This is a genomic window from Hydrogenophaga palleronii, assembly GCF_031457455.1.
Taxonomy (GTDB): Bacteria; Pseudomonadota; Gammaproteobacteria; order Burkholderiales; family Burkholderiaceae_C; genus Hydrogenophaga; species Hydrogenophaga palleronii_A.
In genome coordinates this window covers 222651-265312 of the sequence record NZ_JAVDWU010000010.1, presented here as the reverse complement: position 1 = coordinate 265312, position 42662 = coordinate 222651, and the positions used below count along the sequence as shown (strand labels likewise).

Here is a 42662-nt window from a genome sequence, read left to right as displayed (position 1 = left end):
GTTGCTCGCGGCCTGTTCGGTGCGTGCAGACAGGTCCTGGTTGCCCGAGGCAATCTCCAGCGACGCCGTGTTGATGCTGTCCGTGGCGCTGCGCAGATCGCGGATGATGGCGACGAAGCGTTGGCGCATGTTCTCGACCTCGCGCACCAGCACACCGATCTCGTCCTTGCGGTCGGAACGGAACGCCTTGGACAGATCGCCTTGGGCCACCGTGGTGACGGCGACCGTCAGGTCGGCCAATGGGCGGCTGACGTTGCGGCGCACCAGGGCGTACATGGCAACACCCAGCAGGGCGGTCACGGCAGCCAGCATGGCCCAGAACGCGTAGATGGAGTCCCAGAACGACGCCATGGCTTCATCGTCGGACACTTCGGCCACGACCCACCAGCCACCCGCCTGCGACGCACGCATGACGGCCCATGGAGAAGAGGCGTTGGCATTGAAGAGGGCTGTGGCGTTGCGCACGAAGCCGTCGGAAGAATTCCGCATCTCGGTGAGGAAGGCATCGGCCTGTGGGTTCACTTCCAGCACCTTCTTGCCGGAGGCGGTGGGGTGCGAAATGAAAATGGCGTCGGCGTTGGACTTCCTTGGATCGATGACATAGCTGCCACCCGATTCGAAGAACCTGGCTTCACCCACCAGTTTGTCCAGCGAGGCCTGGAAATCGGCAATATCGAACCCGATGAACAAGATGCCCACGACCGCGCCGGCTTCGTTGCGGACGGCTTCGTAATGCGTCATGTAGGGCTTGCCAAACAGCACGGCGCGCCCGGTGTAGGTCTTGCCTTCCAGCATCAATGGGTACGCCGGGTGGGTGCGGTCCAGCAGCGTGCCCATGGCGCGCTCGCCATCGGCCTTTTTCAGCGAAGTGCTGATGCGCTCGAAGTCATCGCCCTTGCGCATGAAGATGGTGGCCACGCCACCGTTCTGCGCATGGAAACTGTCCACCTCGGTGAAATCGTCGTTGAGCAACATGCCCCAGCCCTTAAGCATGCCGGCCTCTTCATCCAGATCGAACTTGTCGGCGAATTTCTGACGGAACGGCCGGTACGCCCGATCGGTCATCATCCGCGCGGTGCCGTCAAACGCATCGATCGAACCGGCAATCGACTCCGCCTTGTCGCCCATCCATTCCACCTGCCGCTCTCGGGAAGTGCTTTCCATGGCCACGGCCATCACGGTGCTGACCACAATCAGCACGCCGGCGAGCAGGGCAACGGACAACAAGGCAACGCGACGCGCCACCGACGGAGTTTTTGAAACGGACGGACTCATGCCGACTCCTTATGGCTTCTGTGACAGGAAGAAGAATGGGAAACGGGCAGTGAATTACTGCAGCACCTGACTGGTATCCATGAGGCCCATGTCGGCGCTGGACATGAGGGCTTCGATGTCCATGAGGATCAGCATGCGCTCACCCACGCTGGCAATGCCGGTGATGAAGCCGGTGTCCACGGTGGCGTTCATCTCTGGCGCAGGCTTGATCAGGTCGCCCGCGAGTTCGAGCACGTCAGACACCGAGTCCACCACCGCACCCACCACGCGGCCGCGCACATTGAGCACGATCACCACGGTGAAGCCGTTGTATTCCACCTTCTCGCAACCGAGCTTGATGCGCAGGTCCACCACCGGCACGATCACGCCGCGCAGGTTGACCACGCCTTTGATGAAGTGGGGTGCGTTGGCGATGCGCGTGGGCTCTTCATACGAGCGGATCTCCTGCACGCGCAGGATGTCGATGCCGTATTCCTCTGCACCCAGGCGAAAGGTCAGGAATTCGGCCGCGGCTTTCTGGGCGGCCGCGCGCGCGCTGTCGTGGCGAGCGATGTGATTGGCGTCGTTGCGCATGTCCATGGTGGAAGTCCTCAATAAAAGCGGATTGGTCCATGGAATATCGGCCGGATGAGCGTCAACTGAAGGTGCAATAAAGTCACGAAAGCGCTGGCAATACAGCGTTTAACCTGTGTTTGAATACCTTCGTTGACGTTGTTCGCCATGCCAGCGACTAGCAGGCGAAAGAAAAAGGCGCCTTCAGAGGCGCCCTTTTCTTGAGTAAGCAGCCACTCAGTGGAGCTGGGCACCCAGCCTGAACACGCTCACAGCCTGCACCAGTTGCTGGGCCTGCTGTTGCAGGCTGGACGCGGCAGCGGCGCTTTCTTCGACCAACGCGGCGTTTTGCTGCGTGGTCTGATCCATCTGGCTCACAGCCTCGCTCACCTGCCCCACCCCCGCGCTCTGTTCGGTGCTGGCGCTGCTGATCTCGCCCACGATATCGGTCACGCGCTGGATGGACGTCACGATCTCTTGCATGGTGGTGCCTGCCTGGTCCACCAGCCGCGTGCCTTGCTCAACGCGCTCCACACTGGCGCCGATCAAGCCCTTGATCTCCTTGGCCGCCTCGGCACTGCGCTGCGCCAGGTTGCGCACCTCGCCAGCCACCACCGCAAAGCCCCGGCCCTGCTCACCGGCACGCGCGGCTTCCACCGCCGCGTTCAGGGCAAGGATGTTGGTCTGGAAGGCGATGCCATCGATCACGCCGATGATGTCGCTGATCTTCTTGCTGCTGTCGTTGATGTCCTTCATCGTCTGCACCACGCGGCTCACCACTTCTCCGCCCTGAACGGCCACAGAGCTGGCGCTGGCAGCGAGCTGGTTGGCCTGGCGGGCGTTGTCGGCGTTCTGACTGGCGGTCGAGCCCATCTGTTCCATGGAGGCAGAGGTCTGCTCCAGCGCCGAGGCCTGTTGCTCGGTGCGGCTGGAGAGATCGCTGTTGCCCTGCGCGATTTCTGCGCTGGCAGAAGCCACGTTGTCGGCCCCCTGGCGCACCTGGGTCACCACACGGGTGAGCGAGGTCTGCATGTCTTTCATGGTGGCCAACAATGGCGTGAATTCGTCGCGTGCGTCGTCCACCACGGCAGTGGTCAGGTCGCCATCGCGCACACGCTCGGCCACCGCCTGCGTGGCGGTCACACGCCGACGCAGCACCGACGCGACATACGCAGAAAAGCCCATCATGGCGACCAACAGCGTGCCTGCCAGACCCGCGATCAGGTTGGACGTGCTGGTCGCGTCCTTTCGAATCTGGCTGATGTCGCTGCTCAGCCCTTTGGTCTGGATGTCAAGGCCACTGCTGAACGCGTCGAGGAGCCGATTGCGCGCCGGGATGGTCACGTCCACCAGGTAGGCAAACGCTTCTTCTTTCTTGCCCTCCTGGATCAGGGCGATGTTCGCGCCACCGACTTTCCAGAATTCGGAGAGCAGCGGCGGCAAGGTGGTGAAGTGGGCCTTGGCCTCGGGCGTGAACAGCCGCTTTTCGTAGGCCGCCAGTGCCTCGTCCATGTGCTTGCGGTACAAGCATCCACCCCCCTCCTGACGCTCAAGAACCCAGGTGCTTATTGCATCACCATCGGCGTGGCTGTGCGGCTTCTGAAGCGAGATAAGTCACGCCTTTACCTCTACTTTGAAAGCTTGCGTGCGGGTGCACTGGCAACCGCGGCAAACCACGCAGGCAGAAAAAGTCAGTTCGAAAACTTGAACACGGCCGTGCTGGCCATGAGGTTGGGCAACGTGCGCACTTCTTGACCCTGGTGCAACCCAAAACTGTCGACGATGGTCAGACCGCAGCTGCGCGCCAGCACCTCGAAGTCCGCATGCGTGCCGACCCGGATGTTGGGCGTGTCGTACCACTGGTAGGGCAGGCGCCGGGTCACGGGCATGCGGCCTTGCAGCACGGCCAGCCGGTTGGGCCAGTGCGCGAAGTTGGGAAAGGCCACCACGCCAATACGACCCACGCGCGCGGTTTCACGCAGCATCGTCTCGGTGTTGCGCAGGTGTTGCAAGGTGTCGATCTGCAGCACCACGTCGAAAGCGTCGTCTTCGAACATGGTCAGGCCGTCTTCCAGGTTCAGCTGCAACACGTTCACGCCACGTTTGATGCAGGCGAGCACCTTGGCGTCGTCGATCTCCACGCCATAGCCGGTGCAGCCTCGCGTGGCCTGCAAATGGGCCATCATTGCGCCATCGCCACAACCCAGATCGAGCACCCGCGAACCTGGTGGCACCAGCCGGGCGATCGAATCCATCACGTCATGTTCAGCCATGGGCCACCTCCGCGGTCAGCGATTCACCCACCGTGCGATCAAAGTACGCACGCACAGCGTGGTGGTAGCGCGCATCGTCGAGCAGGAAGGCGTCGTGCCCATGCGGCGCGTCGATTTCGCAATAGCTCACTTCGCGCCGGTTTTCCAGCAAGGCCTTGACCATTTCTCGGCTGCGCGCGGGTGAAAAGCGCCAGTCGGTGGTGAAGCTGATCAGCAGGAACTTCGCGCGCGCGCGGGCCAGGGCGGCGCTGAGGTTGCCATCGAAGGCACGCGCGGGGTCGAAGTAATCGAGCGCACGGGTGATCAACAAGTAGGTGTTGGCATCGAAGTACTCGCTGAACTTGTCGCCCTGGTAGCGCAGGTAGCTCTCGATCTGGAATTCCACGTCTAGTGTGCTGTATCGGTAGGCGAGTTCGGCCACGGCCGCCGGGTCTTCGTCATCGGCAGGTCTGAGCGATCTCCCGAATTTCTCGTTCATCACGTCATCACTGAGGTAGGTGATGTGGCCGATCATGCGGGCGATGCGCAGGCCACGGCGGGGCAGGGTGCCTTCGCGCAGGTAATGCCCACCCAAAAAATCCGGGTCGGTCACGATGGCGCGGCGGGCGACTTCGTTGAAGGCGATGTTCTCGGCCGTGAGATTGGGCGCGCTGGCCACCACCACCGCGTGCCGCACGCGATCGGGGTACTGCAGCGTCCAGGAAAGGGTCTGCATGCCCCCCAGGCTGCCGCCCATCACGGCCGCCAGGGTCTCGATGCCCAGCGCGTCGAGCAGGCGCGCCTGCGCATGTACCCAGTCTTCCACCGTCACCACCGGAAAGTCGGCTCCCCAGGGCTGGCCCGTGGCAGGGTTGATGTGGGTGGGGCCGGTGCTGCCGAAACAGGAACCCAGGTTGTTGACGCTCACCACGAAATAGCGATCGGTGTCCACCGGCTTGCCGGGACCGATCATGTTGTTCCACCAGCCTTCGCTGCGCGCCAGGGGCTGGCCGCTGGCGTCTGCATGCCAGCCGGCCACATGGTGGGAGGCGTTGAGCGCGTGACAGACCAGCACGGCGTTCGTGCGCCCGACATTGAGCGTGCCATAGGTCTCATAGACCAGTTCGTAGGCCGGCAAGACCGCACCGCTTTGCAATGGCAATGGGTCGGTGAAACGGCGCGTTTGGGGTGTGACGATCACTTGGATGCACCTCGGGCCGCAGGAGGCCCAAAAAAGAAAACCCGGTGCCGCAAGGTGCGAGACCGGGAGTCTCCCCTTTAGCGGCATTTTTAAAGCGCCCGCAATCCGGAACAAATCGGCGCTGGGTGGCAGTATAAATTGAACCACCTGCCCCGCCCTGATGGTCTGCCCTTCCAACACCCTGGCGGGAGCAGGAATCCTCCCGTCGATTGCCGCCTGTCCGCGGCGGCAATGAGCGGATCGGCCTGCGTGCCCGTTGGCGCCGCAGGGCCGGCCACGGTCAGATTCCCGACCTTCGATCCGGCATTGACCGTGGTGTTGTGCCGGCGCATCGCCTCCAAAAGCGGTCACCACCGTTAACAAAAAAGTCTTTCGTTCCGGGGCATTCAGCGCATAATGCGCTGGCGTGGGTCTAAAAACCTCGCTTGACAAGTGATCGGTTGGTTTCGCGTGCTACAGGTTTTGTTTGCTAACGGGGCTCCATCGCTATTTTTCTCAGTGTTATTAGGAGTCCCAACAATGGGCAACAAACTGTACGTGGGCAACCTGCCTTACACCGTGCGCGACGAAGACCTGCAACAGGCATTCGGCGCTTTTGGCTCTGTCAACAGCGCCAAAGTCATGATGGAGCGCGACACAGGTCGCTCAAAAGGTTTTGGTTTTGTGGAAATGGGCAGCGATGCTGAAGCCCAGTCCGCCATCGAAGGCATGAATGGTCAGTCGCTGGGCGGTCGCAGCCTGGTGGTGAACGAAGCCCGTCCGATGGAAGCACGTCCTCCCCGTTCGGGTGGCGGCGGCTTTGGCGGTGGCCGCAGCGGCGGTGGCGGCTTTGGTGGTGGTGGCGGCAGCGACGGCGGTTTCCGCAGCCCCTACGGCGGCGGCGGTCGTCGTGAAGGTGGCGGCGGCGGTGGCCGCGGTGGCTACTGATCCACAGCGTTGAGCCCCTGACCCGGTGAAGATCGGGTTCAGACAAAGGCCCCTCGGTTTTGCCCAGGGGCTTTTTTCATGGCCGGTGGTTTTTTAGCGCCAGCGGTTCTTCCCATGGAAGCTCAGGCGCGCTTGCCCTTCTGTCGGTGCTTTCGAGGCCGCCCGGCCAGCAGACGGTCAAACAACGGATTGGGCAAGAGACGCAGCAGTTTGGCCACCACCCCCATTTGCCAGGGAATCACCCGGTAGCTGACCTGACCCTGGATGGCCTGAAAGGCCCGCTCGGCGAATGCCTCCGCACTCAGCAGGAACGGCATGCCATAGCGGTTCTGGCGTGTCAGTGGCGTGTCCACATAGCCCGGCAGCAAAGTCACCACCGCCACCCCGCTGCCACGCAGCTCGCCCCGCAGGCTCTCGCAGTAGGCCACCACCGCCGCCTTGCTGGCGCAATAGGCGCCATGACCGGGCAGACCCCGGATGGCCGCCACACTGGCGATGCCGACCAGCGTGCCACTGCCCCGTTCGCGCATGGCCGTCACAAAAGGATGGAAGGTGGCCGCCAACCCCGTGTTGTTGGTGGCAAAGGTCCGGACCATCACGTCAATGTCATCGCGCTCGGCCGTGTCCATGCCGATGCTGATGCCGGCGTTGGCGATCACCACGTCTGGGACGCCTTGCGCCGCCACACAGGCCTGTGCTGCCGCCACGAGGCTGTCGGTATCGCTCACGTCGGCGCCGTAAATGCGACAACGATCAACGCCCAGGCCCTGCGCATCGGCCCAGGCTTGTGTGTCGTCCGTGCGCCGCGCCACCAGCGCCAGCCGGTAGCCTGACTGCGCAAAACGCGCAGCCAGCGCCTGCCCGATGCCACTGGAAGCGCCGGTGATGAGAACGAGCGGGAGCTGAGACATGCCGGTGTCACCTCGCAGCCAAAGAAGGGGATTTGCTCATCGCGGCTGCATCTGCACCTTCACCCGCCCCTTGAGCATGGCGGCCTGGCGGTCGCCACGGTACACCATGCTGTCGGCGCGCATCTGGTCATTGTCCCGGATCAGCAGCACCGGCTGGTCCGATGCCAACATGTCCCATTTGGTCAGCACCCGCAAATACTCGCCATGAAACTCCAGCCGTGGCAAACGTTTGCCAGCGGCATTCTTCCCCGCCTGCCGCACCACGATCGCATCGCCTTCCAGGACGAACTCCGTGTTGTCGCCGTTGCTGGTCACGCGCTGCGCCGTGGCCGTGGTCAGCAGTCCTTCCGGGCTGTAGTTTCGGATGCGGGCCTTGTCGATCTCCAGGGTGTCCGTGTCGGGGTAGTGCCGCCCTTCTGCGCCATACACCTCGGACTTGATGCGCCCATTGGCGTCAAACACTTTGACCGAGAAACGTCGCATGCGGTAATCGGGCTCGTGCACCAGTTCCCGCTCTGCGGGTGGCACCTCGGGTATGGGTGTGGCGCGCAACAGCCAGTAAGACGCCAGCGCCAGCAAACCCATCAACAGGACCGGCAGGTAGATCGAGACCTGGTCCCAGAACTGGTACACCCGTTTCTTGACCATACGCTGCGGTGCTTTCACCAGCGGCTCCAATGGCAACGTGCTGTTCATCGTGCGGCCACCTCCAGCTCACGGGCATAGACGCCACTGGCGACCAGCAGCAGATCGCACAGTTCACGCACGGCCCCCATGCCAGGGGCTCGTTGCGTGACATGATGGACCACCGCCAGCACTTCCGCATGGGCGGTCGCAGGTGCACAGGCGAGTGCCGCCCGACGCAGCATGGGAAGGTCGGGCCAGTCGTCTCCCATGGCTGCGGCGTCCACCCATGTCAGTCCCAGCTCACTGAGGATGGCCTCGGCGGCGGGTCGCTTGTCTTCCGTGCCATAGCGCACATGCACCACCCCCAGCGCTTCGAGTCGCCGTCGCAGCGCGGGTGAATCGCGTCCCGTGATCACGGCGGGGGTGATGCCGGCCCGCTGCAGCAGTTTGATGCCATGGCCGTCCAGCGTATGAAACCGCTTGATCGACTCACCCGCTTCACTGAAATAGAGGCTCCCGTCGGTGAGCACGCCGTCCACATCAAAAAACACCACGCGCACCGCTTGCGAACGCAGCAACAGCTCCGGCGCGAAGTTCAGAGTGGGACGCAGCGGTGGCAGATCAGGAGACATGAAGCAATGCTAACTGCAGAGGAGAAGTTCGAGCGAAGTGCCTTAATGCCAGGGCGCCGCGGAATCGGCTTTGCCGGGCCACCGTCCCCCGCGTGGAAGCAGTGCAGCGGCGCAGGGAGGTCAAATCACCTTCGCTCGCATGAGGTCGTTGCTGTTGAGCGCACCGCACAGGCGGCCCGCCTCGTCGACCACCAACACGCTGGTGATGCGCGTGGCCTCCATGAGCTCTGCGGCGGTCACGGCCAGCGCATCGGCGCGGATGGTGCGCGGATCCGGGTGCATGACCTCGCGCGCCGTCAGGTTGCGGAGATCGCTGTTGTTCTCGCTCTTTTCAATCAGGCGGCGCAAGTCGCCATCGGTGAAGATGCCCAGCACACGGTTGTCGTCGTCGACGATGGCGCTGGCGCCGAGGCCTTTGGCGCTGATCTCGCGCATCAGGGTCATGAGCCCGGCCTCCTGCGTGACCCGAGGCAAGGCATCGCCGGTGCGCATCACGTCGCGCACATGGGTGAGCAGCTTGCGCCCCAGTGTGCCCCCTGGATGGGAGCGCGCGAAATCGTCGGCCTTGAAGCCACGGGCATCCAGCAACGCCACGGCAATCGCGTCGCCCATGGCCAGCTGGGCCGTGGTGCTGGCTGTGGGGGCGAGGTTGTGCGGGCAGGCCTCTTTTTCCACGGAAGCGTCCAGCACCACCTCGGCATGCTGCCCGAGGGTGGAGCGCACGCGGCCGGTGATGGCCACCAGCGGCACGCCCATGCGCTTGATGAGCGGCAGGATGACGGTGAGCTCTTCGCTTTCACCGCTGTTGCTGATCCCCAGCACCACATCAGCTGGGGTGATCATGCCCAGATCCCCATGGCTGGCTTCCGCCGGATGCACGAACATGGCCGGCGTGCCAGTGGACGCCAGCGTGGCCGCGATCTTGCGGCCGATGTGGCCACTCTTGCCGATCCCCATCACCACCACCCGGCCCTGGCAGGCGAGCATGAGCGACAGGGCTTGAGCGAAGCTGCCGTCCAGCCGCTGCGCCATGGCGGTGATGGCCGCGGCCTCGATCTGCAAGGTTTCTCGGGCAAACGCGGTTGCGCGCGTCGGGTCAAAGGTGGAGGGCAACTGCATCGACGGATTATCGCCGTTCGTGTCGGTCCTGGCTGTTCTTCCATGCGCACCATCCGGCGCGGCGCGGCAACCCGACGGGGCGGGGTCCCGCATCTGCGCCCCCACGCGAAAGGCGCTGCCAGCCCTTAATATCGGCCCATGAATTCGCTCGACATTGCGCTCCTGTACCTGCTGGCCGCTGTGTTGGGCGTGGTGGCGTGCCGTCAGCTCAAGCTGCCGCCGATGCTGGGCTACCTGGTCGTCGGCATTCTTATCGGGCCCAACGCGCTCGCGCTGGCCCAGAACTCCAGCGGCATTCGCTACCTGGCCGAGTTCGGTGTGGTCTTCCTCATGTTTGTGATCGGACTGGAGTTCAGTCTGCCCAAGCTCAGAGCGATGAAGCGTCATGTGTTCGGCCTGGGCCTGTCCCAGGTGGTGCTGACCGTGCTCATCACCACCGGCGCCTCGTTGGCCTTGACTCTGATGCTGCCGACCTGGTGGGACATTTCCTGGCAGATCGCCCTGGCGCTGGGCGGGGTGATGGCCATGAGCAGCACGGCCATCGTGATCAAGCTGATGGCCGAAAGGCTGGAGCTGGAATCCGAGCACGGCAAACGTGTCATGGGCATTCTGCTGTTCCAGGATCTGGCGGTGGTGCCCTTGCTGGTGCTGATTCCCGCCCTTGCAGCCGATCCGGACAAGCTGTTCCCGGCCCTGGCATTGGCGCTGGTGAAGGCAGTGGTGCTGCTGGGCATTCTGCTCACCGGCGGTCAGAAGGTGATGCGCTGGTGGCTGACCCTGGTGGCGCGCCAGAAGAGCGATGAACTGTTCATGCTCAACCTGCTGCTCATCACCCTGGGCCTGGCCTGGCTCACCGAACACGCCGGGCTGTCCCTGGCGCTGGGCGCCTTCGTGGCTGGCATGCTGATTTCGGAGACGGAATACAAGCACCAGGTGGAGACCGATATCCGGCCGTTTCACGACGTGCTGCTGGGCCTGTTCTTCATCACCATCGGCATGATGCTGGACTGGCGGCTGGTGCTTGATCGCTGGCCGCTGGTGCTGTTGCTGATGTCGCTGTCCGTGGCTTTCAAACTCGCCCTGATCACGGGTCTGACCCGGTTGTTTGGCGCATCCATGGGCGTGTCGCTGCGAGTGGGGTTGTACCTGGCGCAGGGCGGCGAGTTCGGCCTGGTGCTGCTCACCCTGGCCGGCCAGAACAACCTGGTGCCCCCACAGCTGTTCAACCCCATTCTGGCCAGCATGGTGATCTCCATGCTGGCCACGCCCTTCATCATCCTCTACACCAATGCCATCGTGGGCCGAGTGGTGGGCAGCGACTGGCTGATGCAGTCGGTGCAGATGACCAGCATCGCGCGCAAAGCCATCAATGCCGACAAGCACGTGATCATCTGTGGCTATGGCCGCTGCGGTCAGAACCTGGCCCGGCTGCTGGATGGCGAAGGCATTCCGTACATGGCGCTGGACCTCGACCCCGACCGGGTGCGCCAGGCCGCTGCGGCCGGGCATTCGGTCGTGTTTGGTGACGCCGCTCGGCTGCAGGCGCTCATGGCGGCCGGGTTGCATCGCGCCAGCGCGGTGGTCGTCACCTACCTGGACACGCCCAGCGCCCTCAAGGTGTTGCACCACGCACAGGAACAGGCGGTGCACGTGCCGGTGGTGGTGCGCACGGTGGACGACGCTGACCTGGAAAAACTGCGCGGCGCTGGCGCCACCGAGGTGGTGCCCGAGGCCATTGAGGCCAGTCTGATGCTGGCCAGCCACGCCCTGGCACTGGTGGGCGTGCCCATGCGGCGCGTGATCCGCGTGGTGCAGGATCAGCGCGATGCGCGCTACAACCTGCTGCGCGGTTATTTCCACGGCGCCGACGACGACAGCCTCGATGAGATTGATCATGAGCGGCTGCACACGGTGACCTTGCCCACAGGGGGCCGCTCGGTCGGCAAGACACTCGGTCATCTGGCCCTGGAAGCGATCGGCGTGCGGCTCGTGAGCTTGCGCCGTGCCGGCGGCAAGGCAGCAGTGTTTGACGACGACACCGTGATGGAAGGCGGCGACACCCTGGTGCTGGGCGGCAAGGCGCAAGCCCTGTCGTTGGCAGAAGACAAGCTGCTGTCCGGCTGACGCGAGCAACCAAGGCGCTTCCGGCAGCTGCGAGGGCCGGCTGCACGTGCAGGCACAGCGCTTTTGCATGCTGCGCCAGGGATCCCGCGTGAGGCGGCTGGCCCATAATGACCGATCCGCAACGGACCCTGCCCATGGACACCTCTGCCTATCTGAAATCCCACATCCGCACCGTGCCCGACTGGCCCGCACCCGGTGTGCAGTTTCGCGACATCACCCCGCTGCTGCAGGATCCCAAAGTGTTTCGTGTGCTGATCGACACGTTCGTGCATCGGTACATGGACCCCGGGCTGCGGCCCACGGTCATCGCTGGGCTGGACGCCAGGGGTTTCATCATCGGCTCCGTGCTGGCCTATGAACTGGGCGTGGGCTTTGTGCCCATTCGCAAAAAGGGCAAGCTGCCTTTCACCACGGTCGAAGAAACCTACGAACTCGAATACGGGAGTGCAACGGTCGAACTGCACACCGATGCGGTTCGGGCAGGCGACAAGGTGGTGTTGATCGACGACCTCATTGCCACCGGCGGCACCATGATGGCGGGGTGCAAATTGCTGGAGAAGCTAGGCGCCGAGGTGATGGAAGGCGCTGCCATCGTGGACCTGCCTGAACTGGGTGGATCAGCCAAGCTGCGTGCCTCGGGACTGCCCCTGTTCACCCTGGTCGACTTCGCCGGTTGAACTTGAACACCCCCGCAGCGCTTCGCGCTACCCCCTCAAGGGGGCGATACCAGTCGTCCGGCAGAGCCGGCCCGACGGAATCTCTGGATGGGACATTTCGCGCCGGAGGGCTTGGCACACCCGCAGGGCGCGGGGGCAACGCTCTACAGCTTTCCGTACTGGGTTTCGCTCAGTGCGCTGAAATCGCTGTGGGACTCGGGCACAGGCAGGTTCTCGCCCTCCTCAAGCAGCGGACGGCGGATGGGGTTCGCCGCTTTTTGCAGCGCTCGCCGGAAAGCCTCCACTTCTTCCGCCTGAACGCCTTGCACCCGGGTGCTTTCCGGGTTCCGATCGGGCACCGGAATCGCCGTCTCGCTGGGCTCGGCCGGCTCGCGGCGGGTCTGCGCCGCCACGGCGGCCTTCAGCGCAATGCCCCGTTGATCATGGACCGCCTTGCGGCGCCAGTACACCGAGCGCACCTGCATGTCGTGCCTGGACTGGGCACTGGCCTGGATCCAGCGCTCGATTTCAAGCAGGTATTCGTCGGGCATGCTCTCCGTGGGCAAGGCCAGATCGACCAGCACCAGAAAACCATCGCCGTTCGCGTCCAGGGTGAGCACCTTGAATTCGTAGCTGGTGGACAGGACCCCGCCGCGAATCATGGATTCCCGCACCACGGAGAACAGCTGCTCCCGACGCAGGATGCGGCGACCCCGACGCGGAGAAATCAGTGGCAAGGTGGTCTGCGCGAACGTGCGGCGACCACGTCTTGATCGACTGGCGGTGGATTTTTTGGCTTTCAGCCAGTTGAGCATGAACATGATGTGAGTATGCGCAACAGGCTGCGGCGCAATGGTTGGAATAGCAGGTACGTTTCGGTTCAGTTCCGCCGCACCGAGGGGGCAAAGGCGTTGTTCAGGTCACGGCGATGCGTTTGGGTCGGTTGTACATGCGGCGGGCCAGCACGGCCGACATCGCCACGGTGAGTTCAAGCGCCAGGTCCGGGTGCCGCACGGAGAACTCCCGAAACCGCAGGGGGGTAAGGCACCACAAGCGGCAGTCGCTGCCGGCATGTACCGTGGCGCTGCGTGGCAGGTGGCTGAAAAACGCGCCTTCACCGAGCACCGACCCGGCGCCGACCACCGCGATGCGGATGCGCTCCTTGCTGTCCTCGTAATGCACGGTGAGGGTGCCGCTTTCCACAAAGTAGACGGTGCGGTCCTTCACACCCTGCTCGATCAGCACCTTTCCCAGCTGGAGTGACACCGGCTGGAGGTAACTGGCCACGATCTGCCACTGCGGCTCGGTGAGCGTCAGCGGCACGGCGTCCAGCGCGTTGCAATGCCGCATGGCGTGGGCCAAGGCATGGATATCGGGGCGGGTGGTCGCAGTGACGACGTCTGTCATGGGAGCAAGATAACCGCCCACAAGCTCCGCCTGCAATGTGTATTTACCGCTTATTACAGTTGGGCTCCCGGCGGCGCCTGACCGGTTCCCAGCGGTTACTTAGGTGTTATTTGCCGATGCAAAAACGCGAAAAAATCTCGCCCAGCAAGTCATCTGCGCTGAACTCACCCGTAATTTCCCCCAACGCACCCTGTGCCAGCCGCAGCTCCTCGGCCAGCAGATCCAGGTGTTCGGCCTGGGCTGCCAGCAGGTCTGAGGCACTGTTCAGGTGAACGTCGACCCGGGCCAGCGCCTGCAGGTGGCGTTCACGCGCCATGAACAAGCCTTCGCTGCCCTGTTGCCAGCCGGCCAGCGACAAAAGGCGTTGCCGCAGCAGGTCAATGCCGTCGCCCCGTTTGGCAGACAACAGAATGCCCTCCGGCCCGGCCACATCAGCAAGGGTGGCGTGTTCTGCGCACTGGTCCAGCTTGTTCCAGACCTGGACCACGGCCACGCCCGGCGGCAACGCCGCTGCGATGGCGGCATCGTCGGCCTGGTAGCTGACGCCGTCGCATCGCGTGAGGTCGTGCAGGAACACCACCGCATCGGCCTGGGCAATCTGGCCCCAGGCCCGCTCGATGCCGATCCGCTCCACCTCATCCACCTCGGGGCTGTCGCGCAGGCCGGCGGTGTCGATCACATGAAGGGGAACCCCCTCGATCTGAATCGTCTGCTGCACCACATCGCGGGTGGTCCCTGGAATGGGGGTGACGATGGCCAGTTCTGCGCCCGCCAGTGCGTTGAGCAAGGAGCTTTTGCCCGCATTGGGCTGCCCGGCAATCACCACTTTGAGCCCGTCGCGCAACAAGGCCCCCTGGCGGGCCTGGGCCATCACCGCAGCCAAAGCGGTCTGCAGGCGCTGCAGCTGTCCCGTGGCATCGGCCTTCTGCAGGAAGTCGACGTCTTCTTCCGGAAAGTCGAGCGTGGCTTCAACCAGCATCCTCAAATGGATCAGCGCATCACGCAAGCCATGAACGCGCTCCGAAAACACCCCGGCCAGCGAGCGGCTGGCGCTGCGCGCAGCGGCTTCGGTGCTGGCGTCAATCAGATCGGCCACCGCTTCGGCCTGCGCCAGGTCGAGCTTGTCGTTCAGGAACGCCCGCTCCGTGAACTCACCGGGCCGCGCCGGTCGCAAGCCAGGCAGCAAGGGTTCGTCAGCGGCAGATCTCGTTTGTGCCACCGCCAGACAACGCGCCAGCAGCAATTGCAGCACCACCGGACCGCCGTGACCTTGCAGCTCAAGCACATCTTCACCGGTGTACGAGTGAGGCCCCGGAAACCAGATCGCGAGCCCCTGGTCGATCGGCTGGCCGTTATCGTCCGGAATGGGCAGGTAGGTGGCCTCTCGCGCACGCAGCTCGCGGCCCAACAAGGCGCGCACAAAGGGCGCCAATCCACGCCCAGACACCCGCACGATGCCCACGGCACCGCGACCCGGTGCAGTGGCGATGGCGGCAATGGGGTCGTGCTGGGTGCTGAGCATGGGCCTGATTCTGCGCGAATGGAAAGGGAAAGGGCCGCTACAGCGGCCCTTTCAGCAGAACAACAAACCGGTCACTTGGCCGGGGTGTTGCCTTTAAAGAGATCAAACGGCAGGGTGAACTTCAATGGCACGCCCATGCGGTGGTTGATATGCGCCTGCTGCGCAATCGTCAACACGTTGTTGGTGATCCAGTAGAGCACCAGACCGGCCGGGAAGAAGAAGAACATCACCGAGAACATCAGCGGCATCATCCACATCAGCTTGGCTTGCAGCGGATCCGGCGGCAGCGGGTTCAGTGCGGTCTGGATCATGGTCGTCGCGGCCATCACCAGCGGCAGGATGAAGAAGGGATCGGGTGAAGACAAATCGGTGATCCAGGCCATCCAGGGCGCGTTGCGCATTTCCACGCTGGAAAGCAGCACCCAGTACAGGGCGATGAACACCGGAATCTGGATCAGGATGGGGAAGCAGCCACCCAGCGGGTTGACCTTTTCTTCCCGGTACATCTTCATCATCTCCTGCTGCATGGCTTGCGGATTGCCTTTCAGGCGCTCCCGCATTTCCATGATGCGCGGGTTGATCTTCTTCATCTTGGCCATGCTGCGGTAGGCGCTGGCGTTGAGCCAGTAGAACGACGCCTTGATCAGCACCACCAGCAGAACGATGGACCAGCCCCAGTTGCCCACGAAGCCGTGGATCTTTTCCATCAGCCAGTACAGCGGTTTGGCCAGAATGGTCAGCCAGCCGTAGTCCTTCACCAGTTCCAGACCCGGCGCAATGGTCTCCAGCACCTTCTCGTCCTGAGGCCCCACGAACAGCACGGCCTGCTGGTTCAGCGACTGGCCGGGCTCCAGTGCAGGCAGCGCCGTGATGGCGCCCACCGCATACAGGTTGTTGTCAATGCGGCGGGCAAAGTTTTCGCGCGCCACACCGGCGTCAAGCACCCAGGCTGTGGCGAAGTAGTGCTGGACCATGGCCACATAGCCGTCACTGCTGTTCTTCTGGAAGCTGGCCTTGTTCTTTTCAATATCTTCGAACTCCACCTTCTGGAACTTGTTCTCTTCGGAGTACACGGCCGGGCCGGTGAAGGTCGAATAGAAGGGCGTGTCACTGGCAAGCTTGCTGCCATCACGAACCAGCTGCAGGTACAGCTGCGGGCTGACCGACTGACCGGTGTTGTTGCGCACTTCGTGCTGCACCGCAATGTCGTAGTGCCCGCGCTTCAAGGTGTAGGTCTTGATCAGCTGCACACCCCCGACCTCTGCCGACTCGAAACGCACCTGCAGTTCATCCTGACCATCAGCGAGGGAAACCGGGCCGCTCGCCAGGGTCATGGGCGTCTTGTGCGTGGGGAAGCTGCCACCGATCAGACCCGACTGGGCCAGATAGATGCTGCTGCCGTTCTGCGTCAACAGCGTGAAAGGCTGTTCGCTCTGGTCCTTGCTGGAGCGGGTGGCCGCCGCATGTTCCAGCAGATCGGCACCGATCAACGACCCGCCTTCGCTGTTGAAGGTGAGCTTGAGCACATCGGTGGTGACCATATGGCGCTGGGCCACCGCAGTCGGCGCACCGCCGGGCGCCTCGCCAACAGCGGCCGTACCCGTCGTCGGGCCTGGCGTGGCCGTGGCTGCGGGCAGGCTGGCATCTGCGACCGGGCTGGTCGCTGTGCCGGCGGCCGGTGCGGCCACGGGCGCGGCGCCAGGGAAGAACGTGGGCTGCTGGCCATTGTGGATCTGCCATTTGTCCCAGATCAGGACCATGGACAGACCAAATACCACCCACAGGATGGACCGACGGATGTCATTCATGACGCATTTTTCTTTTCTGAGGGAGGAGGGATCAGACGGGAAAACAGCGGCGGCACCTGCTCTGGCACCGGGTCACAGCCCCCTTCGCACCAGGGATGGCAACGGCCCAGACGCCTGAGGGAAAGGTAACTTCCGCGGGCGGCGCCATGGCGGTTCAGCGCTTCGAGCGCGTAGGCGGAGCAGGTGGGCTCAAAACGGCAACTGCTGCCCAGCCACGGACTGAGCAGCAGGCGGTATCCCTTGACCAGCGTGATCAGGACATTGCGGGGCCAGTCAACCAGCATGTGCGGTCTCCGGCACCTGCGCCCTTGGCAAAGGCGTTGTCACGCGACCCAGCAACAACTCCAATTCGGCGCGCACGGCGCGTTTGAGCACATCTGAGGTAGCGCTGAGGAATTGCTTGCGGCTGAACTCGCTGCGAAGGCGCACCACCAGGGCGGCCTGAGGCAAGTCGGGAGCCATCGCCCTGGCCGTTTCGTAGATCTGCCGGCGGATGGCGTTGCGCGTCACGGCCCTGCGGGCCCAGCGTTTGGGCAGCAGCACACCCAGCCAGGTGTCGGCCACGGGGAACAGCAGACGGGCATCTGGCGCATGACCCAACCTCGTGCTGTGCAGCGCAAAGTGGGGGGTTTTCGCCACGGGAGCACCGGCCATGACGACCTGAAACTGCTGCCGGGATTTGAGCCGTTGCATCAGTGAACAAGCGCAAGGCTCACCACGGAAAAGGGCCGCACCAGACATGGCCGGCACCGCACATCCGGGCTCAGACGGCCAGGCGCTTGCGGCCTTTGGCGCGGCGGGCGTTGATCACGGCACGGCCGCCGCGGGTCTTCATGCGAACCAGAAAGCCGTGGGTGCGGGCGCGTTTGATCTTGGAGGGCTGGTAAGTGCGTTTCATGGTGCTCGGTAGTAATCGGGGAAACCCGCAATTATCGCAAACAATTCCAATGCCCGGCAAGCACTTGGCGTTGACACCCGTGAAGCGACTTCAAGCCGCGGCGCAGCGGAGGCGGAAAATTCAACCAGCGCCCTTGTGGATAAGTGGGCCGCCGCACTACAATCCCCGGCCAGCCCCGATCCGATTGTCCACAACATAAGCGCACCCGTATTCCAACATGATCGAGGGCACTTCCTCCGCCAGATTGCCGGCCCATGCCACCTCCTTGTGGCAGTCCTGCATCGAGCAACTGGCACAAGACATTCCCGAGCAGCAGTTCAATACCTGGATCCGGCCCCTGTCGGCCACGGTGGCCGACGACCGCACCAAAGTGGTGGTGGCCGTGGCCAACCGCTTCAAACTGGACTGGATCCGGGCCCAGTACGCGGCACGCATATCGGCCTTGCTTGAAAACATACAAGGCCACCCTGTGGTGCTTGAGTTGGCACTCACTCCGCGCGAAGGGCCCAGCAGGACTTCGCCTGCTCCACGTGTCTCCCAAGACCCCTTGCTGGCCGAAGTGCCCGACCTCGCGCCCGCGGAGGTGGTTCACCCCAGTGGCCCCAAGACCCGCCTGAACCTGGCACTGACCTTTGGCTCCCTGGTGGAAGGCTCTGCCAACCGCATGGCCCGCGCTGCGGCCATGCACGTGGCGGGCAGCCTGGGCCAGTTGTACAACCCGCTGTTCATCTACGGCGGTGTGGGCTTGGGCAAGACCCATCTGGTGCATGCCATCGGCAACCATTTGCTGTCCGACCGCCCCAACGCCAAAGTTCTCTACATCCACGCTGAACAATTTGTTTCAGATGTGGTCAAGGCCTACCAGCGCAAGACCTTCGACGAGTTCAAGGAGCGTTACCACTCGCTGGACCTGCTGCTGATCGACGACGTGCAGTTCTTCGCCAACAAGGAGCGCACCCAGGAGGAGTTCTTCAACGCCTTTGAAGCGCTGCTGGCCAAAAAGAGCCACATCGTGCTCACCAGTGACACCTACCCCAAGGGTCTGGCCGACATCCACGAACGACTGGTTTCGCGCTTCGACTCCGGCCTGACCGTGGCCATTGAGCCGCCCGAGCTTGAGATGCGGGTGGCCATTCTGATCAACAAGGCGGCCCTGGAGAACGCCGTGATGCCCGAGGAAGTGGCGTTCTTCGTGGCCAAGAACGTGCGCTCCAACGTGCGCGAATTGGAAGGCGCACTGCGCAAGATCCTTGCCTACTCGCGCTTCAACCAGAAAGAGATCTCCATCCAGCTGGCCCGCGAGGCCTTGCGCGACCTGCTGTCGATCCAGAACCGGCAGATCAGCGTGGAGAACATCCAGAAAACGGTGGCCGACTTCTACAAGATCAAGGTCGCCGACATGTACAGCAAGAAGCGCCCGGCCAGCATCGCGCGCCCCCGACAGATTGCCATGTTCCTGGCCAAGGAGCTCACCCAGAAGAGCCTGCCCGAGATCGGTGAGCTGTTTGGCGGGCGCGACCACACCACGGTGTTGCACGCGGTGCGCAAGATTGGCGCCGAGCGCCAGCAAAACACCGAGCTCAACCAGCAGTTGCACGTGCTGGAACAGACGCTCAAGGGCTAGCACTCCATGCCCGGTTCCAGCCAGCCACCGCCATTGCTTCGTTCATTGCAGCACCCGGAATCGCAGTTCCGGCGCGTTTCAAAGGAACCCTCGACAAAAAGGCGAAAATAGAGGGTGTTTTGCTTACACCGAGGTTCAGTCAGGCGAGGCAAGAGAACCCGGCCATCCGGCCACAAGCGACGAAAGAGTCTGAAATGATCGTTTTGAAATCGACCCAGGACAAGGTTCTGGCCGCGCTGCAATCGGTGGCCGGCATTGTGGAGCGGCGACACACGCTGCCCATCCTGGCCAACGTGCTGCTGCGCAAGACCGGCCCACAGCTGCAGCTGACCACCAGCGACCTGGAGATCCAGATCCGCACCACCGCAGAGCTGGAAGGCGACGAAGGCAATTTCGTCACCACCCTGGGCGCTCGCAAACTGATCGACATCCTGCGCACCATGCCGGGCGACCAGACCGTGAGTCTGGAGTCGAGTGCGGGCAAGCTCATCCTCAAAGGCGGCAAGAGCCGGTTCACGCTCCAGAGCATGCCGGCGGAGGACTTTCCCCTGGTGCAGGAATCGGCCAGCTTTGGTCCGGCTTTCAGCGTGCCGCAGAAAACACTCAAGAGCCTGCTGGGCCAAGTCTCATTTGCCATGGCGGTGCACGACATCCGCTATTACCTCAACGGCATTTTGTTCGTGGCCGAGGGCAAGCAGCTCAGCCTGGTGGCCACCGATGGTCACCGCCTGGCGTTTGCCTCCAGCACGCTGGACGTGGAAGTGCCCAAGCAGGAAGTGATCCTGCCGCGCAAGACCGTGCTGGAACTGCAGCGGCTGCTGAGCGACAAGGAAGGCGGGATCGAGATGCAGTTCGCGGCCAACCAGGCCAAGTTCAGCTTTGACGGCATGGAGTTCGTCACCAAGCTGGTCGAGGGCAAGTTCCCCGACTACAACCGCGTCATTCCGAAGAACCACAAGAACATCGTCACCCTGGGCCGTGCGCCTCTGCTGGCTTCGCTGCAGCGCACCGCCATCATGACGAGCGAGAAGTTCAAGGGCGTGCGCCTGAACATCGAACCCGGCGTGCTGCGCGTGGCCTCGAGCAACGCCGAGCAGGAAGAAGCTGTGGACGAGTTGGACGTCGACTACGGTGGCGACGCCATCGAGATCGGTTTCAACGTCACCTACCTGATCGACGCGCTGCAGAACATGTCGCAGGAAATGGTGCGCATCGAGCTTTCCGATGGCAACAGTTCGGCGCTGGTCACCAACCCCGACGACAACGCCTTCAAGTACGTTGTGATGCCCATGCGGATCTGATCCGCCCCTGTTCAGAGTCCCCAGACCAACCCGCTCAGAGCGGGTTTGGCGTTTTTAAGTGTCAGAGAAATCCACCATGTCCGAAGCGAATCAGCCCGCCAACCCCGGCTCCGAATCCGTCAACACCGGTGAAGCGGGCTCCGCCAGCTCCAACTTCCAGCCCACCATCGACGCCCACCAGGCCGGCGCCAGCGAAGGCTACGGCGAAGGCTCGATCCAGATCCTGGAAGGCCTGGAAGCGGTGCGCAAGCGCCCCGGCATGTACATCGGCGACACGTCAGACGGCACCGGTCTGCACCACCTGGTGTTTGAGGTGGTCGACAACTCCATCGACGAAGCGCTGGCCGGCCACTGCGACGACATCCTGGTGACCATCCACACCGACAACTCCATCAGCGTGGTCGACAACGGGCGCGGCATTCCCACCGGCGTGAAGATGGACGACAAGCACGAGCCCAAGCGCTCGGCCGCCGAGATCGCGCTGACCGAGCTGCACGCCGGCGGCAAGTTCAACCAGAACAGCTACAAGGTCTCAGGTGGCCTGCACGGCGTGGGCGTAAGCTGCGTGAACGCGCTGAGCCAATGGCTGCGCCTGACCGTGCGCCGCGAAGGCCATGTGCACCAGATCGAATTCGCGCGCGGCTTTGTGCAGAACCGTCTGCTGGAGAAGAACGCCGACGGCATCGAGATTTCGCCCATGCGCGTGACCGGCCCCACGGAGAAGCGCGGCACCGAAGTGCACTTCCTGCCTGACTACGACATCTTCCGCGAGAACGCCGACTTCCACTACGAAATCCTGAGCAAGCGCCTGCGCGAACTCAGCTTTCTGAACAACGGCGTGCGCATCCGTTTGAAAGACGAACGGTCCAACAAGGAAGACGACTTCTCCGGCGCCGGCGGCGTCAAGGGCTTTGTGGACTTCATCAACAAGGGCAAGACCGTTCTGCACCCCAACGTGTTCCACGCGCTGGGCGACCGCCAGAGCGATCAGGGCACCAACATCGGCGTGGAAGTGGCCATGCAGTGGAACAGCGGCTACAACGAGCAAGTGCTGTGCTTCACCAACAACATTCCGCAGCGCGACGGCGGCACCCACCTCACCGGCCTGCGAGCGGGCATGACACGCGTCATCAACAAGTACATCGAAGAAAACGAACTGGCCAAAAAGGCCAAGGTTGAAGTCACCGGTGACGACATGCGCGAAGGCCTGTGCTGTGTGTTGAGCGTGAAGGTGCCCGAGCCCAAGTTCAGCAGCCAGACCAAAGACAAGCTGGTGTCCAGCGAAGTGCGCGGCCCGGTGGAAGACATCGTGAGCCGCCTGCTCACCGACTACCTGCAGGAGCGCCCGAACGACGCCAAGATCATCTGCGGCAAGATCGTGGAAGCCGCGCGCGCCCGTGAGGCCGCACGCAAGGCCCGCGAGATGACGCGCCGCAAAGGCGTGCTCGATGGCATGGGCCTGCCCGGCAAATTGGCCGACTGCCAGGAAAAAGACCCCGCGCTGTGCGAGATCTACATCGTGGAGGGCGACTCCGCCGGTGGCTCAGCCAAGCAGGGCCGCGACCGCAAGTTCCAGGCGATCCTGCCGCTGCGCGGCAAGATCCTGAACGTGGAAAAAGCACGCTACGAGAAGCTGCTGACCAGCAACGAAATCCTCACGCTCATCACCGCCCTGGGCACCGGCATCGGCAAGGCCACGGGTGCGGGTGGCAGCACCGGGGTGGACGATTTCAACGTCGCCAAGCTGCGCTACCACCGCATCATCATCATGACCGACGCCGACGTGGACGGCGCCCACATCCGCACCCTGCTGCTGACCTTCTTTTACCGCCAGATGCCCGAGCTGGTGGAGCGGGGTTATATCTACATTGCCCAACCCCCGCTGTACAAGGTGAAGGCCGGCAAGGAAGAGCTCTACCTGAAAGACGCACCCGCGCTCGACGGTTTCCTGCTGCGCATTGCGCTCAAGGAAGCGAAAGTGTTCACTGGCGGCGCCACCGGCACCACGCTGGAAGGCGACACCCTGGGCGAACTGGCACGCAAGCACCAGGTGGCCGAGAGCGTGATTGCGCGCCTGTCCAACTTCATGGACGCCGAAGCCCTGCGCGCCATGGCCGACGGCGTGTCCATCAACCTCGACAGCGTGGAACAGGCCGAAGCCAGCGCCATTGCCCTGCAGACCAAGCTGCGCGAACTGACCACCACCGGCGTGCCCGCCGAAGTGGCCAGCGAGTTTGACGCCCGCAGCGACAAACCCATTCTGCGCATCAGCCGCCGCCACCACGGCAACATCAAGTCCAGCATCATCACGCAGGACTTTGTGCACGGCGCCGACTACGCCGCCCTGGCCACCGCAGCAGAAACCTTCCGCGGCCTACTGGGCGAAGGCGCCAAGGTGATGCGTGGCGAAGGCGACAAACAGAAGGAAGAAAAGGTGGTCGACTTCCGCGTGGCCATGCGCTGGCTCATCAGCGAAGCCGAACGCACCACCAGCCGCCAGCGCTACAAGGGTTTGGGCGAAATGAACCCCGCCCAACTCTGGGAAACCACCATGGATCCCACCGTGCGCCGCCTGCTGCGCGTGCAGATCGATGACGCGATCGAGGCGGACCGGGTGTTCACGATGCTGATGGGCGACGAGGTGGAGCCGCGCAGGGATTTCATTGAGACGAATGCGTTGAGGGCGGGGAATATCGACGTCTGATTGTGTCGGATGCCAGGGAAAGTGAAAACTTTGCCAAGTTAGTGAAAAACTACTGCCAGAGTTATTGCAAAAAACCGGCTGCGTCCCGCAGGTTCCTCAAGAGCCGGCACAGACTGGGCTATGGGAAATACCAGTAAAGTGGCCTAGATGGACCTGCAGATCCACAAGCGCCCTTCTTGATGCTCTTTGTTGCTAGGTCTGTCGTTGCCAAGGTGCTACTAGAGGCCCTGTGCCCAGCGATTGGATGGCAGTGAAAGGCTGACTGCGGCCGGTCAGGTTTTTGGGTCCCGATCACAGCCGCTGCGGGAACCTGCCATTCCTCGTCTGCCAAGCGACCGACCGTTGCACCTCCAGCAGCGGCCACTCAACAGCGGTGAGCCACACGAGGGGGCCGTGCGACTGCTACCCGCCGAGGCGACCGGCTCTTCGGGTTCCTAAGCTGCAGTCCACTTGTTTGGTTTGATCGGCCTGCTGATCGCAATCACATCTCACATTGCCGTGCGAACTGGTGTCTGCGGACTCAGAGCGCACGCATTAGTGGTTTGCCATTGGCATCCAACAAAGTAGGTGCATTGTCATTTGGTCTGGATGACGCTTCATGCAGCAGATGACTCGCTTGAATTCCCATCGAGGCAATTTCCGAATCCGAATACGAGCGAGGTGTTAATGCCAATGAGCCGCAATGCAGCTCGTCCGACGGCTTCCACCGTTCATCTGGATTTTGGTCCGAAGCCGTGACCGAGTACCGCTTTGGCCGATATTCTCCAGCTCCTTGAAATGCCTGAGTCCGCATTCTTGGCTGCGCGTCAAAGAATTCAAAGTCACTGCCCGTCGAGGAAATAATGAAGAAAAAACAACTCTTTCACGCAGCGCCGAGAAGCCTTCGCCCTTTGGTCGTCGGGCTGGCGCTGGCCTGTCTGGCAGGCGTTGCGGACCTGGCCCAGGCGCAAAGCGCCAACCGGCCACCGGCAGGTTACAAGTTCTGCGCTGCCGAAGACAAGCGCTGCAGCTTTACCGGCACGGCCCAGGTGATCTACGGTGCGCGCACCAGTTGGACGCGCCCACGCAACATCAGAGGGGCTGTGGCCTGCACCAATAAAGTTTTCGGCGATCCCTTGCGCAGGGTGAAAAAGGCCTGCTACGTGAAAACTGCTGCATCGCCTGCACCAGCACCCGCGCCTGCACCAGCACCCGCGCCTGCACCAGCACCCGCGCCTGCACCAGCACCCGCGCCTGCACCAGCACCAGCACCAGCACCAGCACCAGCACCGCCAAGCGAGCAGGCTCAGTCCTATCGCTGGGGCAATGTCGCGATCGGTGGCGGAGGGTTCGTGACAGCCGTGATCCCGAGCAAGACGCAGCGGAACCTGTTCTACGCGCGCACCGACGTTGGTGGCGCGTATCGCTGGGACAACGCCATGGGACGGTGGGTGCCCTTGCTCGACGGTCTGTCGGAAGACGACGTCGGTCTCATGGGAGTGGAATCGATGGCCCTGGACCCCAAAGACCCGGCCGTGGTCTACGTGCTCGCCGGGACCTCCTACTTCAGCAACGGGAAAACGGTGGTGATGCGGTCGGCCGACTACGGCGCCACCTTCGCGCGTACCACTGACGTCAGCGCACTGTTCCGTGTCCACGGCAACGGCATGGGGCGCGGCAACGGCGAGAAGATGCAGGTCGATCCCGGCAGCAGCAACGTGCTCTACGTCGGTTCTCGCAACAACGGCTTGTTCAAGAGCACCGACTCCGGTGCCAGCTTCGCGCGCGTGAACGCATTGCCCGTGACCGGCACACCCAACGAAGCCGGCATCAGCTTCGTGGTCCTCGATCCCGCCAGCGTGATCAACGGCGTTGCACAGCGCATCATCGTGGGCGTCTCGCGCTACGGCTCGGTCGGCACGAACCTCTACCGCAGCAACAACGCAGGTGCAAGCTTCAGCGCCGTGGCCAACGCGCCGGCCGGGTTGATCCCCCAGCGTGCTGCGCTGGCCAGTGACGGTAGCCTCTACATCACCTACGGCAATGGATCCGGCCCGCACGGAGACTCGAGGAGCCTGACCCTGCCCGAGCCGATGGACGCAGGCCAGGTGTGGAAGTACAGCGTCGCCAGTGGCGCCTGGACCAACGTCACGCCTGCGGGAATCACCGGGCCGTTCTCCGGCGTCACCACGGACCCGAACAACTCGCAGCGGGTGCTGGTGTCGACCGTCAACAACTGGCTGCAGCAGGGCAGCGGCTGGGGTGACCACTTCTTCGTCACGATCACCGGCGGGAGCACCTGGACCGACGTGGTGGCACGTGGCTTTGCCCTGGGCACCGGCGGGGTGAGCTGGGTGGGCGGCAACACCATCCACTGGGCGAACAGCATCGAGTTCGATCCGTTCGACCCCAAGGCCGCGTGGGTCACCTCCGGCAACGGTGTCTTCCGCACCGCCAACCTGGATGCAGTGCCGACGACCTGGACCTTTGCCGTCAGGGGCCTGGAGGAGACGGTGCCTCTCGATCTGGTGAGCGTGCCCGGAGGGCCGCTGCTGTCGGTGATCGGCGACTACGACGGGTTCCGCCACACCGACGTTTCCGCCTATGCGCCCATCCACACGCCGCGCATCGGCACCACCTCCGGGTTGGCGGTGGCGGCGGCCAACACCTCGGTCGTTGTGCGCGTCGGACGCGACAAGATGTATCGCTCGACCGACACGGGCGTCACCTGGACGCAGGTGCCGATGGCCCAGGCCACAACCACGAATGGTGCCGTCGCGTTGTCGGCGGACGGCAGCACGCTGCTGCACACGTTGACCGCTGGTGGTGTGTCGAGCACCTACCGCTCGACGAATTTTGCAAGCGCAGGCCCGACGTGGGGCGCTGTGTCCGCCCTGAGCGGACGCCCGGTTCGGCCGGCGGCCGATCCGGTGAGGGCGAACAAGTTCTATGCATACGATAGCGCCAGCGGCCAAGTGCTGACCAGCAGCGACGGCGGTTCAGGCTTCGCGGTCGCTACCACGTTGGCCGCCGGCGGCTCCACGAGGCTCGTTCCTGCCCCAGGCCGCGAGGGCGACCTGTGGGTGGCACTGAGGGACGGTGGCTTGGTGCGCTCCACCAACTCCGGTGCCTCTTTCAGCCGACTGTCCAACGTGACGTCTTGCAGTGCGGTGGGGTTTGGCAAGACGCTCGCTGGCGCGAGTTACCCCACGGTGTTCATCTGGGGCGCCGTAGATGGTGGCAAGCGGGGCCTCTACCGTTCTGTCGATGCCGGAGCGAGCTGGATCCGCATCAATGACGACGCGCACCAGTTCGGCGGCCCCGGGAACGGCCAGTTAGTGGTGGGCGACATGAATGCCGAAGGGGTGGTGTACATGAGCACGGTGGGACGGGGCATCGTCTACGGCGCTCCGGCAACCGCGCCTTAACTGAACCGCCTCAGGCCGGGGCGGTTTAGTCTGCCGAACTGCTCAGGCGTTGAGCACCGGGCTAAGCGTGGTCTGGACAGGAGATGTTGCGGGGACTCGGCTCGCAACGCAGAGCGACCGTTCCGCGCCGAAAAATGAGCCGTCACGTTTTTTTCACTTGTCTTAGCATGGATCCCGGCTTTTTTCACGATCTGTGTCACACGGGACTTGATCGCTGACAAGGTTGCTGAAAAACCTCTTGAAGATCAACGGGTCACTTTTCACTTTCCCTGTCACCCGACAGCTTGTAAGTTTTGGCTTGCAAATCGGCTATTTCAGGGCCAAAATGCAAGTCATGACTGACATCATCCGCCTTCCTGACCAGCTGGGCACCCAGTTGCGCCAGCAGCGCGAAGCGCTGGGGATGAGCAAATCCCAGCTGGCTGAGAAGGCCGGCAAGGTGCGCGAAGTGATCTACCGGCTTGAAGCCGGCGAAGACACCACCGTGTCGTCGCTGCTGGCGGTGGCGGGGGCACTCGGCCTGGCGCTGCGGCTGGAGCGGGCTGGCCTGCCGTCGGCTGAAGAGGTCGCCCGCCGGTTCCAACTGGACGACGAAGACGACGGCGATGGCGATGACGGCCCTCCCTGACAAGCTGCGCCAACTGCAGGTGGCCATTGGCGACAACGCGCAGGCCGGCCAGTTGCTCAAGGCATCCACCTACGAGTTTCGCTACCTCGACCCCGACCCGGCGCAACCCGCCGTCGCCTTGCTCATGCCCGCCGCTGAGCGTCTGACCTGGCAAGACGGCGACCTGTTCCCGCCCATGGACCAGAACCTGCCCGAGGGCGATCTGTTCATGAAGATCCGGCAGTTGTTCCCCAAGCAGCCGATGTCCCCCATGCACCTGCTGGCGCTGATCGGTCGCAACGGCATCGGGCGACTGGGCTACAGCCTGCCCGACCGGCCCCCTGCAGCCACTCCGCGGGTGCTGAGCAAAGCCGAGTTGCTGCAGACGCGCTACACGCCCGAGGTCTTCAACGACCTGATGGCGGCCTACCTCAGCACGGGCGCCGGCATTGCCGGCATGCAACCCAAGATCATGGTGCCCGACCAGCCCACCGTGCCCATCCCCTCGCTCATCGTGAAAGCGGCCAGCCCCGCCTACCCGGGCCTGGCGGCCAACGAATACCTGTGCCTGAGCGCCGCGCGCCGGGCCGGGATCGAGGTGCCCGGGTTTGATCTTTCCCACGACGGGCAGATGCTCATCCTCGACCGCTTCGATCTCGTGACCCACGCCGACGGCCGTATCGAACGCCTGGGCTTTGAGGACATTGCTGCGCTGGCCGGCCTGCGCGTGCGCGATGTGCTGTCGGACCGAAAGTACCAGGGCAGCTACCAGCGCGTGGCCGAGCTGCTGCGCCAGCTTCAGCTGCCCGCCCGCGAATTGCACCGTTTTTTTGAGCAGGTGGCCCTGTCGGTGATGGTGCACAACGGCGACGCCCACCTCAAGAATCTCGGTGTGCTTTACCGGTCTGCTGCAGACGTGTGGCTCTCGCCCTTGTTCGACGTGGTCACCACCAGCATCTACACCTACACGCAATACCCCGGCGGCCCAGAACTGACCGACCGCACGCTGGCACTGAAACTGTTCGCCGGCAAACACCACAACAAGGCCTACCCGACCCGGGAGGCGCTGATCGATTTCGGCCGTCGCATCTGCGGTGTGAGCCAGCCCGCGCGCACGCTGCAGACGATTGCCGAAGCGATGCGGACCACGCTGGAGGATGCAAGCGAGGATGAACGGGTGCCGGCTGGGCTGCTGGCGAAGTTGCGCATTGTGTGGGAAGGCGGCATGGCATACGCCGCTTCCTCTCCTGCGTAGCACTTCTGGGTCTGTACACCCTGAGTGCGACGATGCCAATCCCGAGTCATCAACTCGATTGCGTCGACCCTGTTGACACAATCGCTGTGGCTGAAGCCGCTTGGACAAGCTTCACCAGACGGCGGAGCTATCCGGTCTCATCATTGCGGGTTGCCTGCTGGGGCGCTCGACCCGCCCAAGACAAGATACCGTACCTGGTTGGGCTGCTTGGCGGGTTTGAGTTCAAAGTGGGTTGGGAAGCGCTTGAACACTTTGACGCTGGAGGCGCTCTTGCTCAGGAGCTTCTGGTCGTGCAGGGCCCTGGCCGCGTCTGAGATGGGCAGCCAATCGCCCGTGCGCAGTTTGGGGACGGCTTGCAGGACCATGTCTGTGGTGACCTTGTCGGCTGGCGTAGCAGGCGCGGCCTTTGCGGCGGTTTTCTTGGCCGCTGGTGCCTTCTTTGCTGGGGACTTTTTTGCGGATGCGGGTGCGGTAGCGGCCTTCTTGGGTGGGGGTGGGGTCTTCGCTGGAACTGCTTCAGCACGGGTATTGCGGCCCACGTAGATCACGCCGTCGTAGGCCTTGACGGCTTCGGGGGCCATCTTGCCGTACTCGGACGCGCACAGGACCTTGATGCCCCGCTCGCGCAAGCGCACGACCAGGGGCACAAAGTCCGCGTCGCCCGAACCGATGACCAGGGTTTGCGGCGCGGGTATCTGACAGGCCAGCTCCATGGCGTCCACCGCGAGTGCCATGTCGGTGGTGTTCTTGGTGAGGTAGACGTTGAGGTAGGGGCGGATGGCCCATTCGCGCAATGGTTCGGCCAGGCCTTTGAGGTTTTCCGCGCTGCCGTAGGCCCGCCGCACGGCGATCGGCCCCTCGTTGGATTCGATGGCTGCGATGGCTTCGTTGACCCAGGCGGGCGAGTTCAGGTTGTCTGCATCGATCAGGAAAACGATCATGTTGGCCTCCCTCAGGTGAGAGACGCATCTTATGCGGGAGCGCGCCCTACACCGTCTCCCGCTGTTCAAATCTGCCGAGCACCTCGCCAGCCTCAGTCTCGGTCACCGCCACACCCGCCACCTGGGCTGGCCCTGGACCGTGATGCGCCCACTCAATCAGTGCCTGCACCACGTTGGTCGATCCCTGGGCCACCGCTTCCACACTGCCATCAGTTCGGTTGCGCACCCAGCCAGTCACACCCAGCCGCTGCGCCTGTTGCGCCATGCTCCAGCGGTAGCCCACGCCTTGCACACGGCCCGTGATGCGCAGGTGGCGGGTGATGGGGTCGGACGTTGGGGGTAAATCGGGCGCGGTCATGGCACAGGAATAGTGGGAGGTCCAAACAGAGGGGGAGGGTACGTCATTCGTGAGTATGACGATCATCATATTTCTGCTACCATGCCGCGATGGAAACCGCCCCCGGCCGCAAGGCCCTGACCCACGAGCGTATTCTGGAAACGGCTGCACGCGCGATCCGACGTGCGGGGTTTCAGGGGGTGGGCGTGGCCGACATCATGAAAGAGGCTGGGCTGACGCATGGTGGGTTCTACGCGCACTTTGCCTCGCGTGATGCCTTGTTGGTGGAGGCGCTGGAACATGCCGGCAGGCAGAGTGCAGAGCGTCTGAACAAAGGGCAAACGATCCGTGAGGCGCGCGGTGCGAGCCCGTTCCGTGCGCTGGTGGAAGGCTATCTGTCGGATCGGCACCTGAGCGGCACGGAAGAGGGTTGTGCAGTGGCGGCATTGGTGTCGGAGATGCCGCGCCAGGCGCCTGAAGTGCGCGAGGCGGCTGCGCAGCGCGTGCGCAACCTGGTGGGCCGGGTGGCGCGCACGCTGCCCGCTGGCACGGCACCGGGTGCGGCCACGGCGGTGGCGTGCCAGATGGTGGGAGCCTTGCAGATGGCGCGTGCCCTGGGCCATACCGCCGAAGGCCGAGCCTTGCTGGCCGACAACCGGGCCGTACTGCTGGCGCAATACGACGCGCCTGAACCGGGCTGAATCGTGGTCTTCATCCGTCTGGCCAAAGAGGCCTCCTTTTTTTCGCCAAATATTATGACGATCATCATATTTAGGTCTTCGCCCAGCACGGAACCGATGCAGACGCCGCCGGGTTGTTACCGGCGCTGATCCCCCACGGGAGAACCCGACCATGAACACCACCCTGTCCATCGAAACCCCACCCGCGAACCCGGCGCGCGACCGCGTGCAGCAGATGCTGCATGCACCCTTGCTGCCCACGCTGCTGCGCCTGGCCACGCCGAACGTGATGGGCCTGTTCGCGATGACGATCGTGATCGGCTACGACGGCTACATCCTCGGGCTGTTGGGTGCGGAGGCGCTCGCTGGCATTGCGCTGGTGTTCCCGCTGTCGATGCTGATGCTGCAGATGTCGGCCGGTGGCATTGGCGGCGCCACCACCGCCGCCGTGGCGCGCGCGCTGGGCGCTGGCCGCGAGGAAGATGCGAACCGGCTGGCGCAGCAGGCCTTGCTGGTGGCGGCGCTGATGGCGGTGGTGTTCATGGTGGTCATGCTCGGGTTCGGGCGCGGCATCTTCAGTGGCATGGGCGGGCAGGGTGCTGCGTTGGAGGCGGCGCTGGCGTATTCGACCGTGCTGTTCGGTGGTGCGGCGGTGATCTGGTTCACCAATGTGCTGGCGGCGGTGGTGCGCGGCCTGGGCAACATGGTGCTGCCTTCGGCGCTGCTTTTTGGCACGGCCTTGTTGCACTTGGCGCTGTGCCCCTTGCTGGTGTTCGGCTGGGGGCCGGTGCCCGCGCTGGGGGTGGCCGGGGCGGCCATGAGCACGCTGTGCGTCAACGCGGCGGCCGCGCTGTGCTTGCTGGGTTACCTGTGGCGCACCTCTGGTGCGGTGCACCTGCGGCGCCTAGCGTGGCGGGTGCACCTGCCGATGCTGCGCGACCTGCTGCGTGTGGGGCTGCCCGCATCGATGAGCCCGGTGATCAGCAACACCTCGATCGCCGTGGCCACCGCCTTCGTGGGCAGCTACGGCACGGCAGCGCTGGCCGGCTTTGGCGTGGCGGCGCGGCTAGAGTACATCCTGGTGCCGATCGCGTTTGGTTTTGGCACGGCGCTTACTGCCATGGTGGCCACGAACATGGGCGCGGGGCAGTCGGCGCGCGCGGTGCGGGTGGCCTGGGTGGGTGGGGCGCTGGTGGCGGCGATCACCGGAACCATCGGGGTGGTCACGGCACTGGCGCCCGGGCTGTGGATGAACCTGTTTACCGACGCGCTGGATGTGCGCGCGTTCGGTGGTTTGTACCTGAACATCGTGGGTGCCTGCTACGCCTTCTTCGGCCTGGGACTGGCCCTGTTTTTTGCATCGCAAGGCGCGGCGCGTCTGTTCTGGCCACTCGCGGCCAGCGTGGGCCGGCTGCTGATTCTGGTGGTGGGTGGCTGGCTGTGTGTGCACGTGTTCCAGGCGCCGGCCCATGCGCTGTTTGCGGTGATTGCGCTCAGCTTTGTGGTGTACGGCAGCACGATTGCCCTTGCCATTCGCATGGGCAGCTGGACCCGCTGAGCACCTTCACCCACCCCATTTCAACCCTTTCACCCAATGGAGACCCACATGGACAACCTAGCCGAACAATTCAACCAACGCGGCGCCACCGCCTTGCCCGGCCACCTGGGCATGGTGGTCACGCATGTGGGCAAAGACGAGGTGCGTGCCGAACTTGAAGTGCGGCCCCACACCATGGCGCCCAACGGGTTCCTGCACGCGGGCAGCGTGGTCACGCTGGCCGACACCTGTTCGGGCTATGGCTGCGTGACCAACCTACCGGCGCAGGCGAACGGCTTCACCACCATCGAACTCAAGAGCAACCACCTGGGCACGGCGCGCGAAGGCACGATCGAATGCGTGGCGCGCCCGGTGCACCTGGGTCGCACCACACAGGTCTGGGACGCGGTGGTCTCGCACCGCGATACGGGCAAGACGATCGCGCTGTTTCGCTGCACGCAAATGGTGTTGTACCCGCCCGCCTGAGCCGGTCCGGACCAGGCTGGCGGTCAGTTGCCGGGCAAGGGCAGGGCCGATGCCGGCAGGCCGAACACCTTGTCAAACGCGAGGTTGAAGACGAAGGTGTAGACAAGGAAGAAGACGATCAGGCCCACGTCCAGCACCAGGGCTTGCCACAGCGAAATGTCGAACCACCAGGCGAACAGCGGCACCAGCGTGAACACCAGCCCGCCTTCAAAGCCGATGGCGTGTGCCACGCGGCGGCCCAGGCCGCGCCCGCGTTTGACCTGGCGGCTCTCCCAGCGCTCGAACAGGGTGTTGAAGACAAGGTTCCACACCACCGCGATCGCCGACGCGGCCACCGCCACCACGCTGGCGTGGCCCATGCTTCTGCCGAGCAGCACGGCCAGCGCGAGGCTGGAACACGCGATGGCGATGATTTCGTACAGCGTGACGTAGACGATTTTTCTTTTGATGCCTTGCATGGCGTTCGGTATCTGGTGTGCCGTGAATGTGCTGAAAGGGTGGACGCTGCGCGGGGATGGCGGGGCTCGTTGGGGGAGATGCTAGTGCGATCCTGCTGACGCTAAAAGTCAGTTACTTTCAGTTTTTCTGATATGTTGGCGGCATGGCCTTCTCCAGCGACAACGTGCGGGTGTTTCTTGCGGTGCTCGACAGCGGTTCGTTTTCCGCCGCTGCGCGCCAGCTGGGCCGGGTGCCGTCGGCGGTGAGCATGACGATTGCGCAACTGGAAGCCGAGCTGGACCTCACACTGTTTGACCGCAGCACGCGCGAGCCCCGCCCCACGGCTGTGGCCCGCGCGCTCGAACCGCAGGCGCGCCAGCTGGCACGGCAGCTGCGGCAGCTGCAGGCGCACGCTCAGCAGATGCACCAGGGGCTGGAGCAGCGTTTGACGCTGGCCATCGCACCCGAACTGCTCTCGGCCCCCTGGAGCCAGCCCCTGGCCGTGCTGGCGGCCGAATTTCCATCGTTGGATGTGGAGGTGCTGTCGGCCCCGCAGGCGGATGCACTGCGCATGCTGTACGCCGGCGAAGCGAACCTGGCGCTGGTGTTTGAACGCCCGGGCACCGACGAGCGGGAGTCGTTTCAGGAGGTGGGGCAGGAGATTCTGGTGGCGGTGATGTCGCCCAGCCACCCCGAAGCGCGCGGCCGCCAGAACCGCTGGCGGCTGGAAGACCTGGTCGACGTGCGGCAGATCGCCGTGGCCGGCCGCGACCGCCACGCCGCCGACCCGCGCGTGCTGGTGGCCCGCCAGATCTGGCGCACCGACAGCCACCTGGCCACGCTGAGCCTGGTGCAGGCCGGGCTGGGTTGGGCCTACCTGCCACAGCGCCTGGTGGAGCCCCTGGTGGCGTCCGGGCAGCTGGCGGAAGTGCGCTTCGGCAACATGAGCAACCAGCTGCGGCTGTGGGTGGACGTGGTGTGGCAGAACGATAGGCCGCTGGGGCTGGGGGCGAAGCGGTTTGTTGAACTGATGCAAGCTACGTGACCCCCCGCGCCGCAGGGTGTGAGTCCCCCCGCGCCGCCTTCGGCGTCACCCCCCAGGGGGCGATACGAGTGGCCCGGCCAAGCCGGTTCCACCGCATCAGTGGACACACCGCCTCGTTGCACCTCTTCGTGCAAAGGCCGCACTGGGTTCAGCGCACCACGACATACATCGTGGCAGGCGGAAACCGCAGCCGCAACGTGTCGCCCTCTCTCTTCACCGGCACGGCAGCCAAGGGCATGCCGTTCATGTCCAGCGCAGTGGCCCGTCGCAACCGGGGGTTGCGCAAGCTCACTTCAAGCTCGGGCTGCACCACCTTCCAGGGCGCGCCGCCGAAAGACTCGATTTCCCAGCCGGGTGCGGTGCCGCCGCCTTCCAGCGTGAGGGTGACCGGCTTGTCGCGCCAGCCGGTGGGGCGGCTTTGGGTGGCGTACTGCAGGAGCACCGAGCGGGATTGGTTCAGTGGCTTGTCGTCCAGCGACACGGCCATGACGGCACCGAAGCGGTTGCCTGAGCGCACACCCAGCGTGCTCAGCTGGTGCTGGGGTGCGCGCTGGAAGTGGGCCGCCACGCCTTGGGTCCGGGGTGTGTCGACCGTGGCCACGCCCAGGCGGTGATCGAGCACGATCTCGCCGGTGTTGGCCCGGATGCGGTCCTTGTCGGTCCACGCAGCCAGATCGGCAGCATAGGTGGCGGACACCGGGTCGGCCCCCAGGCGCACCTGCACCGGCCCGGCGAGAAAGGCATCTGGCGAGATTGCAGAGCGGATGGTCTTCCCGTTGCGCGCACCATCGCCGGTGTCGCGATTCGGGTCGAAGCTGGCGCCTTCAAAAATGCGGGGGCTCTGTCGCTGCCACAAGGATGACAACGTGCGCTGCTCCAGCAGCACCGGCTGGCCGGTGCGGATGTCGCCCCGGCGATAGGCCAGTGCCGCTGCGGGAAAACTCCCCAGTGTCTCCGGCGTGGCGTAGGTCCACTTTTGCTGCGACGGCAGGTAGCCGTTGGCCGAATGCGGCGGTGCCCAGCCGTCGTGATCGGTGGCGAACCAGTGGTAGGCGGCCACGCCGCTGAGCGAGGTGTAGGCGGCGACCAGGAAGGGCCCTTCGGCCCCGTGCGTGTTGGGCAGCACCCACGCGCTTTCCGTGACCATGATGGGGCGGCCCTGGGTCTGCTTGAGGTTGACGGGCAGCCGGTGCGGTTGCAGGAGCGCGCTGTCGCTGGTGAAGCGGTCGCCTTGTGAAATGGCCCAGCCGTTGTTCTCGCCCTGGTGCACACCGCCAAAGTAGTGGTTGACGGCATCCACATCGCCCGGCAGGTAGCTCCAGCGTTCCACATCGCCCAGCCGCTCGGCGCTGGCGGTCTTCCAGTTGCCAGCGTTGATGAGCGATTTCAGGCCCAGTTCCTGGCGCAGGTAGTCGACCATCTCGCGGTTGAAGTCGTGCATGGTGCGGGCGTAGAACTCGGTCTGATCGGCCATGCGCTGGCCGGCTCCACCTTGGGGAGGCGGCTGCGTGAGCTGCCAGATGTCGATCAATGCCAAGCGACCAGCAGCGGGCTGATCACCCTTGACGGGACTGTGGCCCCACGCATTCCACGCTGCGTCCAGCGAACCGTATTTGGTTCGCACGAAGTTGGCAAACCGCCGCTCCAGCGCTTCGCGTTGCGGCCCCTGGATGGCGTTGACGGTCCAGAACAGCAGGCTGTCTTCGTTCTGCAGCTGGAACACCGCCAGGCTGGGGTCTTGCGCCAACGACAGCCCGGTGTAGGGGTTCTTCTCAAGCAGCAGCTTTTTCAGCCAGACCTTGTAGGCCGCCTGAAGGGTTTCGTCGAAAAACAGCAGGCCCAGCGCCGACTGTTTGTTGCCGCCGGCAATGCCCCAGTTCTTGGCGAACTTCATGGGCACACCCCAGTATGGTGACAGCGTGGTGTAGATGCCCTGCTTGCGCATGGCCGCCACCATGCGCCAGATGGCGTCGCGCTCGGCCTCGTTGATGTCGGTCAGCGCGGCATCGGGGTGGGTTGTCAGGTTGGGGCTGATCTGGCGGTGCTGGCGCACCATGTTCACGCCCCGCTTGGCCAGAAAGCGTGCGTGGTGGGCCAGGTCGTTGAGACCCTGTGGCCACAGCGGGCCACGCGGCCATTGCGACTCGTGGCCCACACTGCTGTTGACAGCCCAGAAACGCACCGGCTGGCCGTTGCCGAGCACAAAACGCCCTTGTTGATTCACCTGCACGAAGCCGGCCTGGCCAGCCACCGGTTCGTTCAGGTAGCGCAAGTCCAGCAACGCACCGGCCTGGAAGCGGTCCCGTTCGGGGGTGAACGTCCAGGTGGACGGCGGAACCTCCTGGGCATGGGCCGCGACCGCCAACAGAAGCGCCCAGGCGGCTCCGCCAGTCCGCCACGAACAGGTGCGAAAAGGACGGATGCGGTTGATTTTCATCGAAGGGGCTTCTGTGCCTGCTCGCCGTGCCCCTTCGGCGTTCAATATGGGGCCGGCGTTCGCGGCCAGTATCTCACCCGCATCGTGACGTGTCTTCCTCTGAACGAGCGTTCAGGGGCACAAAAAAGGAGGCACTGTGTGCCTCCGAACCCTGGAGAGGAGGGGAGATCAAGCGCTGTCTGCGCACCACCTGATTTTCACGGCAGGGTGCTTGCGCAGACACGGACCTCAACGTGCGCCAGCGCTGTGGGCACGCTCGTGGCGCGCACGCCCCAGCCAGCCCACGAGCAGTGCCGCCACTGCACCCACGCCGGCAGCAATGGCCACGGCTTTCACGGGCTCGTCCTTGATATAGCCCACGGTCTGGTCACCAGCGCGGATGGCCTGCTCGCGGACCGCCTCTTTCGCGCGGCGTGCGCGTTCCAGGCCTTCTTTGGAAAGGGCTTCGCATTTTTCTGCGGCACGCGAGAGGGCGGAAGGCACTTCTTCCTGCATGGCCTCGAAACCTTCGCGCAGTGATCTGGTGGCATCGGCGGTGGCGCGGCGTGTCGCTGCCAGGGTCTGGTCGGCCTCGCGGGCGGCGCGCTCCGATAGGTCGCTGGCGGTATTGATGGCTTTGTGGGTAAGAGATTCGGTGTTTTTGAACATGGCTGCTTGGCTCCTGAAAGTGGAAGGGTGGAAGGGTGAAGATGGGCGGAAAAACAATCTAGGGGGCGTTCGCTAGCGTCTGCGGGTCAAACCGAACAGGAACGAAATGATGGCCATGACGAGAAACACGCCAAAGAGGATCTTGGCGATACCTGCGGCGCCAGCGGCGATGCCACCAAAACCAAGCACGGCAGCGATCAGGGCTATCACGAGGAAGACGACGGCGTAGTGCAGCATTGTTGAACTCCTGATGGGGGCCCCGCGTTGCCGCTGGGCTGATGTTTCGCAACGACCACCGTTGCAATGACTCCACTCTAGGCAAGCAAAGGCGCCGTGAATGCAAGTCAAGGCCGCGTGGAGGCGTAGGATTGCGCCGACATGACCTCCCACCCGGTTTCGGAACCCCCCGCATCGGCAGCCCTGCCCGTTCAAGGGGTTTTCGTCATTCCACGCAGGGCGCCCTGGTCGGGCGAGCGGCGCCTGCGCGCAACCGGCTGGCTATGGGCGTGCCTGGGGTTGATGGTTTCGGCCTGTTCCAGCCTGCCGCCACGCACAGCGTCGCTGCCGCAGGGCCACACCGGTCAGGTGAGTGTGCGGGGGGCCGCAGGCACGGTGTCGGGTCTGGCCGAACGCAGCACGCTGCGGCGTCTGGCCAATGAAGGCCAGGGCGATTTGCTGGCACACCATCTGCAGACCTTGAGCGCCAGCGGCGACACGGATCTGATCCGGGGCAACCGCACGCGCCTGCTGGTCGATGGCCCCGCCACGTTTGAGGCCATGAAGGCGGCGATCGTGCAGGCAAGGGGCCGGATTCTTCTGGAGAGCTACATCGTGGAAGACAGCGGTGTGGCCGCAGAGGTCGCCGAGCTGCTGTTGATCAAGGCGGCCGAAGGCGTGAAGGTATCGCTGATCTACGACGCGGTGGGTTCCATCACCACGCCACTGACCTTCTTTGAGCGACTGGAGAAGGGCGGTGTCTCGGTGTGCACCTTCAATCCACTGAACCCGATCCGGCGACCGGGATACTGGGGCATCACGCACCGCGACCACCGCAAGCTGCTGGTGGTCGATGAGGACACCGCCTTCACAGGTGGCATCAACATCAGCCGCGTGTACGGATCGAGCTCGCTCATCCGGCGCCGTGGGGCGCCACCCATGGGCGCTCAGGACGACCACTGGCGCGACACCCAGATTGAACTGCAGGGGCCGGTGGTGCCGGTGCTGGCACAGGTGTTTGAAGCCACCTGGCTGGAGCAGGGTTGCGAAGGCGCGCTGGGCACGCCCGCCCCCCGGCGGGGCGCAGCCGAGCCGGGCAAGCGGGTGGTGAAGGTGCTGGCCAGCGATCCCCGCCAGCGCGAAAATCGGATCTACAGCGCCCTGCTGGCGGCGATCGACGCGGCGCAAGTCAATGTGCGCCTGACCATGGCCTACTTCGCGCCCGGAACGGATTTTGTACAGGCGCTGATCGACGCGGCCCGGCGTGGTGTGGTGGTGGAACTGGTGCTGCCGGGACGCAGCGATTCTTCACTGGTGCTGCATGCCGGTCGCTCCTACTACACCGACTTGCTGGAGGCCGGCGTGCGCATCCACGAGATGCAGCACGCCATCATGCACGCCAAGACAGCGGTCATCGACGGCGTGTTCTCCACCGTGGGCTCCAGCAACCTGGACTGGCTGAGTTTCGTCACCAACAACGAGCTCAACGTGATCGTGCTGGGTGAGGATTTTGGCGCCGAGATGAACGCCCTGTTCGAAAAAGACCGGGCAGAGTCGGAACCAGTCACACTGGAAGCCTGGCGCCAGCGCCCACTGCACCTCCGCATGATGGAAGGCGTTGGGCGCTTGATCGAACGCTGGTTATAGCTGGAGGCACCCCCCTGCGCCGCTGACGCAGCTTCCCCCCTCTCTGGCGCGCCTTCGGCGCTTGGAGGGGGACGCACCCAGTGGCCCGGCAAAGCCGGTTCCACGGGTGCCCTGGATGGGGCATTTCGCTCCGGAAAGTTTTCGGTATTCCCCTCTGTGCCGCTTCGCGCCTTGGCAAAGCTTCCCCTCGTTGGCTGAGCTGTTCTGGTCGGTGCTGAACTCACGCGCAGCGAACGAGGGGAAGCCCGGACCAGGGGCACCGTGGAACTGGCTTTGCCAGGCCACGGGTGCCGTCCCCCTCCAAGCGCCAACGGCGCGCCAGAGAGGGGGAAGCCGTGTCAGCGGCGCAGGGGGTGTTACTGAATGAGTCCGTTCTTGACCGCGTAATAGGTGAGATCGCTGTTGCTGTTCAGCTTGAGCTTCTGCATCACGCGGGTGCGGTAGGTGCTCACGGTCTTGACGCTGAGGAACATGGCTTCGGCCATCGCACCAATGGTCTCTCCCTGGGCGAGGCGCAGGAACACCTGCATTTCGCGTTCCGACAGTTGTTCGTGCAGGGGGCGGTCTTCCCCGCCTCCCAGCGCGCTGTCGGCGAGCAGCTCGGCCACGGCCGGGCTGATGTAGCGGCGCCCGCGTGCGACCACCCGGATGGCTTCCACGATCTCTTCGGGCGGGCACTCCTTGTTCAGATAACCGCTGGCGCCAAAGCGCAACAGGGTGGTGGCGTACTGGGCTTCCGGAAAGCCGCTGAGAATGAGCACGGCCAGGTCGGGATAGCGAGCCTTAATGGCCTGCAGCGCGTCCACACCGCCGTGTTCGGGCATGGAGATGTCCATCAGCAGCACGTCCACCTCGGCTTCGCGCACCAGCTCCAAGGCCTCACGACCATCGTTGGCTTCTCCCACGACGCGCAGGTCCACGTGTTCGGAAAGAAACTGGCGCAAGCCGGTGCGAACGATGGCGTGGTCGTCGACGATGCCTACTTTGATCATGGGACTCTCGGTGAATGGGATGCCGAAAATCTAACAGGCCTTCGATAGACCATCTACGGAATACCTTCGAAGGACCCGGGGTCGTCGGGTGATCGAATTGTCGCCGCAGGCCGGGCGACGGCAAAGCCTCCAGCCGTTCCTCCCCCTCGCTTCCACGTCGACGCTCTCTTCGCATCGGCGTTGTCCTACAACGAGCCTGCCGATTGACCGACAGCTGCACAACCGCACCCCACCTAAAGTTCATTCACGGCAACGCGCTGCAAACGGCGCAGGCCGGGGTTGATATATCCAACGACCCACAACTCTCACCCTCATTCAAGGAGAAGCATATGAACTGGGATCGAGTCAAAGGCAACTGGAAACAAGCCAAAGGCAAAGTCAAGGAGCAGTGGGGCAAGCTCACTGACGATGACTTCGACGTGGTGGCCGGCCGCCGCGAACAGCTCGCCGGCAAGATCCAGGAGCGCTACGGTTGCGCCAAGGACGAAGCCGAGCGTCAAGTCACCGAATGGGAGCGCAAGCTGGGTGACGACTGGCTGGATCAGCCAAGCGCCACTCGCCCCATGGACAGGGTTTGAGCCTGAACGATGTCTGTGTCGGCGATGTCCGACGCGGCCACGTCTTGCGGTCTGACCGACAAGCTTTTCCCACACGCATATTGTTGAATCACCCGTCGGAGTCCCGGCGGAAATCAAAGGAAACCATCATGAAATACGCCAAACGCTACACCGCTCTGATCGCTGCCGCTGCAGCCACTGCCCTGATGGCCGCATGTGGCCAGAAGGACGACACCGTTGGTCAAGTGGATCAGGCGCCGATGACATCGGCCCCGGCCCCGGCTACCACAGCCGAGTCGACGCTCAACCAGCCCGTGGCCCCCGCACAGGAAGGCATGAACAACCAGGACAACCGAGGCGCTGGTGAAGCCATTGCCGAAGGCGCGAACGACATGGCCATCACCGCCAAGGTGCAGGCTGCGCTCGCCGCAGATGGTGCGCTCAGCGTAATGGACATCGACGTGGACACCGAAGCAGGCCGTGTTGAGCTGACCGGCGCAGCACCCGATGAAAACGCCCGTGAGCGCGCAACGAGCCTGGTGACCGCCGTTGACGGCGTGGTGGCTGTTGATAACCGGCTGGTTGTGAAAAAGGACAGCTAAGCAGCGCCCTGACGTTTGACGCTTTACAGGGGGATGGCCGCCAGTGGCGCCGCCATCCACCCTCCTGACTTTCTGGAGGAAATCATGAAAATTGCTCATGCCGTATTGGCTGTTGCAGCCGCTTTTTCTGTTGTTCAGCTCACAGGTTGTGCCGTGGCGCGCGATCAGCAAACAGTGGGGTCGTTTGTCGATGACGCCACCATCACCACGCGGGTGAAAGCCAGCTTTGCCAAAGACCCGACGGTCAGCGCACTGGCGATCAAGGTGGAATCCCTCAACGGCACGGTGCAGCTCTCAGGTTTCGCGAAGACGAGCGTGGAACGCTCTCATGCCGAAACCCTGGCCAGGTCCACACCGGGCGTGAAGTCGGTTCGCAACGACATCATCGTTCAGTAAACCTGAAGAGGCCGTCCTTTCGCAAGGTCGGCCTCAGTCTGTAGGCCACGTCCTACAGACAACCTGTCGCCAATGAAACAAAATATTGCCGAGCGCTTGGTGACTGACCTGCACCCTGGCGGCTGGCAACACCCACTCAGGTCGAGGAGGTCGGCCACCTCAGGCCGGACCATCGCTTCAAGCATCGACCATGTCCACTCTGAAAACCTTCATCGTCGAGGACAACCCACTCATCTATGAGAACCTCGTGTCCACGCTGGAAGAACTCACCAGCGTCGAAGTGGTGGGGAGTGCGGCGGATGAGGCCAGCGCGGTGCAGTGGCTGCGCGAGGAAGGCAATCAGGTAGACCTGCTGATCATCGACATCTTTCTTCTCAACGGTTCCGGCCTTGGGGTGCTGCAGGCGGCGAAGGACGATGACCTGGCGGTGCGCCGTGTGGTTCTGACCAACTACGCCTCTGCCGACATCAGGCGCCGGTGCGCGGCGCTGGGTGCCGACCGGGTGTTCGACAAATCGTGCGAGCTGGACGAGTTGATCGCCTATTGCGCCCATGTGGCCGATGGCACGACCACCGCGCCTGGTGCCCTGGGCTGAAGGGGTGAGAGGCCACCGGTTTTTCTTTCTTGTGCGAGCTGGCTGGCTCAGCAACAGCCCTGGCCACACGAATCCATGATCAAGTCGTCCATTGAACGCGTGGTGCGCACGCGTTACGTGATGCCGGTGGTGGTGGCTCTGGCCGTGATCACCGTGGCGGTGAACGAAAGCACCTACCAGCATTCGCATGCCACGCTGGAACGCGGCATTTCCCTGACCGACGCCCACCTGAAAGCCGCCAACACCCTGCAGGCCCTGACCGACGCCGAGACCGCGGCGCGGGCTTACCTGCTCAACGG

The 42662-nt window shown here is 63.9% G+C and carries 42 protein-coding genes, 1 pseudogene and 1 riboswitch (1 of these 44 only partly in view); of the genes and pseudogenes, 19 read left to right on the top strand and 24 right to left on the bottom strand.

All coding sequences use genetic code 11. The annotated features are described in order from the left end of the window. The 5 genes and pseudogenes from J2W49_RS21255 to metX all read right to left on the bottom strand — a co-directional run. The coding region (locus J2W49_RS21255; protein WP_310320871.1) for a methyl-accepting chemotaxis protein at positions 1-1275 on the bottom strand (1275 nt) is incomplete at its 3' end. Positions 1276-1329: 54 nt separating this feature from the next. Next, entirely contained in the window at positions 1330-1854 is a 525-nt protein-coding gene (locus J2W49_RS21250) for a chemotaxis protein CheW (RefSeq protein WP_310320870.1), read from the bottom strand. Between the two features lie 210 nt (positions 1855-2064). Then, positions 2065-3003 (bottom strand): annotated as a pseudogene (locus J2W49_RS21245) (methyl-accepting chemotaxis protein); the annotation flags it as partial. 515 nt (positions 3004-3518) lie between these two features. Then, on the bottom strand, positions 3519-4100 hold the full coding sequence (gene metW, locus J2W49_RS21240) for a methionine biosynthesis protein MetW (RefSeq protein ID WP_310320866.1): 582 nt from the start codon (positions 4098-4100) through the stop codon (positions 3519-3521). Further along, entirely contained in the window at positions 4093-5286 is a 1194-nt protein-coding gene (metX, locus tag J2W49_RS21235) for a homoserine O-succinyltransferase MetX (protein WP_310320883.1), read from the bottom strand. Before metX ends, metW begins: the two co-directional genes overlap by 8 nt. Positions 5287-5336: 50 nt before the next feature. Then, positions 5337-5412: riboswitch (SAM riboswitch) on the bottom strand. Positions 5413-5799: 387 nt separating this feature from the next. Between metX and J2W49_RS21230 the strand changes: the two genes are divergently transcribed. Next, the gene (locus J2W49_RS21230) at positions 5800-6207 is read left to right on the top strand and encodes an RNA recognition motif domain-containing protein (RefSeq protein ID WP_310320864.1); all 408 of its coding nucleotides are present in this window, start codon (positions 5800-5802) and stop codon (positions 6205-6207) included. Positions 6208-6329: 122 nt separating this feature from the next. Here J2W49_RS21230 and J2W49_RS21225 read toward each other — a convergent pair whose 3' ends face one another. The 4 genes from J2W49_RS21225 to J2W49_RS21210 form a co-directional block, all read right to left on the bottom strand. Continuing rightward, the gene (locus J2W49_RS21225) at positions 6330-7118 is read right to left on the bottom strand and encodes an SDR family oxidoreductase (protein WP_310320862.1); all 789 of its coding nucleotides are present in this window, start codon (positions 7116-7118) and stop codon (positions 6330-6332) included. A gap of 36 nt (positions 7119-7154) precedes the next feature. Then, positions 7155-7814, bottom strand: coding sequence for an LPS export ABC transporter periplasmic protein LptC (lptC, locus tag J2W49_RS21220; RefSeq protein WP_310320860.1), 660 nt, complete (start codon positions 7812-7814; stop codon positions 7155-7157). After that, on the bottom strand, positions 7811-8377 hold the full coding sequence (locus tag J2W49_RS21215) for a KdsC family phosphatase (RefSeq protein ID WP_310320859.1): 567 nt from the start codon (positions 8375-8377) through the stop codon (positions 7811-7813). Before J2W49_RS21215 ends, lptC begins: the two co-directional genes overlap by 4 nt. A 120-nt stretch (positions 8378-8497) precedes the next feature. After that, on the bottom strand, positions 8498-9496 hold the full coding sequence (locus J2W49_RS21210) for a KpsF/GutQ family sugar-phosphate isomerase (RefSeq protein WP_310320858.1): 999 nt from the start codon (positions 9494-9496) through the stop codon (positions 8498-8500). Between the two features lie 138 nt (positions 9497-9634). On the opposite strand from J2W49_RS21210, the gene J2W49_RS21205 reads away from it, so the two are divergent. Then, the gene (locus tag J2W49_RS21205; protein ID WP_310320857.1) at positions 9635-11620 is read left to right on the top strand and encodes a monovalent cation:proton antiporter family protein; all 1986 of its coding nucleotides are present in this window, start codon (positions 9635-9637) and stop codon (positions 11618-11620) included. Positions 11621-11754: 134 nt separating this feature from the next. After that, positions 11755-12297 carry an adenine phosphoribosyltransferase gene (locus J2W49_RS21200; RefSeq protein WP_310320854.1) on the top strand — a complete coding sequence of 181 codons (543 nt, stop codon included), beginning with the start codon at positions 11755-11757 and terminating at the stop codon, positions 12295-12297. A 143-nt stretch (positions 12298-12440) separates the two neighbouring features. On the opposite strand, the gene J2W49_RS21195 is transcribed toward J2W49_RS21200, so the two are convergent. From J2W49_RS21195 to rpmH, 7 genes are all read right to left on the bottom strand, one after another. Next, positions 12441-13097 carry a hypothetical protein gene (locus J2W49_RS21195; protein WP_310320852.1) on the bottom strand — a complete coding sequence of 219 codons (657 nt, stop codon included), beginning with the start codon at positions 13095-13097 and terminating at the stop codon, positions 12441-12443. 94 nt (positions 13098-13191) lie between these two features. Then, the gene (locus J2W49_RS21190) at positions 13192-13683 is read right to left on the bottom strand and encodes a Crp/Fnr family transcriptional regulator (protein WP_310320850.1); all 492 of its coding nucleotides are present in this window, start codon (positions 13681-13683) and stop codon (positions 13192-13194) included. A 106-nt stretch (positions 13684-13789) separates the two neighbouring features. Beyond that, positions 13790-15205, bottom strand: coding sequence for a tRNA uridine-5-carboxymethylaminomethyl(34) synthesis GTPase MnmE (mnmE, locus tag J2W49_RS21185; RefSeq protein WP_310320847.1), 1416 nt, complete (start codon positions 15203-15205; stop codon positions 13790-13792). Between the two features lie 71 nt (positions 15206-15276). After that, positions 15277-17013, bottom strand: a complete 1737-nt coding sequence (gene yidC / locus J2W49_RS21180) for a membrane protein insertase YidC (RefSeq protein WP_310320845.1) — start codon at positions 17011-17013, stop codon at positions 15277-15279. After that, positions 17010-17297: a membrane protein insertion efficiency factor YidD gene (gene yidD / locus J2W49_RS21175; protein WP_310320843.1), complete on the bottom strand. Its 288-nt coding sequence runs from the start codon at positions 17295-17297 to the stop codon at positions 17010-17012. Before yidD ends, yidC begins: the two co-directional genes overlap by 4 nt. After that, positions 17287-17706, bottom strand: coding sequence for a ribonuclease P protein component (locus J2W49_RS21170; protein ID WP_310320841.1), 420 nt, complete (start codon positions 17704-17706; stop codon positions 17287-17289). Before J2W49_RS21170 ends, yidD begins: the two co-directional genes overlap by 11 nt. 70 nt (positions 17707-17776) lie before the next feature. Further along, positions 17777-17911 (bottom strand): 50S ribosomal protein L34, encoded by a 135-nt coding sequence (gene rpmH / locus J2W49_RS21165; RefSeq protein ID WP_066096666.1) that lies wholly within the window; start codon positions 17909-17911, stop codon positions 17777-17779. A gap of 217 nt (positions 17912-18128) precedes the next feature. On the opposite strand from rpmH, the gene dnaA reads away from it, so the two are divergent. From dnaA to gyrB, 3 genes are all read left to right on the top strand, one after another. Further along, the gene (gene dnaA, locus J2W49_RS21160) at positions 18129-19535 is read left to right on the top strand and encodes a chromosomal replication initiator protein DnaA (RefSeq protein WP_310320838.1); all 1407 of its coding nucleotides are present in this window, start codon (positions 18129-18131) and stop codon (positions 19533-19535) included. A gap of 194 nt (positions 19536-19729) precedes the next feature. Next, positions 19730-20836, top strand: coding sequence for a DNA polymerase III subunit beta (gene dnaN / locus J2W49_RS21155; protein ID WP_310320837.1), 1107 nt, complete (start codon positions 19730-19732; stop codon positions 20834-20836). A 76-nt stretch (positions 20837-20912) separates the two neighbouring features. Then, positions 20913-23540: a DNA topoisomerase (ATP-hydrolyzing) subunit B gene (gyrB, locus tag J2W49_RS21150; protein WP_310320836.1), complete on the top strand. Its 2628-nt coding sequence runs from the start codon at positions 20913-20915 to the stop codon at positions 23538-23540. Between the two features lie 1071 nt (positions 23541-24611). Here gyrB and J2W49_RS21145 read toward each other — a convergent pair. Beyond that, entirely contained in the window at positions 24612-24815 is a 204-nt protein-coding gene (locus J2W49_RS21145; protein ID WP_310320835.1) for a hypothetical protein, read from the bottom strand. Between the two features lie 56 nt (positions 24816-24871). Between J2W49_RS21145 and J2W49_RS21140 the strand changes: the two genes are divergently transcribed. The 3 genes from J2W49_RS21140 to J2W49_RS21130 all read left to right on the top strand — a co-directional run bounded on the left by J2W49_RS21140 (position 24872) and on the right by J2W49_RS21130 (position 28809). After that, positions 24872-26947 carry a beta propeller repeat protein gene (locus J2W49_RS21140; protein WP_310320834.1) on the top strand — a complete coding sequence of 692 codons (2076 nt, stop codon included), beginning with the start codon at positions 24872-24874 and terminating at the stop codon, positions 26945-26947. 334 nt (positions 26948-27281) lie between these two features. Continuing rightward, a complete protein-coding gene (locus tag J2W49_RS21135; RefSeq protein ID WP_310320833.1) occupies positions 27282-27575 on the top strand; it encodes a helix-turn-helix domain-containing protein in 294 nt (97 codons plus the stop codon). Further along, positions 27559-28809: a type II toxin-antitoxin system HipA family toxin gene (locus tag J2W49_RS21130; RefSeq protein ID WP_310320832.1), complete on the top strand. Its 1251-nt coding sequence runs from the start codon at positions 27559-27561 to the stop codon at positions 28807-28809. The genes J2W49_RS21135 and J2W49_RS21130 overlap by 17 nt, the downstream gene beginning before the upstream one ends. A 140-nt stretch (positions 28810-28949) precedes the next feature. On the opposite strand, the gene J2W49_RS21125 is transcribed toward J2W49_RS21130, so the two are convergent. Together J2W49_RS21125 and J2W49_RS21120 are read right to left on the bottom strand one after the other, a co-directional pair. Then, positions 28950-29750 (bottom strand): NYN domain-containing protein, encoded by an 801-nt coding sequence (locus J2W49_RS21125; protein WP_310320831.1) that lies wholly within the window; start codon positions 29748-29750, stop codon positions 28950-28952. 46 nt (positions 29751-29796) lie between these two features. Continuing rightward, entirely contained in the window at positions 29797-30108 is a 312-nt protein-coding gene (locus tag J2W49_RS21120; protein ID WP_310320830.1) for an acylphosphatase, read from the bottom strand. An 89-nt stretch (positions 30109-30197) separates the two neighbouring features. Between J2W49_RS21120 and J2W49_RS21115 the strand changes: the two genes are divergently transcribed. The 3 genes from J2W49_RS21115 (at position 30198) to J2W49_RS21105 (ending at position 32790) form a co-directional block, all read left to right on the top strand. Continuing rightward, entirely contained in the window at positions 30198-30788 is a 591-nt protein-coding gene (locus J2W49_RS21115; protein WP_310320829.1) for a TetR/AcrR family transcriptional regulator, read from the top strand. Positions 30789-30939: 151 nt separating this feature from the next. After that, on the top strand, positions 30940-32325 hold the full coding sequence (locus J2W49_RS21110; RefSeq protein WP_310320828.1) for an MATE family efflux transporter: 1386 nt from the start codon (positions 30940-30942) through the stop codon (positions 32323-32325). A 48-nt stretch (positions 32326-32373) separates the two neighbouring features. Further along, entirely contained in the window at positions 32374-32790 is a 417-nt protein-coding gene (locus J2W49_RS21105) for a PaaI family thioesterase (protein ID WP_405001059.1), read from the top strand. A 23-nt stretch (positions 32791-32813) separates the two neighbouring features. Here J2W49_RS21105 and J2W49_RS21100 read toward each other — a convergent pair whose 3' ends face one another. After that, on the bottom strand, positions 32814-33248 hold the full coding sequence (locus tag J2W49_RS21100) for a PACE efflux transporter (protein ID WP_310320826.1): 435 nt from the start codon (positions 33246-33248) through the stop codon (positions 32814-32816). 143 nt (positions 33249-33391) lie between these two features. On the opposite strand from J2W49_RS21100, the gene J2W49_RS21095 reads away from it, so the two are divergent. Then, on the top strand, positions 33392-34273 hold the full coding sequence (locus J2W49_RS21095) for a LysR family transcriptional regulator (RefSeq protein ID WP_310320825.1): 882 nt from the start codon (positions 33392-33394) through the stop codon (positions 34271-34273). Between the two features lie 148 nt (positions 34274-34421). Here J2W49_RS21095 and J2W49_RS21090 read toward each other — a convergent pair whose 3' ends face one another. The 3 genes from J2W49_RS21090 to J2W49_RS21080 all read right to left on the bottom strand — a co-directional run bounded on the left by J2W49_RS21090 (position 34422) and on the right by J2W49_RS21080 (position 37595). After that, the gene (locus J2W49_RS21090) at positions 34422-36710 is read right to left on the bottom strand and encodes a hypothetical protein (protein ID WP_310320824.1); all 2289 of its coding nucleotides are present in this window, start codon (positions 36708-36710) and stop codon (positions 34422-34424) included. A gap of 228 nt (positions 36711-36938) precedes the next feature. Continuing rightward, positions 36939-37358 carry a hypothetical protein gene (locus J2W49_RS21085; protein WP_310320823.1) on the bottom strand — a complete coding sequence of 140 codons (420 nt, stop codon included), beginning with the start codon at positions 37356-37358 and terminating at the stop codon, positions 36939-36941. 72 nt (positions 37359-37430) lie between these two features. After that, positions 37431-37595, bottom strand: a complete 165-nt coding sequence (locus tag J2W49_RS21080) for a DUF1328 domain-containing protein (protein WP_310320822.1) — start codon at positions 37593-37595, stop codon at positions 37431-37433. Positions 37596-37736: 141 nt separating this feature from the next. On the opposite strand from J2W49_RS21080, the gene J2W49_RS21075 reads away from it, so the two are divergent. Next, positions 37737-39221 carry a phospholipase D-like domain-containing protein gene (locus J2W49_RS21075; RefSeq protein ID WP_310320821.1) on the top strand — a complete coding sequence of 495 codons (1485 nt, stop codon included), beginning with the start codon at positions 37737-37739 and terminating at the stop codon, positions 39219-39221. 356 nt (positions 39222-39577) lie between these two features. Here the strand turns inward: J2W49_RS21075 and J2W49_RS21070 are convergent, their stop codons facing one another. Continuing rightward, on the bottom strand, positions 39578-40213 hold the full coding sequence (locus tag J2W49_RS21070) for a response regulator transcription factor (RefSeq protein WP_310320820.1): 636 nt from the start codon (positions 40211-40213) through the stop codon (positions 39578-39580). A gap of 329 nt (positions 40214-40542) precedes the next feature. Here J2W49_RS21070 and J2W49_RS21065 point away from each other — a divergent pair, with 329 nt between their 5' ends. From J2W49_RS21065 to J2W49_RS21045, 5 genes are all read left to right on the top strand, one after another. After that, positions 40543-40791: a CsbD family protein gene (locus J2W49_RS21065; RefSeq protein WP_310320819.1), complete on the top strand. Its 249-nt coding sequence runs from the start codon at positions 40543-40545 to the stop codon at positions 40789-40791. Between the two features lie 128 nt (positions 40792-40919). After that, positions 40920-41372: a BON domain-containing protein gene (locus tag J2W49_RS21060; protein ID WP_310320818.1), complete on the top strand. Its 453-nt coding sequence runs from the start codon at positions 40920-40922 to the stop codon at positions 41370-41372. 84 nt (positions 41373-41456) lie between these two features. Further along, complete coding sequence (locus J2W49_RS21055) at positions 41457-41768, top strand: BON domain-containing protein (RefSeq protein WP_310320817.1); 312 nt, start codon at positions 41457-41459, stop codon at positions 41766-41768. 190 nt (positions 41769-41958) lie between these two features. After that, a complete protein-coding gene (locus J2W49_RS21050; RefSeq protein ID WP_310320816.1) occupies positions 41959-42363 on the top strand; it encodes a response regulator in 405 nt (134 codons plus the stop codon). Between the two features lie 75 nt (positions 42364-42438). Continuing rightward, positions 42439-42662 carry the start of a sensor histidine kinase gene (locus J2W49_RS21045; RefSeq protein ID WP_310320815.1) on the top strand. Its footprint extends 1144 nt past the window's final position, so only the first 224 of its 1368 coding nucleotides appear in the window; its start codon is at positions 42439-42441; the stop codon falls past the right edge of the window.

What these genes read in the sequence shown, in the direction of transcription:
- J2W49_RS21250 (WP_310320870.1), bottom strand. Translation starts at nt 1,854, where the DNA reads ATGGACATGCGCAACGACGCCAATCACATCGCTCGCCACGACAGCGCG.
- metW (WP_310320866.1), bottom strand. Translation starts at nt 4,100, where the DNA reads ATGGCTGAACATGACGTGATGGATTCGATCGCCCGGCTGGTGCCACCA.
- J2W49_RS21230 (WP_310320864.1), top strand. Translation starts at nt 5,800, where the DNA reads ATGGGCAACAAACTGTACGTGGGCAACCTGCCTTACACCGTGCGCGAC.
- J2W49_RS21225 (WP_310320862.1), bottom strand. Translation starts at nt 7,118, where the DNA reads ATGTCTCAGCTCCCGCTCGTTCTCATCACCGGCGCTTCCAGTGGCATC.
- lptC (WP_310320860.1), bottom strand. Translation starts at nt 7,814, where the DNA reads ATGAACAGCACGTTGCCATTGGAGCCGCTGGTGAAAGCACCGCAGCGT.
- J2W49_RS21215 (WP_310320859.1), bottom strand. Translation starts at nt 8,377, where the DNA reads ATGTCTCCTGATCTGCCACCGCTGCGTCCCACTCTGAACTTCGCGCCG.
- J2W49_RS21210 (WP_310320858.1), bottom strand. Translation starts at nt 9,496, where the DNA reads ATGCAGTTGCCCTCCACCTTTGACCCGACGCGCGCAACCGCGTTTGCC.
- J2W49_RS21205 (WP_310320857.1), top strand. Translation starts at nt 9,635, where the DNA reads ATGAATTCGCTCGACATTGCGCTCCTGTACCTGCTGGCCGCTGTGTTG.
- J2W49_RS21200 (WP_310320854.1), top strand. Translation starts at nt 11,755, where the DNA reads ATGGACACCTCTGCCTATCTGAAATCCCACATCCGCACCGTGCCCGAC.
- J2W49_RS21195 (WP_310320852.1), bottom strand. Translation starts at nt 13,097, where the DNA reads ATGTTCATGCTCAACTGGCTGAAAGCCAAAAAATCCACCGCCAGTCGA.
- J2W49_RS21190 (WP_310320850.1), bottom strand. Translation starts at nt 13,683, where the DNA reads ATGACAGACGTCGTCACTGCGACCACCCGCCCCGATATCCATGCCTTG.
- mnmE (WP_310320847.1), bottom strand. Translation starts at nt 15,205, where the DNA reads ATGCTCAGCACCCAGCACGACCCCATTGCCGCCATCGCCACTGCACCG.
- yidC (WP_310320845.1), bottom strand. Translation starts at nt 17,013, where the DNA reads ATGAATGACATCCGTCGGTCCATCCTGTGGGTGGTATTTGGTCTGTCC.
- yidD (WP_310320843.1), bottom strand. Translation starts at nt 17,297, where the DNA reads ATGCTGGTTGACTGGCCCCGCAATGTCCTGATCACGCTGGTCAAGGGA.
- J2W49_RS21170 (WP_310320841.1), bottom strand. Translation starts at nt 17,706, where the DNA reads ATGCAACGGCTCAAATCCCGGCAGCAGTTTCAGGTCGTCATGGCCGGT.
- rpmH (WP_066096666.1), bottom strand. Translation starts at nt 17,911, where the DNA reads ATGAAACGCACTTACCAGCCCTCCAAGATCAAACGCGCCCGCACCCAC.
- dnaA (WP_310320838.1), top strand. Translation starts at nt 18,129, where the DNA reads ATGATCGAGGGCACTTCCTCCGCCAGATTGCCGGCCCATGCCACCTCC.
- dnaN (WP_310320837.1), top strand. Translation starts at nt 19,730, where the DNA reads ATGATCGTTTTGAAATCGACCCAGGACAAGGTTCTGGCCGCGCTGCAA.
- gyrB (WP_310320836.1), top strand. Translation starts at nt 20,913, where the DNA reads ATGTCCGAAGCGAATCAGCCCGCCAACCCCGGCTCCGAATCCGTCAAC.
- J2W49_RS21135 (WP_310320833.1), top strand. Translation starts at nt 27,282, where the DNA reads ATGACTGACATCATCCGCCTTCCTGACCAGCTGGGCACCCAGTTGCGC.
- J2W49_RS21130 (WP_310320832.1), top strand. Translation starts at nt 27,559, where the DNA reads ATGACGGCCCTCCCTGACAAGCTGCGCCAACTGCAGGTGGCCATTGGC.
- J2W49_RS21125 (WP_310320831.1), bottom strand. Translation starts at nt 29,750, where the DNA reads ATGATCGTTTTCCTGATCGATGCAGACAACCTGAACTCGCCCGCCTGG.
- J2W49_RS21120 (WP_310320830.1), bottom strand. Translation starts at nt 30,108, where the DNA reads ATGACCGCGCCCGATTTACCCCCAACGTCCGACCCCATCACCCGCCAC.
- J2W49_RS21115 (WP_310320829.1), top strand. Translation starts at nt 30,198, where the DNA reads ATGGAAACCGCCCCCGGCCGCAAGGCCCTGACCCACGAGCGTATTCTG.
- J2W49_RS21110 (WP_310320828.1), top strand. Translation starts at nt 30,940, where the DNA reads ATGAACACCACCCTGTCCATCGAAACCCCACCCGCGAACCCGGCGCGC.
- J2W49_RS21105 (WP_405001059.1), top strand. Translation starts at nt 32,374, where the DNA reads ATGGACAACCTAGCCGAACAATTCAACCAACGCGGCGCCACCGCCTTG.
- J2W49_RS21100 (WP_310320826.1), bottom strand. Translation starts at nt 33,248, where the DNA reads ATGCAAGGCATCAAAAGAAAAATCGTCTACGTCACGCTGTACGAAATC.
- J2W49_RS21095 (WP_310320825.1), top strand. Translation starts at nt 33,392, where the DNA reads ATGGCCTTCTCCAGCGACAACGTGCGGGTGTTTCTTGCGGTGCTCGAC.
- J2W49_RS21090 (WP_310320824.1), bottom strand. Translation starts at nt 36,710, where the DNA reads ATGAAAATCAACCGCATCCGTCCTTTTCGCACCTGTTCGTGGCGGACT.
- J2W49_RS21085 (WP_310320823.1), bottom strand. Translation starts at nt 37,358, where the DNA reads ATGTTCAAAAACACCGAATCTCTTACCCACAAAGCCATCAATACCGCC.
- J2W49_RS21080 (WP_310320822.1), bottom strand. Translation starts at nt 37,595, where the DNA reads ATGCTGCACTACGCCGTCGTCTTCCTCGTGATAGCCCTGATCGCTGCC.
- J2W49_RS21075 (WP_310320821.1), top strand. Translation starts at nt 37,737, where the DNA reads ATGACCTCCCACCCGGTTTCGGAACCCCCCGCATCGGCAGCCCTGCCC.
- J2W49_RS21070 (WP_310320820.1), bottom strand. Translation starts at nt 40,213, where the DNA reads ATGATCAAAGTAGGCATCGTCGACGACCACGCCATCGTTCGCACCGGC.
- J2W49_RS21065 (WP_310320819.1), top strand. Translation starts at nt 40,543, where the DNA reads ATGAACTGGGATCGAGTCAAAGGCAACTGGAAACAAGCCAAAGGCAAA.
- J2W49_RS21060 (WP_310320818.1), top strand. Translation starts at nt 40,920, where the DNA reads ATGAAATACGCCAAACGCTACACCGCTCTGATCGCTGCCGCTGCAGCC.
- J2W49_RS21055 (WP_310320817.1), top strand. Translation starts at nt 41,457, where the DNA reads ATGAAAATTGCTCATGCCGTATTGGCTGTTGCAGCCGCTTTTTCTGTT.
- J2W49_RS21050 (WP_310320816.1), top strand. Translation starts at nt 41,959, where the DNA reads ATGTCCACTCTGAAAACCTTCATCGTCGAGGACAACCCACTCATCTAT.